58 protein-coding genes, 5 tRNA genes and 1 pseudogene are annotated in these 55278 nt (G+C 56.7%); 45 read left to right on the top strand and 19 right to left on the bottom strand.

Features of this window, described 5'->3' with window-relative positions; all coding sequences use genetic code 11:
• Positions 1–56: 56 nt before the first annotated feature.
• From truA to J7E41_RS14095, 16 genes are all read left to right on the top strand, one after another.
• Positions 57–881, top strand: a complete 825-nt coding sequence (truA, locus tag J7E41_RS14170; RefSeq protein ID WP_214994189.1) for a tRNA pseudouridine(38-40) synthase TruA — start codon at positions 57–59, stop codon at positions 879–881.
• 63 nt (positions 882–944) lie between these two features.
• A complete protein-coding gene (locus J7E41_RS14165) occupies positions 945–1577 on the top strand; it encodes a phosphoribosylanthranilate isomerase (protein ID WP_214993742.1) in 633 nt (210 codons plus the stop codon).
• A 243-nt stretch (positions 1578–1820) separates the two neighbouring features.
• On the top strand, positions 1821–2741 hold the full coding sequence (gene accD / locus J7E41_RS14160; protein WP_214993740.1) for an acetyl-CoA carboxylase, carboxyltransferase subunit beta: 921 nt from the start codon (positions 1821–1823) through the stop codon (positions 2739–2741).
• Complete coding sequence (gene folC, locus J7E41_RS14155; RefSeq protein ID WP_214993738.1) at positions 2738–4045, top strand: bifunctional tetrahydrofolate synthase/dihydrofolate synthase; 1308 nt, start codon at positions 2738–2740, stop codon at positions 4043–4045. The genes accD and folC overlap by 4 nt, the downstream gene beginning before the upstream one ends.
• Positions 4029–4688 carry an SPOR domain-containing protein gene (locus tag J7E41_RS14150; RefSeq protein WP_214993736.1) on the top strand — a complete coding sequence of 220 codons (660 nt, stop codon included), beginning with the start codon at positions 4029–4031 and terminating at the stop codon, positions 4686–4688. The genes folC and J7E41_RS14150 overlap by 17 nt, the downstream gene beginning before the upstream one ends.
• A gap of 139 nt (positions 4689–4827) precedes the next feature.
• A complete protein-coding gene (locus J7E41_RS14145) occupies positions 4828–5385 on the top strand; it encodes a CvpA family protein (protein WP_169355444.1) in 558 nt (185 codons plus the stop codon).
• 41 nt (positions 5386–5426) lie between these two features.
• On the top strand, positions 5427–6932 hold the full coding sequence (gene purF, locus J7E41_RS14140; RefSeq protein WP_169355443.1) for an amidophosphoribosyltransferase: 1506 nt from the start codon (positions 5427–5429) through the stop codon (positions 6930–6932).
• A gap of 66 nt (positions 6933–6998) precedes the next feature.
• Positions 6999–8210 carry an O-succinylhomoserine sulfhydrylase gene (locus tag J7E41_RS14135; RefSeq protein WP_214993733.1) on the top strand — a complete coding sequence of 404 codons (1212 nt, stop codon included), beginning with the start codon at positions 6999–7001 and terminating at the stop codon, positions 8208–8210.
• Between the two features lie 11 nt (positions 8211–8221).
• Positions 8222–8986, top strand: coding sequence for an SDR family oxidoreductase (locus tag J7E41_RS14130; RefSeq protein WP_214994186.1), 765 nt, complete (start codon positions 8222–8224; stop codon positions 8984–8986).
• Positions 8987–9093: 107 nt separating this feature from the next.
• Positions 9094–9169: transfer RNA gene (locus tag J7E41_RS14125), tRNA-Val, on the top strand.
• Positions 9170–9224: 55 nt separating this feature from the next.
• Positions 9225–9301: transfer RNA gene (locus tag J7E41_RS14120), tRNA-Asp, on the top strand.
• 131 nt (positions 9302–9432) lie between these two features.
• Positions 9433–9509 (top strand) — tRNA-Asp (locus J7E41_RS14115).
• Between the two features lie 413 nt (positions 9510–9922).
• Complete coding sequence (locus tag J7E41_RS14110; RefSeq protein WP_214993731.1) at positions 9923–12754, top strand: xanthine dehydrogenase family protein molybdopterin-binding subunit; 2832 nt, start codon at positions 9923–9925, stop codon at positions 12752–12754.
• Positions 12747–13286, top strand: coding sequence for a (2Fe-2S)-binding protein (locus tag J7E41_RS14105; RefSeq protein WP_123403637.1), 540 nt, complete (start codon positions 12747–12749; stop codon positions 13284–13286). The genes J7E41_RS14110 and J7E41_RS14105 overlap by 8 nt, the downstream gene beginning before the upstream one ends.
• Before the next feature lie 2 nt (positions 13287–13288).
• Positions 13289–14524, top strand: a complete 1236-nt coding sequence (locus J7E41_RS14100) for a cytochrome c (protein WP_214993728.1) — start codon at positions 13289–13291, stop codon at positions 14522–14524.
• Position 14525: 1 nt separating this feature from the next.
• A complete protein-coding gene (locus J7E41_RS14095; protein ID WP_214993727.1) occupies positions 14526–15497 on the top strand; it encodes an XdhC family protein in 972 nt (323 codons plus the stop codon).
• Between the two features lie 29 nt (positions 15498–15526).
• Here J7E41_RS14095 and J7E41_RS14090 read toward each other — a convergent pair whose 3' ends face one another.
• Entirely contained in the window at positions 15527–16810 is a 1284-nt protein-coding gene (locus J7E41_RS14090; protein WP_214993726.1) for an NAD(P)/FAD-dependent oxidoreductase, read from the bottom strand.
• A gap of 184 nt (positions 16811–16994) precedes the next feature.
• On the opposite strand from J7E41_RS14090, the gene J7E41_RS14085 reads away from it, so the two are divergent.
• Positions 16995–17071, top strand: a tRNA-Val gene (locus J7E41_RS14085).
• A gap of 427 nt (positions 17072–17498) precedes the next feature.
• Here the strand turns inward: J7E41_RS14085 and J7E41_RS14080 are convergent.
• Positions 17499–18134 (bottom strand): hypothetical protein, encoded by a 636-nt coding sequence (locus J7E41_RS14080; RefSeq protein ID WP_214993725.1) that lies wholly within the window; start codon positions 18132–18134, stop codon positions 17499–17501.
• Between the two features lie 197 nt (positions 18135–18331).
• On the opposite strand from J7E41_RS14080, the gene J7E41_RS14075 reads away from it, so the two are divergent.
• Positions 18332–18562 carry a hypothetical protein gene (locus J7E41_RS14075; protein WP_214993724.1) on the top strand — a complete coding sequence of 77 codons (231 nt, stop codon included), beginning with the start codon at positions 18332–18334 and terminating at the stop codon, positions 18560–18562.
• A gap of 68 nt (positions 18563–18630) precedes the next feature.
• On the opposite strand, the gene J7E41_RS14070 is transcribed toward J7E41_RS14075, so the two are convergent.
• The 5 genes from J7E41_RS14070 to J7E41_RS14050 form a co-directional block, all read right to left on the bottom strand.
• Positions 18631–18972 (bottom strand): hypothetical protein, encoded by a 342-nt coding sequence (locus J7E41_RS14070; RefSeq protein ID WP_214993723.1) that lies wholly within the window; start codon positions 18970–18972, stop codon positions 18631–18633.
• Between the two features lie 650 nt (positions 18973–19622).
• Positions 19623–21086 carry a helix-turn-helix domain-containing protein gene (locus J7E41_RS14065; protein WP_214993722.1) on the bottom strand — a complete coding sequence of 488 codons (1464 nt, stop codon included), beginning with the start codon at positions 21084–21086 and terminating at the stop codon, positions 19623–19625.
• The gene (locus tag J7E41_RS14060; protein ID WP_214993720.1) at positions 21073–21363 is read right to left on the bottom strand and encodes a hypothetical protein; all 291 of its coding nucleotides are present in this window, start codon (positions 21361–21363) and stop codon (positions 21073–21075) included. The genes J7E41_RS14065 and J7E41_RS14060 overlap by 14 nt, the downstream gene beginning before the upstream one ends.
• A gap of 2 nt (positions 21364–21365) precedes the next feature.
• Positions 21366–21773 carry a hypothetical protein gene (locus tag J7E41_RS14055; RefSeq protein WP_214993717.1) on the bottom strand — a complete coding sequence of 136 codons (408 nt, stop codon included), beginning with the start codon at positions 21771–21773 and terminating at the stop codon, positions 21366–21368.
• Between the two features lie 599 nt (positions 21774–22372).
• Positions 22373–23329 carry a tyrosine-type recombinase/integrase gene (locus J7E41_RS14050; protein WP_214993715.1) on the bottom strand — a complete coding sequence of 319 codons (957 nt, stop codon included), beginning with the start codon at positions 23327–23329 and terminating at the stop codon, positions 22373–22375.
• 450 nt (positions 23330–23779) lie between these two features.
• Here J7E41_RS14050 and J7E41_RS14045 point away from each other — a divergent pair, with 450 nt between their 5' ends.
• Genes J7E41_RS14045 through pcp form a run of 3 tightly spaced genes read left to right on the top strand, consistent with a single transcriptional unit; the run spans position 23780 to position 26107 of the window.
• Positions 23780–24505: a DUF969 domain-containing protein gene (locus J7E41_RS14045; RefSeq protein WP_214993713.1), complete on the top strand. Its 726-nt coding sequence runs from the start codon at positions 23780–23782 to the stop codon at positions 24503–24505.
• A complete protein-coding gene (locus J7E41_RS14040) occupies positions 24502–25452 on the top strand; it encodes a DUF979 domain-containing protein (RefSeq protein WP_214993711.1) in 951 nt (316 codons plus the stop codon). The genes J7E41_RS14045 and J7E41_RS14040 overlap by 4 nt, the downstream gene beginning before the upstream one ends.
• A gap of 7 nt (positions 25453–25459) precedes the next feature.
• Positions 25460–26107: a pyroglutamyl-peptidase I gene (pcp, locus tag J7E41_RS14035; protein WP_214994184.1), complete on the top strand. Its 648-nt coding sequence runs from the start codon at positions 25460–25462 to the stop codon at positions 26105–26107.
• A gap of 12 nt (positions 26108–26119) precedes the next feature.
• On the opposite strand, the gene J7E41_RS14030 is transcribed toward pcp, so the two are convergent.
• From J7E41_RS14030 to J7E41_RS14020, 3 genes are read right to left on the bottom strand one after another with little or no spacing between them, the layout of a single operon-like run.
• Complete coding sequence (locus J7E41_RS14030; protein WP_214993709.1) at positions 26120–27520, bottom strand: heavy metal sensor histidine kinase; 1401 nt, start codon at positions 27518–27520, stop codon at positions 26120–26122.
• Positions 27517–28188 (bottom strand): heavy metal response regulator transcription factor, encoded by a 672-nt coding sequence (locus J7E41_RS14025; protein ID WP_214993707.1) that lies wholly within the window; start codon positions 28186–28188, stop codon positions 27517–27519. The genes J7E41_RS14030 and J7E41_RS14025 overlap by 4 nt, the downstream gene beginning before the upstream one ends.
• 54 nt (positions 28189–28242) lie before the next feature.
• A complete protein-coding gene (locus J7E41_RS14020; RefSeq protein WP_214993705.1) occupies positions 28243–28518 on the bottom strand; it encodes a DUF2790 domain-containing protein in 276 nt (91 codons plus the stop codon).
• Between the two features lie 252 nt (positions 28519–28770).
• Between J7E41_RS14020 and J7E41_RS14015 the strand changes: the two genes are divergently transcribed.
• Positions 28771–29448 (top strand): HAD-IA family hydrolase, encoded by a 678-nt coding sequence (locus tag J7E41_RS14015; protein WP_214993703.1) that lies wholly within the window; start codon positions 28771–28773, stop codon positions 29446–29448.
• A gap of 25 nt (positions 29449–29473) precedes the next feature.
• On the opposite strand, the gene J7E41_RS14010 is transcribed toward J7E41_RS14015, so the two are convergent.
• Positions 29474–29737 carry a hypothetical protein gene (locus tag J7E41_RS14010; protein ID WP_214993702.1) on the bottom strand — a complete coding sequence of 88 codons (264 nt, stop codon included), beginning with the start codon at positions 29735–29737 and terminating at the stop codon, positions 29474–29476.
• Between the two features lie 167 nt (positions 29738–29904).
• Here J7E41_RS14010 and J7E41_RS14005 point away from each other — a divergent pair, with 167 nt between their 5' ends.
• Positions 29905–30363: a DUF2214 family protein gene (locus tag J7E41_RS14005; protein WP_214993701.1), complete on the top strand. Its 459-nt coding sequence runs from the start codon at positions 29905–29907 to the stop codon at positions 30361–30363.
• 122 nt (positions 30364–30485) lie between these two features.
• On the opposite strand, the gene csrA is transcribed toward J7E41_RS14005, so the two are convergent.
• Complete coding sequence (gene csrA / locus J7E41_RS14000; RefSeq protein ID WP_155585835.1) at positions 30486–30671, bottom strand: carbon storage regulator CsrA; 186 nt, start codon at positions 30669–30671, stop codon at positions 30486–30488.
• Positions 30672–30916: 245 nt separating this feature from the next.
• Between csrA and J7E41_RS13995 the strand changes: the two genes are divergently transcribed.
• Entirely contained in the window at positions 30917–31297 is a 381-nt protein-coding gene (locus tag J7E41_RS13995) for an SPOR domain-containing protein (protein ID WP_353049405.1), read from the top strand.
• A 46-nt stretch (positions 31298–31343) separates the two neighbouring features.
• Here J7E41_RS13995 and J7E41_RS13990 read toward each other — a convergent pair whose 3' ends face one another.
• The 3 genes from J7E41_RS13990 to J7E41_RS13980 form a co-directional block, all read right to left on the bottom strand.
• Positions 31344–32033 (bottom strand): endonuclease, encoded by a 690-nt coding sequence (locus tag J7E41_RS13990; RefSeq protein WP_214993700.1) that lies wholly within the window; start codon positions 32031–32033, stop codon positions 31344–31346.
• Between the two features lie 4 nt (positions 32034–32037).
• Positions 32038–32289 (bottom strand): DUF1654 domain-containing protein, encoded by a 252-nt coding sequence (locus tag J7E41_RS13985; protein ID WP_214994180.1) that lies wholly within the window; start codon positions 32287–32289, stop codon positions 32038–32040.
• A 231-nt stretch (positions 32290–32520) separates the two neighbouring features.
• Complete coding sequence (locus J7E41_RS13980; protein ID WP_214993699.1) at positions 32521–33609, bottom strand: asparaginase; 1089 nt, start codon at positions 33607–33609, stop codon at positions 32521–32523.
• A 565-nt stretch (positions 33610–34174) separates the two neighbouring features.
• On the opposite strand from J7E41_RS13980, the gene J7E41_RS13975 reads away from it, so the two are divergent.
• From J7E41_RS13975 to J7E41_RS13945, 7 genes are read left to right on the top strand one after another with little or no spacing between them, the layout of a single operon-like run.
• Positions 34175–35134, top strand: coding sequence for a sugar ABC transporter substrate-binding protein (locus tag J7E41_RS13975; protein ID WP_214993697.1), 960 nt, complete (start codon positions 34175–34177; stop codon positions 35132–35134).
• A 58-nt stretch (positions 35135–35192) separates the two neighbouring features.
• Complete coding sequence (locus J7E41_RS13970) at positions 35193–36746, top strand: sugar ABC transporter ATP-binding protein (RefSeq protein WP_214993695.1); 1554 nt, start codon at positions 35193–35195, stop codon at positions 36744–36746.
• A complete protein-coding gene (locus tag J7E41_RS13965; RefSeq protein ID WP_214993693.1) occupies positions 36743–37720 on the top strand; it encodes an ABC transporter permease in 978 nt (325 codons plus the stop codon). Before J7E41_RS13970 ends, J7E41_RS13965 begins: the two co-directional genes overlap by 4 nt.
• Before the next feature lie 3 nt (positions 37721–37723).
• Positions 37724–38746: a LacI family DNA-binding transcriptional regulator gene (locus J7E41_RS13960; protein ID WP_214993691.1), complete on the top strand. Its 1023-nt coding sequence runs from the start codon at positions 37724–37726 to the stop codon at positions 38744–38746.
• A gap of 23 nt (positions 38747–38769) precedes the next feature.
• Positions 38770–39687 carry a ribokinase gene (gene rbsK, locus J7E41_RS13955; RefSeq protein WP_214993690.1) on the top strand — a complete coding sequence of 306 codons (918 nt, stop codon included), beginning with the start codon at positions 38770–38772 and terminating at the stop codon, positions 39685–39687.
• Positions 39684–40088 carry a D-ribose pyranase gene (rbsD, locus tag J7E41_RS13950; protein WP_214993689.1) on the top strand — a complete coding sequence of 135 codons (405 nt, stop codon included), beginning with the start codon at positions 39684–39686 and terminating at the stop codon, positions 40086–40088. The genes rbsK and rbsD overlap by 4 nt, the downstream gene beginning before the upstream one ends.
• Positions 40089–40114: 26 nt before the next feature.
• Positions 40115–41143 (top strand): nucleoside hydrolase, encoded by a 1029-nt coding sequence (locus tag J7E41_RS13945; protein WP_169355417.1) that lies wholly within the window; start codon positions 40115–40117, stop codon positions 41141–41143.
• A 33-nt stretch (positions 41144–41176) separates the two neighbouring features.
• Here the strand turns inward: J7E41_RS13945 and J7E41_RS13940 are convergent, their stop codons facing one another.
• Entirely contained in the window at positions 41177–41389 is a 213-nt protein-coding gene (locus tag J7E41_RS13940; RefSeq protein ID WP_214993688.1) for a hypothetical protein, read from the bottom strand.
• 138 nt (positions 41390–41527) lie between these two features.
• On the opposite strand from J7E41_RS13940, the gene J7E41_RS13935 reads away from it, so the two are divergent.
• Complete coding sequence (locus J7E41_RS13935) at positions 41528–41833, top strand: hypothetical protein (protein WP_214993687.1); 306 nt, start codon at positions 41528–41530, stop codon at positions 41831–41833.
• Between the two features lie 145 nt (positions 41834–41978).
• Positions 41979–42299 (top strand): I78 family peptidase inhibitor, encoded by a 321-nt coding sequence (locus J7E41_RS13930; RefSeq protein ID WP_169355415.1) that lies wholly within the window; start codon positions 41979–41981, stop codon positions 42297–42299.
• 73 nt (positions 42300–42372) lie between these two features.
• Here the strand turns inward: J7E41_RS13930 and J7E41_RS13925 are convergent, their stop codons facing one another.
• Both J7E41_RS13925 and J7E41_RS13920 read right to left on the bottom strand, forming a co-directional pair.
• On the bottom strand, positions 42373–42585 hold the full coding sequence (locus J7E41_RS13925) for a cold-shock protein (protein WP_007905882.1): 213 nt from the start codon (positions 42583–42585) through the stop codon (positions 42373–42375).
• Positions 42586–42874: 289 nt separating this feature from the next.
• Complete coding sequence (locus tag J7E41_RS13920) at positions 42875–43186, bottom strand: hypothetical protein (RefSeq protein WP_214993686.1); 312 nt, start codon at positions 43184–43186, stop codon at positions 42875–42877.
• 369 nt (positions 43187–43555) lie between these two features.
• On the opposite strand from J7E41_RS13920, the gene thrS reads away from it, so the two are divergent.
• The 10 genes and pseudogenes from thrS to J7E41_RS13870 all read left to right on the top strand — a co-directional run.
• On the top strand, positions 43556–45478 hold the full coding sequence (thrS, locus tag J7E41_RS13915) for a threonine--tRNA ligase (protein WP_169355413.1): 1923 nt from the start codon (positions 43556–43558) through the stop codon (positions 45476–45478).
• Positions 45478–46029 (top strand): translation initiation factor IF-3, encoded by a 552-nt coding sequence (infC, locus tag J7E41_RS13910; RefSeq protein ID WP_015884933.1) that lies wholly within the window; start codon positions 45478–45480, stop codon positions 46027–46029. The genes thrS and infC overlap by 1 nt, the downstream gene beginning before the upstream one ends.
• Before the next feature lie 59 nt (positions 46030–46088).
• Positions 46089–46283 carry a 50S ribosomal protein L35 gene (rpmI, locus tag J7E41_RS13905; protein WP_002553160.1) on the top strand — a complete coding sequence of 65 codons (195 nt, stop codon included), beginning with the start codon at positions 46089–46091 and terminating at the stop codon, positions 46281–46283.
• A gap of 28 nt (positions 46284–46311) precedes the next feature.
• Positions 46312–46668 carry a 50S ribosomal protein L20 gene (gene rplT / locus J7E41_RS13900; RefSeq protein WP_003219940.1) on the top strand — a complete coding sequence of 119 codons (357 nt, stop codon included), beginning with the start codon at positions 46312–46314 and terminating at the stop codon, positions 46666–46668.
• Positions 46669–46777: 109 nt separating this feature from the next.
• Positions 46778–47794, top strand: coding sequence for a phenylalanine--tRNA ligase subunit alpha (pheS, locus tag J7E41_RS13895; protein ID WP_214993684.1), 1017 nt, complete (start codon positions 46778–46780; stop codon positions 47792–47794).
• Positions 47795–47820: 26 nt separating this feature from the next.
• The gene (gene pheT, locus J7E41_RS13890) at positions 47821–50199 is read left to right on the top strand and encodes a phenylalanine--tRNA ligase subunit beta (RefSeq protein ID WP_214993683.1); all 2379 of its coding nucleotides are present in this window, start codon (positions 47821–47823) and stop codon (positions 50197–50199) included.
• Between the two features lie 3 nt (positions 50200–50202).
• On the top strand, positions 50203–50505 hold the full coding sequence (gene ihfA / locus J7E41_RS13885; RefSeq protein ID WP_002553164.1) for an integration host factor subunit alpha: 303 nt from the start codon (positions 50203–50205) through the stop codon (positions 50503–50505).
• Positions 50486–50842: a MerR family transcriptional regulator gene (locus tag J7E41_RS13880; protein ID WP_093414414.1), complete on the top strand. Its 357-nt coding sequence runs from the start codon at positions 50486–50488 to the stop codon at positions 50840–50842. The genes ihfA and J7E41_RS13880 overlap by 20 nt, the downstream gene beginning before the upstream one ends.
• A 90-nt stretch (positions 50843–50932) precedes the next feature.
• Positions 50933–51009, top strand: a tRNA-Pro gene (locus J7E41_RS13875).
• Between the two features lie 384 nt (positions 51010–51393).
• Positions 51394–51953: pseudogene (locus J7E41_RS13870) on the top strand (transposase); the annotation flags it as partial.
• A 755-nt stretch (positions 51954–52708) separates the two neighbouring features.
• On the opposite strand, the gene J7E41_RS13865 reads toward J7E41_RS13870, so the two are convergent.
• A complete protein-coding gene (locus J7E41_RS13865) occupies positions 52709–53248 on the bottom strand; it encodes a polysaccharide deacetylase family protein (protein ID WP_214993682.1) in 540 nt (179 codons plus the stop codon).
• A 798-nt stretch (positions 53249–54046) separates the two neighbouring features.
• Between J7E41_RS13865 and J7E41_RS13860 the strand changes: the two genes are divergently transcribed.
• Both J7E41_RS13860 and J7E41_RS13855 read left to right on the top strand, forming a co-directional pair.
• Positions 54047–54601: an RNA polymerase sigma factor gene (locus J7E41_RS13860; RefSeq protein WP_214993681.1), complete on the top strand. Its 555-nt coding sequence runs from the start codon at positions 54047–54049 to the stop codon at positions 54599–54601.
• Positions 54598–55131 (top strand): GNAT family N-acetyltransferase, encoded by a 534-nt coding sequence (locus J7E41_RS13855; protein ID WP_214993680.1) that lies wholly within the window; start codon positions 54598–54600, stop codon positions 55129–55131. The genes J7E41_RS13860 and J7E41_RS13855 overlap by 4 nt, the downstream gene beginning before the upstream one ends.
• Positions 55132–55278: the final 147 nt, after the last annotated feature.

The following is a 55278-nucleotide window of genomic DNA, read 5'->3' as shown; positions in this document are numbered from 1 at the left end:
TGCGCAACTCATCAGGCTCTCAGCTCTTGGCAAATATAGATAACGCGGCCGCCGAAATGGCGGCCGCAGGTTTTTTCAGAATCGCGCTGGGCGTGGAATACAAAGGTTCGCGCTATCGCGGCTGGCAGCGCCAGGCGTCTGGTGTACCGACGGTGCAGGAAACCCTCGAGAAGGCCCTGTCGAAAGTCGCCGACTCGCCGGTTTCACTGATGTGTGCCGGGCGTACCGACGCCGGTGTGCATGCCTGTGGGCAAGTGGTGCACTTTGATACCCAGGCCGAGCGTTCGATGAAGGCCTGGGTCATGGGCGCCAACATCAATTTGCCCCACGATGTCAGCGTCAGTTGGGCCAAGGTCATGCCGGCAGACTTTCACGCGCGGTTCAAGGCCATTGCCCGGCGCTACCGCTATGTGATCTACAACGATCAGATTCGTCCGGCCCACTTGAACGAAGAAATCACCTGGAACCACCGTCCGCTGGACGCCGAGCGCATGGCTGAAGCGGCCCAGCATCTGGTGGGGATCCATGATTTCAGCGCGTTTCGAGCCGGGCAGTGCCAAGCCAAGTCGCCGATCAAGGAGGTCCATCACCTGCGCGTGACCCGTCACGGCAAGATGATCGTGCTGGATATTCGCGCCGGGGCGTTCCTGCACCATATGGTGCGCAATATTGCCGGCGTGCTGATGACCATTGGTACCGGTGAGCGCCCGGTGGAATGGGCCAAGGAAGTGTTGGAGAGCCGGGTGCGTCGCACCGGCGGGGTGACCGCGCACCCGTTCGGCTTGTATCTGGTGGATGTAGAGTACCGGGACGAGTTCGAACTGCCGCAACGGTTCATCGGGCCGCACTTCCTCACAGGGTTCAGCGAACTTGGCGGCTGACGCCCGGAAAAGCATTTGTTACCATCCGGGACTTTCTCGGATAACCCCTGAGGTTCCAACGATATGCCAGCCGTTCGCAGCAAGATTTGTGGGATTACCCGCATAGAAGACGCGTTGGCGGCGGTCGAGGCGGGGGCGGATGCCATCGGTTTTGTGTTTTACGCCAAAAGCCCGCGGGCGGTGAATGTGCAGCAGGCGCGGGCGATCATTGCCGCCTTGCCGCCGTTTGTGACTACCGTGGGGCTATTCGTCAACGCCAGTCGCTGCGAACTCAATGAAACCCTCGATGCCGTGCAGTTGGATATGCTGCAGTTCCATGGTGACGAGACGCCGGACGAGTGTGAGGGGTATCACCGGCCTTATATCAAGGCGCTGCGGGTCAAGGCAGGTGATGATATTGCGGCCGGTTGCGCGGCATTCGCCGGGGCCAGCGGGATTCTGCTGGATACCTATGTGGAAGGGGTTCCCGGTGGTACGGGCGAGGCATTCGACTGGTCCTTGATTCCCGAAGGGTTGAGCAAGCCGATCATCCTTGCCGGCGGTCTGTCTCCCGATAACGTCGCGCAGGCGATTGCCCGCGTCAGGCCTTATGCCGTGGACGTCAGTGGTGGGGTAGAGCAGAGCAAGGGCATCAAGGATCACACGAAGATTCGTGCATTCCTGCAGGCGGTTCGTAACAGCAGTGGCTCGATGTGACGGCGGGCAATTTGCCGCCGTCCATAACTACCACTGTGTAAAACAGCCCGGCGCCGCCTGCGGGAGGTCCGGAAATGAAGTGGCAACGCTGCGCTGGCAGGTTGTCTGGAAAGCTGAGGACAGATGCAGGAAATGGCCGGTCGAACGTCTGACCCCGCCTGGATTTGTCATCGCCACATATGAATTTAGCTCAAGGGCATACGCGGGGCTGTGTTCAAGCCACCGGTACTGGAGAAAGAAAGCATGAGCAACTGGTTAGTAGACAAACTGATCCCCTCGATCATGCGTTCCGAGGTGAAAAAAAGCTCGGTCCCTGAAGGTCTTTGGCACAAGTGCCCGTCTTGCGACGCGGTGCTGTACCGTCCGGAACTGGAAAAGACCCTGGACGTTTGCCCCAAGTGCAACCACCACATGCGTATTGGCGCGCGCGCCCGCATTGATATCTTCCTCGATGCCGATGGCCGTGCCGAATTGGGTGCCGACCTGGAACCGGTCGACCGCCTGAAGTTCCGCGACGGCAAGAAGTACAAGGACCGCCTGACCGCTGCGCAGAAGCAGACCGGTGAAAAGGACGCGTTGATTTCCGTCAGCGGCAAGCTGTTGGGCATGCCTGTCGTGGTGTCTGCGTTCGAGTTCTCCTTCATGGGTGGTTCCATGGGTGCCATCGTGGGTGAGCGCTTCGTGCGTGCCGCCAACTATGCCCTGGAAAACCGTTGCCCGATGATCTGCTTCGCCGCTTCCGGCGGTGCGCGGATGCAGGAAGCCCTGATTTCCCTGATGCAAATGGCCAAGACCTCGGCGGTATTGGCGCGTCTGCGTGAAGAAGGTATCCCGTTCATCTCCGTATTGACTGACCCGGTCTACGGTGGTGTTTCCGCCAGCCTGGCGATGCTGGGTGACGTGATCGTCGGTGAGCCCAAGGCCCTGATCGGCTTCGCCGGCCCGCGCGTGATCGAGCAAACCGTCCGCGAAAAACTGCCGGAAGGTTTCCAGCGCAGCGAATTCCTCCTGGAACATGGCGCGATCGACATGATCATCGCCCGTTCCGAGCTGCGTCCACGCCTGGGCAACCTGCTGGCGCAAATGATGGGCCTGCCGACGCCTGAATACGTGCCTGCCCCTGTCGAGCTGATCGTCGTGCCTCCGGTGCCTGCAAACCTATGACCCAACGTACCCTGGGTGAGTGGCTCGCCTACCTTGAGCAGTTGCATCCGTCCGCTATCGACATGGGCCTGGAGCGCTCGCAACAGGTAGCGGCCCGCCTTGGGTTGGGTCGGCCGGCGCCGCGGGTGATCACGGTCACTGGCACTAACGGCAAGGGCTCTACCTGCGCCTTTGTTGCGGCATTGCTGCAAGCTCAGGGGTTGAAAGTCGGCGTCTATAATTCGCCGCATTTGCTGCGCTACAACGAGCGTGTGCAACTCAATGGTGTCGAAGCCACTGATGAGCAGCTCTGCGAAGCCTTCGCCGCGCTCGATGCCGGGCGTGGCGAGATCTCCCTGACCTACTTTGAAATGGGCACGCTGGCGGCGCTCTGGCTGTTCGAGCGTGCACAGTTGGACGTGGTGGTGCTCGAAGTCGGTCTCGGCGGGCGTCTGGATACGGTCAACGTGGTGGATGCCGACCTGGCGCTGGTCACCAGTATTGGTGTCGATCACGCGGACTATCTTGGCGATACACGTGAGTCTGTGGCCTATGAAAAGGCCGGGATCTTCCGTCAGGGCAAGCCTGCGCTGTGCGGCGACCTCGACCCGCCGCATACCTTGCTGGACAAAGTGTTGGAATTGGGCTGCCCATTCTTCCTGCGCGGTCGTGATTTCAATCTCGAGATTGGCGACCGGCATTGGCAATGGCGCGGGCTTGACGCTCGTGGTCAGACGGTTGAACTGCGCGACTTGCCGCTGCTCAACCTGCCGATGGAAAACGCCGCGCTCGCGCTGCAAGCCTACCTGTTGCTGGATTTACCCTGGAATGCCGAGCAGATTGCCGCTACCTTGCAGGGTACCCGTGTGGTCGGGCGTCTGGATCGGCGTGCGTTCCAGTGGAATGGCAAGCGCCTTAACCTGATGCTGGATGTGGGGCATAACCCTCATGCTGCCGAGTATCTGGCCCAGCGCCTGCTGCGTACGCCGACTGCCGGTCGTCGCTTGGCGGTGTTCGGGCTGTTGTCGGACAAGGACCTGGACGGTGTTGTTGCGCCGTTGCTGGACAACGTTCAAGCCTGGGCCGTTGCACCGCTGGATACACCTCGCAGTCGTCCGGCCGCCGAGTTGCAGGCTGCATTGCAGAACCTTGGTGCCCAGGTGGCGTCCTATGCAAGCGTGACCGAAGCGCTTGAGGCTCAGTGCGCGGTTGCGACGCCCGAGGATGAGATTCTGTTGTTCGGATCATTTTATTGTGTTGCCGAGGCGCTTGAATGGTTGGCCCGGCGCTCCACGGAGGAAGCTGCACATGGCATTACTGGATAGCGCGTACAAGCAGCGAATGGTCGGAGCCCTGGTTCTGGTGGCATTGGCCGTGATTTTCCTGCCTATGCTGTTTTCTCGTCAGGACGAGCAGCGCCAGGTAGCTGTCGAGGCGCCGGCTGCGCCTCAGGCGCCTGTGGTGCCTCAGGTTCAGGTTGAGCCGGTGGTAGTTCCCGAGCCGCAAGCACTGCCTCAGGAGCCTGTACCTACTGACGAAGAGCTGGCCGAGCAGCAAGTGCCGTCAATGCCGGTGCAGCCGAGCGTTCCGGTGGTGAAGCCAGCTCCTGCGGCCCCTGCGGTCGCGGCCAAACCTGCGGCGCCGGCGCCTGCGCCCAAGCCGGTGGCTCCGCAGCCGGCGGCACCTGGCAAGCCGGATGTCGGGCAGAGTCGTATTGATCCCAATGGCTTGCCGATCAGTTGGTCGGTCCAGCTTGCCAGCCTGGCCAATCGTGAAAGCGCCGAAAGCCTGCAGAAGACCCTGCGCAGCCAGGGTTACAACGCCTATATCCGTAGTGCCGATGGCAAGAACCGGGTATTTGTCGGGCCGCTGATCGAGCGGGCCGAGGCTGACCGCTTGCGGGACCTGCTGGGCCGCCAGCAGAACCTCAAGGGGTTTGTCGTGCGGTTTCAGCCGGAGAAGGGTTGAAAACGAGGCGGGAAGGGTCACCTTCCCGCCTTATTCTTTTCTGCTATCCCATTGATTTCAAATGCACTGCTAATCGCAGCTTACCGATAGCCCAGCGCTCTGCTAAAATGCGCCGCCTTATCCGTCTGTAGGCTGCACTGTGCCATTTACCTGGGTTGACTGGGCGATCGTTGCAATCGTCGCCATCTCCGCTTTGATCAGTCTAAGCCGCGGCTTCGTTAAAGAAGCTCTATCGTTGCTGACTTGGATCGTCGCAGGAGTCGTAGCCTGGATGTTCGGTGGCTCATTGGCTGTTTACCTCGCCGGGTACATCGAAACACCTTCGGCTCGCGTCATCGCGGGCTGCGCCATCATGTTCATCGCCACGCTGCTGGTGGGAGCAATGGTCAATTATCTTATCGGCGAATTGATACGCGTCACCGGCCTCTCCGGGACCGATCGATTTCTCGGCATGGCCTTCGGCGCCGCACGTGGTGCGTTGCTGGTGGTCGTGGCGGTCGGGCTATTGAGCCTGGGGCCGGTACAGCAGGATTCGTGGTGGCAAGAGTCGAGTCTCGTGCCAAAATTTCTATTGGTTGCAGATTGGTCCAAGAACCTCATATTGGGGTGGAGCAGTCAGTGGCTGGCCAGCGGAATCAGCGTACCCGCTGATCTTCCGTTCAAGGAGCACCTCTTGCCGGCCAAAACGCCGCAGTAAGTTGTGTTCAGTCAAGATTCATTAAGTAGGGGTTGCGTCGCATGTGTGGCATCGTCGGTATCGTCGGTAAGTCGAACGTCAATCAGGCGCTGTATGACGCGCTAACCGTGCTCCAGCACCGCGGCCAGGATGCTGCCGGTATTGTGACCAGCCACGACGGCCGGTTATTCCTGCGCAAGGACAATGGCCTGGTGCGTGACGTGTTCCATCAGCGTCACATGCAACGCCTGGTCGGTCATATGGGTATTGGCCATGTGCGCTACCCGACGGCAGGCAGCTCGACCTCGGCCGAAGCTCAGCCGTTTTATGTCAACTCGCCATACGGCATCACCTTGGCGCATAACGGCAACCTGACCAATGTTGAGCAACTGGCCAAGGAGATTTACGAATCTGACCTGCGCCACGTCAACACCAACTCGGACTCCGAAGTCCTGCTGAACGTGTTCGCTCACGAACTGGCCCAGCGCGGCAAGTTGCAGCCTACCGAAGAAGACGTGTTCGCCGCGGTCACTGATGTTCATAACCGTTGCGTCGGTGGTTATGCCGTCGTGGCGATGATCACCGGCTACGGTATCGTCGGCTTCCGCGACCCGCATGGTATTCGTCCGATCGTTTTCGGCCAGCGTCACACCGACGAAGGCGTTGAATACATGATCGCCTCCGAAAGCGTTTCCCTGGACGTACTGGGCTTCACCCTGATCCGTGACCTGGCGCCGGGCGAAGCGGTGTACATCACTGAAGACGGCAAGCTGCACACCCGTCAGTGTGCCCTTAACCCGACACTCACTCCGTGCATCTTCGAACACGTCTACCTGGCGCGTCCGGATTCGATCATCGACGGCGTTTCGGTGTACAAGGCGCGCCTGCGCATGGGCGAGAAGCTGGCCGAGAAGATCCTGCGCGAGCGTCCTGAGCACGATATCGACGTGGTCATCCCGATTCCGGATACCAGCCGCACCGCAGCCCTGGAGCTGGCCAACCATTTGGGCGTCAAGTTCCGCGAAGGCTTCGTCAAGAACCGTTATATCGGCCGCACCTTCATCATGCCGGGCCAGGCGGCCCGCAAGAAGTCGGTACGCCAGAAGCTCAATGCCATCGAGCTGGAGTTCCGCGGCAAGAACGTGATGCTGGTGGATGACTCCATCGTGCGTGGCACCACGTGCAAGCAGATCATCCAGATGGCCCGTGAAGCCGGGGCGAAGAACGTGTACTTCTGCTCTGCTGCGCCGGCGGTGCGTTACCCGAACGTCTACGGCATCGACATGCCGAGCGCTCACGAACTGATCGCCCACAATCGTTCTACCCAGGACGTTGCGGACCTGATCGGCGCCGATTGGCTGATCTATCAGGACCTGCCGGACTTGATCGAAGCGGTCGGTGGCGGCAAGATCAAGATCGAGCAGTTTGACTGCGCCGTGTTCGATGGCAAGTACGTGACCGGGGATGTCGACGAGGCCTACCTGAACAAGATCGAGCAGGCGCGTAACGACTCCTCGAAGATCAAGACCCAGGCGGTCAGCGCGATCATCGATCTGTATAACAACTGAGTAAACACCGGCCCTGAGGGGCCGGTTTTGTATCTTTGATAAAGCATTGAGTTGAGGAGTGGCAGCATGAGTCAGGAATGGGATGCCGGTCGGTTGGACAGCGACCTCGATGGCGTAGCTTTCGATACCCTGGCTGTGCGCGCCGGCCAGCACCGCACGCCGGAAGGCGAACACGGTGATCCGATGTTCTTCACTTCCAGCTATGTTTTCCGCACCGCAGCCGATGCTGCGGCGCGCTTTGCCGGTGAAGTGCCGGGCAACGTTTATTCGCGCTACACCAACCCCACTGTGCGGGCGTTCGAAGAACGTATCGCGGCGCTGGAAGGGGCTGAGCAAGCCGTTGCTACTGCAACGGGCATGGCGGCCATCCTGGCGGTGGTCATGAGCCTGTGCAGCGCTGGCGACCACGTGCTGGTGTCTCGCAGCGTGTTTGGTTCGACCATCAGCCTGTTCGAGAAGTACTTCAAGCGTTTTGGCATTGAGGTGGATTACGTGCCGCTGGCTGAGCTGTCCGGCTGGGATGCAGCAATCAAGGCCAATACCAAGCTGCTGTTTGTCGAGTCGCCGTCCAACCCGTTGGCTGAATTGGTGGACATCGCCGCGTTGGCTGAAGTAGCCCACGCCAAGGGTGCGATGCTGGTGGTGGACAACTGCTTCTGCACCCCGGCCCTGCAACAGCCGCTGAAGCTGGGCGCGGACATCGTCGTGCATTCGGCCACCAAGTTCATTGACGGCCAAGGCCGTTGCATGGGCGGTGTGGTCGCAGGCGCAAGCGAGCAGATGAAGGAAGTGGTGGGCTTCTTGCGCACGGCTGGCCCGACCCTGAGCCCGTTCAATGCCTGGATCTTCCTCAAAGGCTTGGAAACCCTCAGCCTGCGGATGAAGGCCCATTGTGCCAATGCCCAGGCGCTGGCCGAGTGGCTGGAGCAGCAGGACGGTATCGAGAAGGTCCATTACGCCGGTCTCAAGAGCCACCCGCAACACGAGTTGGCGCAGCGCCAGCAGCGCGGCTTTGGTGCGGTGGTAAGTTTTGAGGTCAAGGGCGGCAAAGAGGGCGCCTGGCGCTTTATCGACGCGACCCGGCTGATCTCCATTACCGCTAACCTGGGGGACAGCAAAACCACCATCACCCACCCAAGCACCACTTCCCACGGTCGCCTTGCGCCGCAGGAACGGGAAGCTGCGGGGATTCGTGACAGCCTGATTCGCATCGCGGTCGGTCTGGAAGATGTGGCTGACTTGCAGGCAGACCTGGCCCGCGGGCTGGCAGCCTTGTGATCGAGTGGTCCATGGAAGCGGCGGGGGCGAGTAACGGTCGGGTTGCGCTGGTGACCGGTGCAGCGCGGGGCATCGGCCTGGGCATCGCTGCCTGGCTGGTCAGCGAAGGCTGGCAGGTGGTGTTGACGGATCTGGATCGCGAGCGCGGTTCCAAGGTGTCCAAGGTGCTGGGGGAGAACGCCTGGTTTATCACCATGGACGTGGCCGACGAGCAGCAGGTGGCCCTGGGGGTTGCCGAAGTGCTCGGCCAGTTCGGGCGCCTGGATGCGCTGGTGTGCAACGCAGCGGTGGCTGATCCGCGCAACATTACCCTGGAAAGCCTGGACCTTGCGTACTGGAACCGGGTCATGGCGGTCAATCTCGGCGGGCCGATGTTGCTGGCCAAACATTGTGCGCCGTACCTGCGGGCTCATGGCGGTGCCATCGTCAATCTGGCGTCGACCCGTGCCCGCCAATCGGAGCCCGATACCGAGGCCTACGCGGCGAGCAAGGGCGGTTTATTGGCCCTGACTCACGCGTTGGCCATCAGCCTGGGGCCGGAGGTGCGGGTCAATGCCGTCAGCCCTGGCTGGATCGACGCCCGTGACCCTGCTGCACGCCGTGCCGAGCCGCTGACGGATGCTGATCACGCTCAGCACCCGGCTGGCAGGGTAGGGACCGTGGAGGACGTGGCGGCGATGGTGGCGTGGTTGTTGTCGCGCGGCGCCGGGTTTGTCACGGGGCAGGAGTTTGTGGTGGACGGCGGGATGAGCAAGAAGATGATTTACAGCGAGTAAGGGCGGCGACGTTCTTGACGCTATTTTGTCTTTTTCAGAAAAACTTCAAGCAGGCTATTGACTTAGGTCTGCCACCTGCGTAAATTTCGCGGCCTCAACGAAGCAAAGGGTGATTAGCTCAGCTGGGAGAGCATCTGCCTTACAAGCAGAGGGTCGGCGGTTCGATCCCGTCATCACCCACCACTTCTTGAGAGTTTTGCCTTAGGGCAAGACGCAACGTTAAAGGTTGCACCGACGCGCAGCGGTAGTTCAGTCGGTTAGAATACCGGCCTGTCACGCCGGGGGTCGCGGGTTCGAGTCCCGTCCGCTGCGCCATATTTTCCAGGGTCGATGATTTGATCCTGAGATTGAAAAGCCAAGGCTGATCAGTCAGATGTTTAAAGGCGGTTGAAGGTGACACTTCAGCCAGTCTTGAAGGTTCAAACAGACGCAAGTCTGAGCGATACGCAGCGGTAGTTCAGTCGGTTAGAATACCGGCCTGTCACGCCGGGGGTCGCGGGTTCGAGTCCCGTCCGCTGCGCCATATCTGTTCCAGGGCCCACTGAACGCCCTGAGACGCCAAGGAAAGCCACTGGCTTGATTGGATCGATAGCAAAGACCCTGGTCGAAAGACCGGGGTTTTTTGTGTCTGCGATTTGGTATTTCCCTCCTTTCCATGCGGCCTGCCTGGCGGCTGTCGACTACTCTCAATTTTTCATCAAGCTCTTTCCCATGCGGTGTATCTGCGGCTGTCGGGTTGTGCTCGTTGGTTTATGTGTTGCTGGGTGGCTTTTGTAACAAGTGGTTTCGTGCGCTGACAGAAACCTATAAAATTAACCTCTTGGTCAGCTTTTGGCTGTTGCCTCCTTGTCTCTCCCAAAAAAAGCCTCTGCAAGACCCGAAAATATTAAAAACATAACCACAAGGGCGGACTTATAACCGTCTGGAGGATGATCCATGTCCAACCGTGATATATCCCGACGTTCGTTCCTCCAGGGCGGCGTAGTGGCGGGAGTGAGCGTGACGCTCACTCCGCTCAGCAGCCAGGCGCTGGGGGCCTTGATGGAAAACAGCGTCACCGTGCCGTCCGAGCAATGGCTTGGTAACAACGGCAAGGCGCGTATGCGCAACGATGCCTTGTCCAAGGTCTGCGGCAGCAAAGTCTTTGCTCGCGACATCCGTTCCAAGGACATGCCGGGCTGGCCCGAGCAGCAGGGCCACGCCATGCTGCTGAAAATCACCAAGGCCGATCGCATCTACGCAGGCTACGACCTGTCGTGGCTCGGCGCTGATTTGCAACCTGACCGCATCGTCACCGCCGCCGACCTGGACAAGGACGGCATCGTCTTCCCGGAAGAGCACGCACCTGATCCGCTGCTGCCGGAAGGCAAGGTGGCGATGTTCATTGGTCACCCGGTGGCGATCCTGATCTGGAACGACTTCGAGCGCTTCCGCCAGGCCAAGGCCAAACTCAAGTTCAACGACAAAGCGATTCGTTACGGCGCCCAGGTGCCGTTCTACGAAGGCGATCCCTATGGCAGTTTCCGCTACGTGCGCGTCGGCGGTGCGACCTCGGCGGACGAGGATGAGTTTGCCAGCCTCAAGGATTCGATCCTGTTCCCGATGCTGCGCAACCGTCGCCCCGTGTGGAATTCCCAGCCGAACCTGCACGGCAACCTGACCGAGCGTGGTTTGTTCTACGCAGATCGCATGAAGCAGCAGATCGACTCGCCGCCAGACACTTGGCTGGTGTTCGACGAACGCTACAAAACCCCGTCGATTGAACCGGCCGCCATGGAGCCGGATAACGGCAACGGCTGGTACGATCCGGCAACCAAGACCCTGCACTTTGTCGTTGCTACCCAGTGCCCGCTGGAAGCCGCCACCGAAACCGCGAAGATGATCGCGCCGTCGCGTTTCGGCCTGGCCAACCTGAACATGCACCCTGGTTACACCGTCGGCTACGGCTCCAAGGACCACAACATCTTCGTCTACTACGCAGCCCTGGCCGCGTTGTACGGCGCCGGTGTGCCGGTGCGTTTGGCCAATGATCGCTATGAGCAATTCCAGAGTGGCATCAAGCGCCACTCGTTCGACATTCGCTACCAATTGGCAGTGGACAAGACCGATCACAGTTTCAAGATTTTCCGCGCCGAGATGAGTGTCGACGGCGGCGGGCGGATCAACTACAGCCCTTCGGTGGCGGCGGTTGGCGCTACGGCGGCGCAGTCGATCTATTACATGCCGCAGAACGATTTGCAGGTCACGGCCTACCATTCCCGCGCCGTTGAAGCGGGGTCGATGCGTGGCTATGGCACCCTGCAAAGCATGGCGTCGACCGAGATGATGGTCGACGAAATTGCCGCTCGACTGGGCATTGATGCGATCGACCTGCGCAAGAAAAATGCCATGGTCTCGGGGATGAAAAACACCCAGGGCGCGATCCCGGCAGGTGCGTTGCGCCTGCATGAGATGCTCGACAAGGCTGCCGTCCACGAAGTCTGGAAGAACCGCGATGCGATCAAGCAACAGCGCGAAGCGGCAGACCCGGACAACTGGTATGGCGTCGGCTTTGCCATTTGCCAGAAAGACTTCGGCACCGGTTCCGAGGCGCCGATGGCCAGCATCGAATTCACCGCTGAGGGGCACGTGACCCTGCGCCATATCGGCATCGAAATCGGCACTGGCATGTCCACCTCCCAAGCTTTGGTGGTGGCCGATTTCATCGGCATCCCGGCCACTGAAGTGAAGACCGGTGAAACCGAATGGAAAGAGTTGCAGCTCATCACCGGTGGCAACCCGTACATCATGAGCCAGGCTGAGCAGGACGGTTTTCTACGCAATCCTCGTTGGGTTGGCAAACTGGCGTCGGCCTCGTCGGCGACCAACTCCGCTTATTACTTCAGTCACGCCACCCGTGAAGCAGCGCGTGTGCTGTTCAATCACGGCTTGTGGCCGTCGGCACTGCAGATCTGGGGCCAAGGTCCTTACGGCGGCCAGGCCAATCCTTATGTGGTGCGCCGCGAAGATGCGCATTGGGTCGACGGCAAGCTCACTGCCAACGGCATGCAGCCGTTGAGCTTCGAGCAGTTGGCGAAACACGCCCACGAAAAAGGCTTGGTGACCGGCGCGACCGTGCACGGCTTCAACCGCTGGAGCTGGGCCGAGGCCGAGTTCAGTATCGACGGTGTGCGCGAACGTCTGCCGCTGGATGGGCTGGCGGTTAAGTACGGCGATGGTGCGCCGAAGGCGAAAAAGGCGCAGATGACCAGCGCCGGTTTCCATCTGCTGGATCGCCAGAACGTCCACTACCCGGACACCCAGTTGAACAACGCGGCGGTGACTTACTACAGCCCGGTTGCGACGCTGGTGGAATTGAAAGTGAACAAGGGCTCGGCCGAAGTGCAAGTGCTTAACCATCATTCGTGGGTCGAGTGCGGTCGGGTGCTGGTGGAAGAGCTGGTCAAGGGTCAGCTCGAAGGCGGGATTGCCATGGGCATCGGCCATGCGTTGATGGAAGAGATGCCGCTGTACGAAGGCGGGCCGGGGGAGGGTGACTGGAACTTCAACCGTTACCGTTTGCCAATGGCCCGGCACGTTGCGGTCTGGAATCAGACGGCTGAGATCCTGCCGCCGCTGTCGCCGAGCGACCCGTCCAAGGGCATTGCCGAAGTGGTGATGATCCCGATCGTCGGCGCCATCGGTAACGCCGTGGCCCACGCCATCGGCAAACGTGTCCGCGACCTGCCTATCACTTCTGCACGCATCAAGGAGGCCCTCAATGGCTAACCGTCCGTTTCAACTGACCCTCAACGGTCAATCCGTCGGCCCGGTGGACATCCCTGATGACCTGCCGATGATCGACTACCTGCACGAATACAAAAACCTGACCGGCTCGCGTCTGGGCTGTGGCCAAGGCATTTGCCACGCCTGTGTGGTGATCGTCGATAACCCGGACGGCACCAGCGAAGAAGTGCGCACCTGCATCACTGGCGCGCATTACTTCGAAGGCAAGAAAGTGCGGACCATCGAAGGCCACGCGACCCGCGACGAGCAGGGCAAGGTCACCGAACTGAATCCGATCCAGCAGCGTTTTGTCGATGAATTCGCGTTCCAGTGCAGCTACTGCGCGCCAGGTTTCGTCAACGCAGCGACGGTGCTGGTGGAAAAACTTCAGCGCCAGCCCATCGTTAAAAGTCAGCTGGAAAAAGTCATCGAGGACAGCCTCGGTCATCACATCTGCCGTTGCACCGGCTACGTGCGTTACTACAGCGCGACCCGCAACGTGCTGACCGATCTCGGCCTGGTCAAGGAGGGTTAAGCATGAAGCATCTACTTTCCCGCCTGGCGTTGGCGGTTGGCCTGGCTGCGCCGGTGTTGCTGGTTCACGCGGATGATCAGGTCAAGCGTGGCGAATACCTCGCCCGCGCGGCTGATTGCATGGCTTGCCACACCGCGCCCGGTGGCGCGCCGTATGCGGGCGGTCTGCCGATTGTCTCGCCGTTCGGCACGATCTACGGCACCAATATCACGCCGAGCAAAGAGCATGGCATCGGTCTGTACAGCGATGACGAATTCTTCGCGGCACTTACCGAAGGCAAGCGCCGGGACGGCGCGAACCTGTACCCGGCGATGCCCTACACCTCGTATCACCTGATGCCTCGTGAGGATTCGGACGCGATTCACGCGTACCTGAAAACCGTCGCGCCCATCGAACGTGCGGCGCCCGTCACCCGCCTGAGCTTTCCATTCAACGTGCGCCTGGGTTTGATGGGCTGGAATATGCTCTACGGCAAGGACGTGAAACTGGCGCCTACCGAGGGCAAAAGTGAAGCCTTCAAGCGCGGCCAGTACATGGTCGAAGTGCTTGGCCACTGCGGCGAGTGCCATACCCCACGCGGCCTGCCTGGCGCGATGCAGCAAGACAAACGCCTGACGGGCGGCTTGCTCAACGGCTATCTGGCGCCGAGTTTGCTGGCCAATGACCTGGCGGCTCGCGGCTGGAATCATCAGGACTTGAGCTCGTTCCTCAAACACGGCATGAGCGCCCAGGGCACGATGTTCAACGAGATGTTCCCGGTGTTCCATAACAGCACTCAAGGCCTCAGTGACCCGGACCTGGCCGCCATGGCGACGTTCCTGCTCGGTGATCAACCACCGGCTGCGAACAGGGTGGCCGAAGTGCCGCTGGATAAAATGGGTGCCAGCGCTCAGCGCGGTCGTCAGGATTACCTGAACGTCTGTGCCGGTTGCCATGCGCCGGGCGGCGAGGGTAAGCCGCATATCGCGGTGGCCATGCGCGGTAACACCACGTTGCGCCTGGAAGACCCGCGCAATCTATTGCGGGTGATTGAGGATGGGATCGGCGAACAGGCTTTTGTCGGGTTCGAGCGTATGCAGCCGATGCCGGGGTTTGCGGACAAACTCAGCCCCGAACAACTGACGGACCTGCTCAACTATCTGCGGCAAGGTTGGGGTGGACAGTCGGCAGAGCTGGCGCTCAGCGATGTGCAAAAGCTGCAAGCTGACGCGCCGCCGCCCGAGCACAAGGCACACTGATATGCAGCATCTCGATCTGCAAGTGATGCGGCGGGCGCTGGAGTGGTCGATGGCGGGCCAGTGTGTTTGGCTGTGTACCGTGCTTGCCACCTATGGCTCGGCGCCTCGCGCGCCGGGTTCATTGTTGGCCGTGAACGCCGAAGGGCAATGGATTGGCTCGCTGTCCGGTGGCTGTGTCGAGGACGACTTTCTGGCGCGGGTCGCTGAGGGCGCCTTTCCGGAGGCGGTCAACGTGGTTCGCTATGGCGAGGGCGATGACCCACGTTCCCGGGTAAGTTTGCCCTGTGGCGGCATACTTGACGTACTCGTGGAGAGACTGGAAGCCGATTGCACCGTTCAGGCCCACCTGCGGGAGCTCGAGTCCGCGTTGCTGGGGCAGCGCCGGTTGGTTCGCGAGATTGATTTGGCCAGCGGTGCGCGCAGCCTGTTCGCTGATACGGAGCAGGGCGGGCGTGTCGAACGTGAGATCGATCGAGTGCGCGTGCGGGTCGGGGCGGCGCAACGTCTGTTGTTGGCCGGGTACTCCAGCGTCGCCCAGGCCTGTGCGGAGTTTGCCGTAGGCTTGGGTTTCGAGGTGATACTTTGCGATCCCCGCGATGAGGTGCTGGAAGGTGTAGTGCTGAACAACGTGGAAATTAGTCGTCAGTTACCGTCGGTGTTCATCGAAGGCGGTGGCTGTCACCGTGATACGGCGGTGGTGGCCCTCACCCACGATCCGCGCATCGACGACCTGGCGATGATGGAAGCGGTGCGTACTGAAGCGTTTTACATCGGTGTGATGGGGTCAATGCAGACGTCGCAAAAGCGCTTTGAGCGGTTGCGCAGGATCGGTGGCTTGAGTGATGCGCAATTGGCGCGGATCCACGCGCCAATTGGTCTGAACCTGGGCAGCAAGACGCCGGCGGAAATTGCCCTTGCCGTACTGGCCGACATCTTGCGCATTCGCAGCGGCATTGCACGCGACCAACTCTAACGCCGCTCTTATCCGGGTTTAGACGCTGATCAAAACCCAAGTTTGTCGCGCAATCCGTAGTACCAGGCGCCCAGTGCCGCGAATGGCGTGCGCAGCATTTGCCCACCCGGGAACGGGTAGTGTGGCAGACCGGCAAACGCATCAAAACGCTCGGCCTGGCCACGCAAGGCTTCTGCCAGGACCTTGCCCGCCAAGTGGGTGTAGGTCACGCCGTGGCCACTGCAGCCCTGGGAGTAATAGATGTTGTCGCCCAGTCGGCCCACTTGTGGCAGGCGTGACAGGGTCAGCAGGAAATTGCCGGTCCAGGCGTAATCAATTTTCACGTCTTTGAGTTGCGGGAAGGCCTTGAGCATTTTCGGGCGGATGATCGCCTCAATGTTGGCCGGGTCCCGCGCGCCATACACCACGCCGCCGCCGAAGATCAGGCGCTTGTCGCTGGTGAGGCGGTAGTAGTCCAGCAGGTAGTTGCAGTCTTCAACGCAGTAATCCTGGGGTAACAGGGTCTTGGCCAATTCATCACCCAACGGCGCGGTGGTGATGACTTGCGTGCCACAGGGCATGGACTTGGCTGCCAGCTCCGGCACAAGATTCCCCAGGTAGGCATTGCCGGCCACAATAATGAACTTGGCCCTGACCTTGCCTTGCGCGGTGTGCACCACCGGATTGGCGCCGCGTTCAATCCGTATGGCGGCTGACTGCTCATGGATCGTGCCGCCGAGGGATTCCACCGCAGCGGCTTCACCCAGTGCCAGGTTGAGTGGATGAATGTGCCCGCCGCTCATGTCCAGCAGACCACCCACATAATTGTCGCAGGCGACCACTTCGCGAATACGGCGCTCGTCCAGCAGTTCCAGTTGAGTGTGGCCGTAGCGCTCCCACAGGCGCTTTTGAGACTCCAGGTGGCCCATGTGTTTGCTATTCAATGCGGCGAATACACCGCCGTCTTTCAGGTCGCACTGAATCTGGTACTTGGCCACCCGCTCACGAATGATCCTGCCGCCTTCAAAGGCCATCTGTCCCAGTAGCTGCGCTTGCTGGGGACCGACGGTGCGCTCGATCACATCGATATCACGGCTGTAGCTGTTGACGATCTGGCCGCCATTGCGGCCAGAGGCGCCAAAACCCACCTTGGCGGCTTCCAGCACCGTCACGCGAAACCCGTTTTCCAGCAGGAACAGAGCGCTGGAGAGGCCGGTATAGCCGGCACCAATCACGCACACATCGGTTTCGACTTCACCTTGCAGCGCAGGGCGGGGCGGAACCGCATTCGCCGATGCGGCGTAATACGACTGGGGATAGGGGGTGTTCGCCATTCTGGAACCTCTGTTTTATATTTTTTACGAGTGCGCCGATCCTACCTCAGTTGAAAATCCGCTGCCAGCCACCTGGAAAATACGGTTGCCTGGGTCAAAAATAAAAAATTCGCATATTCATAGGGTTAGCTGCAAAAAAGGTGTTGACAGCCCTCGGGAATTCCGTAGAATGCCGCCTCACAGCAGGCACGTAGCTCAGTTGGTTAGAGCACCACCTTGACATGGTGGGGGTCGTTGGTTCGAGTCCAATCGCGCCTACCAAACAAAATCCGCTCTGCTGGGCGGTGTGAGGGGGAATCCGAAAGGGTTCCCCTTTTTCTTTGCCTAAGAAAACGTTCACAAATTATAGGGTTCATTCACACAAGGCAATGTGAACGTACACCTATACCTTCCCCTGTTCACACTCAGTTTTGTGAACGACTCAAGCTAACCCATTGATATACATGGCTCGTTCACTATCTTGTCTAGGTGGTGGTACGTTCGCAGGCTCACTCCCTTGCCCGTTGTTCGTACCTCACAAGGGCAGGCTGTCTAACCAACTGAGCTACGTGCCTGCTGTGAGGCGGGTACGCCTATCGGCCACGCTCAACACCCTACGCTCTGTGGTGAATCCTGAGCGCTCTGTGTGCTGCTGTAGCGCGGGAGGGCGTCTCTCTAGGGGTGGGGCAGGGGGTGTGGGGTGGGGTGCTTATGTATGCAATGGTGCTTCTGAATTTCTAGGAGAAACTCCGTTTGTCTGAGTGCTAAGTTCATCTGCTAACTTTAGAGCGTCTTCAAGAAAAATGATCACTTCGGTGTAGTCTTCGACGGAGCCTCCTTTGCCAAGATTTCCTTCTGGTTTTACGTCCAGCATTACTGACTCAAGATGACTATAAAAGCTCACTATTTTAAGTAATTTTTTATCGTTGATAACTCCTAGCTTGTCTAGGTTCGCTTTGTATATTTTATAGTAGTCAGCTGATATTGTAACCGTAATTGCTCGAGAGCAGAAGTTGGGAGAGGTTTCATCGTTGTCGTGAACGCTTGCAATTTGATTGTTAATTTCAATAAGTTCACTGCGTATTTCTTTTAGTAGATTTAAGTAGTTTCGCTTTCTAATCATTGACGCTATATTTGCAATCTCAGCAGATATGGAGGCTTCTACTGACTTTCGTGTTGAGCGTGCTCTGTACAATGCTCCTATAGTTGTTGGGATTGACGCAATTAAACCACCTACTACAGCCGACCACACAGGTATCCATGGATTACTGACCGTGGTGAGCTCTTTGAGCTGCTTTAAAGCTTGGACATAGTGAGTGAAATCTTGAGGTGTAGGACTATCCACTGTAGCGCTCCAATTTAAAGCATCGAATGCGAGGGGCTTGCCTCGTCTTGATATTGTAGTGGCTTTACGCTATAAGTCCATTGCGCAAACGGACGTAGCAGGCGCTGTCCTGTAGGCTTATGAAGGCTTCTACGCAAGCCTAGGGTGACGCTACTGGTGTCCAATGATCATGCTTGAAATATCAAGAGGTGTTCGCAATGGGTGTTGATGATTCCCGCTTGGCTTCAGTGATCAGGGCAGCGGCAGGCTATCATCCTGTGGGATTTATATGTAATTGGCTGATGGTTTCAGCGCTAATTGCAGCTGTGGGCATAGCCGTATTTAAACAGAAGATTTTAGGTGCTGTAATATTGGTTGTTGTAGCACTGGTTGTTCGGTTCATTGTTATGTATTTATTAAAGATTTACTTAGTTATGAAGTATCGTTGATTTGAATGTGTTGGCTCAAAGCCAATGCACCCCTCCCTTGTTAATAAATAATTATCCTTCTTTGTATGTCATTTTCCGTTCATTCTTCGAATGTCTGCCGCAAATTCTTCGTCAATGCGTTTGCCAATGGCCACTTCACGCTCAACCTCTAATTTACGTGGTCGTCCTACTGGTCTTACGCTACCTGTGACCTTAAGCATTTCTTTCACGGCACTGATGTTTCCGTTCACTAGCTCTTGTTTCAATATCTCAATTGATTTGTCATGCCAATAGATACGGTGTTCCTCTTTCCATCCTTGTTCATCGGCATAGGTGTCCAAGGTGAGCATACTAATTCCCAAGCGCTTAGCTAGCACGCAATGGGAGTTTGTCTCAATATATTCTGTCTTGTCTTCTTGTGTGAATTTCATTGTCTGACTCTGTTTCGGATGATTAAAATTAAGGAGAGTGAATAGCTTATGGTATTGAGTGCTATAGCGGTCATGCTGTAGTCCTGCTTAATCTGGAGGATTACTAGCTGAGTGTATTGAAGGCAAAGCAATAAGGTGAGGAGCATCGTCACTGTCTAGTTAGCTCTTGCTATCTCAATCTCTCGAAGGTCTAACCTAGAGATATAACCTACTGTCTGCAAGGTTAACTGTTGAGTGAGGGATATGTTGTATAGAGCCTTGTAATTCCCACGATTACTAATTATCTTCCTTGCTAAACCTCTACGTATTGTGATGCTGTGAATCGCTGTTGATCTTAGGTCTGGAATTCTGATGATGTCATCATCTGACATTTGGTGGTCCCTGATTGGTTATGTCTTAACGTCACTACGTGACAGAAGCAAGAGCAAGAGCACGCCACGGAGTGGCATACGCATAAAGAAAGATCAAGAGCTATACACTGGTAGGTGCTCTGCTTTTGACTCTCTCTTTAATGCGTGCTCTTTGTCAGCTTGCTGACGTTGCTCTTGATCTTAAGCATAAGATTAGTGGTCTTAAATGCTATTAAAGATCAAAAACCCTTAAAGGTCTTTAAGAGAAAATGATCTCAGTATTGACGCCGTTGATCTTTGTTAGGCTGCTTGCTCTAGACCTTTGGTCCAGCGCTTAACAGTTGGGTAGGGGATGCCAAGTTCTTTAGCGATATGTTGACGACTCTTGCCAGCTTCAATCAGGAGAGAGATTACCTCTGCCTGTTGCTGGGCTTTCGCTTTCTTCTTTTCAGACTCTTGCTTCTCCCAAGGACTCATAACAAGTTCTGTGTTGATAGATGCAAGCCGTCCAAGTTTACCCTTTAGGTACTCTGCCATATCCATGCTTTGAACAAAGAGAGTTACAGGTTCAGTGCTATTCCTGTCTCTAAGCGATGTCCTAGCTACAGCCTGTAGGGTGCTCTCATAGAAGCGTTCAAACTCTATAGCCTTACGCACTTCTGAAACAGGAACGCCCAGCATCTCGCACAGTGTGTGAAAGCTTAGCGCGTCGTCGCAACTCACGTTCCCGTGCTGTAGGCATATAGCAATATGACGATCTTGATAGCCATTGATGCCCCTGCTATCAATTGGGAGCTTGGTAATGCTGTCACTGAAATTGTATTGCATCCACTGATGCGCAAAGGCTAATCCCTTCTCGTCTCCTACCATGGCGGTGATGCAGCGTAGCCAGTCGGCCAGCTGTACCCCCTCATCCCACGCATCAGCGGGCTTACCGTTTCGCTGCATCATGCTCTGAGTCTTGGAATATTTTGTCGTCAGGAACGGATGAAGCTCAACACGCTTTCCGTAGCCGTCAAAGTCTGGTGTGAATATTGATGGCTCAAACTGCCAGCCTTGGTAGGTGGCATGAACACCTAGAAGCGTATCCTTCACGTTGTTAGCCAGGATATGAACGCTATTCGCATTTGAGAAAGCTGGTAGGAAATCTCTATATCGTACGATGCGTACAAGTCGCTTGCCCTTTGTGCTCTGCGCCTCGACCTCAACACTACACTTTGGTGTGAGCATTGCTTTGAGAACATCTAAAGCTGAATCACTTAGGGCGCTGCTATCCTTGGACCTAATCATGTTCTCAACGAGAGCGGTGTTCTCTGTCTTGAGCGTGGCTTTCTTTTCGGGGCTTACGTCAAGATAATTCCCCAAGCTCCCAAGATAACTGATGCTGTCAAATTGGTAGCCTTTACAATCTGAGACGCTTGGTATCTCATCTACTACAAGCTCCCACCCTTCAAGTAGTCGCGGGTCTACACGTCTCAAGGCTTCATGCGTGATCATAACTAGAGGTTGTGTACTTGCAGCCAGCACCTTTTCAAGGTGAGCGATGACATGATCTACGGTGTCAGAGGTAACTACTAATGGGGAGAGGCCAGCCCTCACCTTAATAGTTAGAGCAAGCTCTTGGATGAGAGCGTTGGTTGGCATTGCATATACAATTCTGCTGGTGTGCAGGAGGAGGGGGAGTTTTTCAATGAACTTAGTGGATTTGCCACTACCTGGGAGTGCTTCTGCTACGTATATTGTCTTGTTTTTACTTAGGCTCAATCAGTTTCCCTTCTGTGATTAGAGCGTCAATTGTTCTTGTGATCTGTCTAGGGTCTGTAAAGATGCCCTCAAGTTCCGTGGGAAGCGAGCTACAACCATGAGCAGAAAGCACTTGGTAGGAGCCATATTGGCTCATACCATACTCACTCCCTTTATAGTCCTTGACGCCGGTGATGAGTTTGTTCTTTTGCTCAATGCTACAGTCAACTGCACCTAGTGCGGAGCGACGCTGCTCCAATACTTTAACTTCTGCTGGGGTAAGATCAACGGCTTTCATATTTATTCTCCTTGATTATACATTGCGCGGATGGCTGTCATAAGTTCGGCTTGCTCTTTCTGGGTGGCCCCAGTGAGCATTGATTTAGTAGTGCCAATCACATTGCCGAAGGCGTCACGCTTAACGACGCTCTCTTTAGGTTGTTGTCCGAATCCACGATAGGCATTATCAACGTCAGTCAGCTGGCGAATCAGAGGATCAGACTTGTACAGGTCGTCTGCCACTTGCTGCTTCGTCGCTTTCCATAGAGCTAAAGCATCCTTGGATGATGCAAGAGGGTTGCCTCTAGGTACAGGTGCTTCTTCAACTAGCTCATAGCCATTCTCTAGCAGGTCTGTAAGGACGCCCATCGTAGAGTTGCCGGTCTGGCGAGCCAGTTCTTTTACTTCGGACATTGTTACTGTGCTCATTGGTCATTCTCCAAGCTGATAGTTTTATATTGGTTGTGAGTCGTAGACCCAAGACGAACCTTGCGCAACGCAATTAGTTCATGTTCGAGTAAGTGTTGAATAACTCTGCTGCATGAGCTAGAAGATTTGCCTGTCGCTGAACAGAATTCCTCAATGGGAATTTCACGCCAGCGTAAGCCATCATTACTCTTGTTTCTGATCATCACCCATACTAGCTTTCGCTCTGTGGTATTCAACTGCATGATCTTGCTCTCTATAATTTTATCTACTTCCATTGCTCTCTCTCTATAGTTCCTCATCGACGCCCATATTTTGGGAGGTCACTGTTCAGGCAATAAAAAAGACCGCAACCTACTCACTCTGTGAAAGCAGTGCTGGGAAGCAATCTTTTATCTTCATATACCTATACTGATTTTTTGGGGTAAAGGTCTACAAGCATCCTTCAAATTAGTTTCTATCCGTAACTCTGAGTCATCCACATTCCATTACTCCTCCTTACGTTATCTCTGCTGCAAGCCCTTGTGAGAGCTTGCAGGCGGGCACGGCTAGATAGATGGCAGTTAGTTACTTGTCGTCGCTCCTATCGCCTCACAGGGGCTTCAATCAATAAGATGGAGTACATCCTTGGCGTTCAGGTGGGAGTATCTGGCCACTGACCTAGTATCCCTATGCCCCGACACAATCATTATCTGAGCGTTGTTAAATCCCTTCTTGGCTACATTGGTAATGCGGGTATGCCTCAGCTGGTGAAGCCTGACGCTATCATCCAAACCCGCCTTGTTCCTTGCTAGCCTGACTGCCTGTGACACTGCATGAGGCGTCACAATAAACAGTCGTCCTCTGTGTGCCCTGTTAGCCTGTGCCAACCGTTGGGCCTCTCTCAGTAGCTCTATGGCTCGCATTGTGAGGGGCACAGACCTAGTGCCGTTCTTACCATCCACCACATCCGCTATACGTTCATCCAGGTGCAGGCATTGGGTTGTCAGCTTGAGTATCTCTGAGCGTCTCATGGCTGTCTCATAGGCCAGTTCAACTATCAGGGCCATGGTGGGGGAGAGCTTGTCGAGCAACTTACCTAGCTCGCCAGCACTGATTACCTTGTCGCTCGACTTGTCTGGCTTGGGTAGGGCTATGTCACTTACGGGGTTGTGAATATCAATGAGCAGGCCACGTTTAGCGAACCTGAAGAAACGAGACATGAACGCTAGCTGTATGCGACAGGTAGCAGGCTTGACCGTCTTTAAACGCTTCAGCTTGAAGTCATTGACTAGCTGAGGGGTGATGTCATGGATTGACTGGGGGAAGGCTGCAAAGAGTTGATCAACAATCTTGAGAGCGTGTTCATAACTCCCCTTGCCCTTGAGCATGGTTTCGCAGTAGGTCACGCCAAGGGTGAACAGGGTGTGTGTCTGATGCGTCCTGGTGACAGCTTCTAGCTGATCTGCCCATGCTTGGGCCAATGCCTGAGTGGGGAATGTTTTAGACTGTGGTGGGGTTCCTCTCAATCGAACCTGAGCGTTCCAATTGCCAGAGGGAAGGGAGCGAATGTTAGCCATGGTTGACGCCTCATAATGTGAATGGGCGTTCTCTTAGGGCCTTGATTCACAAGGCTTTACGCTTAGCAGGGTGGCCCTTGACATGGTGGGGGTCGTTGGTTCGAGTCCAATCGCGCCTACCAAACAAAATCCGCTCTGCTGGGCGGTCTAGAAGGGCTCACCGAAAGGTGGGCCCTTTTTTGTTGTCTGCAGTTTTGCCACGCTAGTGCGCAAACCCTCCAAACGCCTCTCGGGCAGCCTTCAATCACCCACAAACTTTATTGGTTTGCAGCAACAATTTTTCTTGTTGGACACCTCCCGCCCCGAGCAGCAAAGATGCGGCCACTGACGCTCGACCTTCCAGGTCAATAATAAAAAACCGAGCCGAGCTGCACGCCATTTCGAGAAGTGAGCCTTTTTTCACTACCTGCTTTATTGGCACCGCAGCCCGCACTTAAGGACCTCACCACCATGCAAACTGTTGTGAACCTATGGCCGCTGATAGGCGTACTCGTCATCGTGGTTGGCTTTGTATTGCGCTTCAATCCGCTGCTGGTCGTAACGGCGGCGGCGATTGCCACCGGGTTTGCCGCTCACTTCCCCTTGGAAAAGATCCTCGCCACGATGGGCGATGGCTTCCTCCAGACCCGCGCCTTGCAATTGATCCTGTTGTTACCGCTGGCCGTCATTGGCTTGCTGGAGCGGCATGGCTTGCGACTGCACGCGCAAAACTGGATTGCGCGATTCGAGCGGGCCACTGTCGGGCGTCTGTTGATCATCTATCTGTTTGTGCGTGAATCTACGGCGGCCATGGGGCTGACCAGCCTTGGCGGGCATCCACAGATGGTGCGTCCGCTGCTGGCACCCATGGCCGAAGGCGCCGCTGAAAAGCGCTACGGCAAACTACCGGACAAGGTTCGCCACAAGGTCCTGGCCATGTGTGCGGCGACCGACAATGTAGGACTGTTTTTTGGCGAAGATATCTTTGTCGCCTTTGGCGCGATTGCGTTGATGCACACCTTCCTGCTGGGCTCGGGCATTGATGTCGAGCCGTTGCACATCGCCGTCTGGGGCATACCCACCGCAATCTGCGCCTTCATCATTCATGCAATCCGTCTGCACCGCTTTGACCGAAGGCTTACCCGTGAACTTTCGCGTGCCGTACCGGTTGCTCCTCAGGCGGAGTCAGCGCAATGATCATTTCTATTCAATACCTGTACTGGTTGGCCGGGGTTTTACTGCTTATCACCGCCGGCATGATCCTGGTCGACCGAACGCATCCCAAGCGCTGGTCCAGCTCGTTGTTTTGGCTGCTGTTCGCCATTCCGTTCCTGGTGGGCGAGCGGCTGCCTTCGGTTGTCATCGGTGTGGGTGTCGTATTGATGGCGCTTATTGCCGGTTTTGGTGGTGTAGGCCGTGGTGTGCATGCGCAGTTGCATGACAAGGCTTCCCGCGCCAGTGCCGGGCGGTTGGGCCATAAGCTGTTTATTCCGGCCCTGGCGATTCCCCTGACGACGGTGATCGGCTCGGTGCTGCTCAAGCACACCGAAATAGGCGGCGTGCCGCTTCTGGACCCAAAAAATACGACCTTTGTCTCCCTGGGATTGGGCTGTCTGATCGCTTTGGGGTTGGCCTGCTGGCTGACCCGCGACACACCGGTGCAGGCCTTGCGCGAATCCCGCCGCCTGACGGAGGCGCTCGGTTGGGCGATGGTGCTGCCGCAGATGCTGGCGATGCTCGGGTTGTTGTTCAACGAGGCGGGCGTCGGCACCGCCGTGGCCCATGTCACCACCACCTATATCAACCTGGACTACAAGTTGGTGGCCGTGATGGTCTATGTCTTGGGCATGGCGCTCTTCACGGTGATCATGGGCAATGGTTTCGCCGCCTTTCCGGTGATGACCGGTGGCGTCGGCGTGCCGGTGCTGGTGGGCATTTACGGCGGTAACCCGGCGGTGATGGCGGCTATTGGCATGTTTTCCGGCTATTGCGGTACGTTGATGACACCGATGGCGGCGAACTTCAATATCGTCCCGGCGGCGTTGCTGGAACTGCCGGACAAAAACGCCGTGATCAAGGCACAAATGCCCACCGCGTTGATGATGTTGGTGGTCAATATCGTCCTTCTCTACCTGCTGATGTGAGGCAATGATGCGTACTGTGTTGCTGACAGGTTTCGAACCCTTTGATCAGGATCTGATCAACCCTTCCTGGGAAGCGGTGCGGCGACTGGATGGCGTGTTATTGGCGCAGGATGTACGAATCGTCGCTCGGCAATTGCCCTGTGCCTTCGCCACGGCGGTGACCGGCTTAAAAGCGCTGCTGGAGGCGTATCGTCCGCACTTGGTGATCGCGACCGGCCTGGGCCCGGGCCGCAGTGATATCTCGATTGAGCGGGTGGCGATCAACCTCAACGATGCACGGATCCCGGACAACCTCGGCGAGCAGCCCATCGACACACCGGTGGTGCCGGACGGTCCGGCGGCCTACTTCAGCACATTGCCCATCAAGGCGATGGTGCGGGCGCTGCGTGAGGCCGGAATACCCGCCTCGGTTTCGCAAACGGCCGGTACCTTTGTGTGCAATCAGGTGTTCTACAGCCTGCAACATGCACTCGCCGGGTCGGGAGTACGCGGTGGGTTTATCCATGTGCCGTTCCTGCCTGAACAAGTGGCACAGGCTGGACCTGGGCAGTCGTCGATGGCGCTGGCCGTGCAGGTTGATGCCTTGCGGATTGCGGCGCTGACGGCGTGGAATACCCAGCTGGATCTGGCGGAGACGGGAGGGCAGGTCAGTTGAGGCTTGGCCTCTTCATAGCTCCCGCCCAGGGAAAAACAACTCAAAACAGGTCACACCGTCCTCACTGCTGACGCTGTAGCGGCCGTTATGCAACTGCATGATGGTCGCGACGATGGACAGCCCCAGGCCATTGGAATGGGCCGAACGCTCCCGGGATTCATCGGCGCGATAAAAGCGTTCGAATAGCCGAGGCAGGTGTTCGGCCGGGATGGTTGGGCCCTGGTTGATGACCCGCAGGTTGATGCCATCGGCACCCGGCGTAGCCTGAATCAGCAGTTCGGAATTCGGCGCGCCATAGTTGATGGCATTGGCGCACAGATTGGCCAGGGCGCGCCGCAGTAGCATGGGCTCGGCCCAGATCAATCCATCGCCGCGGGTGAGGATGTTGATGCCGGCATCTGCAGCCAGACCTTCGAAATACTCGGCTATGCGCTCTACTTCTTCGGCAGCATTCAGTTCCTGGCGTTGACGCAAGGCGCTGGCTGGGTCGGTGCGGGCGAGAAACAGCATGTTGTCGAGCATCCGTGCCAGGCGCTCAAGCTCTTCAACGTTGGAGGCCAACAGTTGCTGGTAGTCTTCTAGGGTGCGGTTCTGCTGCAGCGCCACCTGGGTCTCACCCAGCAGGTTGTTGATCGGGGTGCGCAGCTCGTGGGCCATGTCGGTGGAAACCTGGCCCAATTGCACAAAACCCTTGGCCAGGCGCTCAAGCATGGTGTTGAAGGAGTCGATCATCGGCAACAGCTCTTTGGGCGCGCCCTGGCTGTCGAGGCGCTCCGCCAAGTTGCCGACGCCAATGCCCTGGGCATGTCGCGCAAGGCGCCGCAACGGCAGCAACCCGCGATGCACCAGCAGATAGCCCGCCAGCGCCAGCACGATCGCCGCCAGGCTGGCGAGGATGTACACGCTCAGGCGGTAATTGGCGAGCATGGTGGTGCGTTCGTTCATCAGGCGTCCGCTGGTGACTTGCAGGCTGCCCAGGTCGCCTGAATCAATGGTCGCAGCCAACGCGGCGAAAGGGACGCCGTTCGTGCCGGGGAAATGTTGCACATCGGAAAACGCGAGAGTGTGGCCAATACTCACTGGGACCACGTCGGGCACGAGGATATTTTCCGGGTTGACCACCAGCAGCGGCTTTTGCCCTGGGGCGCCGATGCTCAACACCGATTCATGGTTGCCCAGCATATTCTGGAACAATTCCGGCTTGGTCTTGATCAGCTCGAGGATGTTGCTGTCGTTGAGCAAATGGCGCAATTGGTCGACGCGGTAGATCAGGGCCGCGTCATCACGCCGAATCAGCTCGCGTTCAAGGCCGCGGTAGAGGGCAACGCCCAAGGTCGCCAGCAGGGCGAACGCGAGCAAGGCAAAGATCAGCGCCAGGCGCAACGTCAGGGAATAATGGCGACGACTGCTCATGGCTGCGTATCGAAGCGGTAGCCAATGCCCCGCACGCTGTGGATCAGCTTGAGCTGGAAGGGGTCGTCGATTTTCAGGCGCAGGCGCCGCACGGCGACGTCCACTACGTTGGTGTCACTGTCGAAATTCATGTCCCAGACCCGCGAGGCGATCAACGAGCGGGATAACGCCTGGTCCTGATGGGTGGCAAACAGATGCAACAAGGCAAACTCCTTGTTGGTCAGGGTGATCCGCGCGCCGGCGCGAGTGACGCGTCGTTTGAGTACGTCGATCTGCAGGTCGGCGATTTGCAGATGTTCTTCTTCCCGTGTCGGCCCGCGACGGGTCAAGGTACGCAGGCGTGCCACCAGTTCGGCAAAGGAGAACGGCTTGATCAGGTAGTCGTCGGCGCCCAGTTCCAGGCCCTTGATACGGTCGGCAATGTCATCCCGCGCGGTAAGGAACAGTACCGGGGTGTCGGCTTCCTTGCGCAGGCGACGCAGCACTTCCCAACCGTCCATTTTCGGCATCATCACGTCCAGCACGATGACGTCGAAAGCGTTTTCCAGTGCCAGGTGCAAGCCGTCCGCGCCGTCACGGGCGAGGCTGACGAAGTAACCCAGCTCCTGCAGTCCATTGAGCAGGTAATTGCCCGCCTTGGGCTCGTCTTCCACTATCAGGATATTCATGGGTTTCAGCCTCTGGAGTCTGTCCAGCAACGGTGGCAAGCCAGTGTAGCCCGATCAATGATCATTGGTGCAGCCCATGCCCAGGACCTGATAGTCCAGCACATGTTCCTGGCCTTTATGGTCCAGATAGCGCAACTGCGCGGGAACGATTCCGCATTGGCCGTAGGTATCGGTGCTGGCCAGTACCTTGTCGACATCCAGGTTCATGAAAAAGCTGGCTTTATCATGGATCACCGATGTGTCTGTGGAGGTGTCGGCAAAGGCCCAACTGGCACTGCCCAACATCAGCAGGCTGGCGGCGATCAGGCGGAGTGTGTGAACGGGTTTCATGGTTTGGGCCCTTCTTTTCATAGTGGGAAGTTGTGCCACCCGCTGTGGGTGACTGACGACTTCACTGTATGAAGTGAGGGTGCTGGCAACGCTGACAACTCGATGACAAAGTTGTAATGCAATACTTGGGTCAGTGAGTGCGACTGCGGCTCGTGGTGCGTTTACAAGCTGGCGATCGATCCGTAGATTGCTTCAGGCTAGTGGTTCGTCAGCGCCCAAGACCGGGTGACGAAAGCAAGAGGAAACCGCGCAGTGTCCGCCAAAGGTTCAACCGTATTTGATAACCGGTACCGTGCATTCCTGTTCGATATGGACGGGACCCTTCTTAACTCCATTGCCGCCGCCGAGCGCGTCTGGACAATCTGGGCCAAGCGCCACGGCCTGGATGTGCCTGCTTTCCTGGCCACGATCCATGGGGCGCGGGCCATTGATACCATCACCCGGCAGGCCTTGCCTGGTGTCGATGCCCAAGCTGAGGCCCAATGGATTGCCGAGGCGGAAATCGAGGATGTTGACGGGGTGGTAGCCATTGCCGGTGCGGTGGCGTTTCTGAAAACCCTGCCTGGCGACCAATGGGCACTGGTCACGTCCGCGCCCAGGGCCCTGGCCCTGCGTCGGCTGCAAGCGGCGGGTATTGCCCCGCCGGCAACGCTGGTGACGGCCGAGGATGTTGCCATCGGCAAGCCTGATCCGGCCTGTTATGTGTTGGGCGCCCAGCGATTGGGAGTGGCGGTGCAGGATTGCCTGGTGTTCGAGGATGCGACGGTAGGGATTCGTGCGGGTGAGGCCTCGGGTGCTGATGTCATGGTGGTGACGGCTACGCACTTGACGCCTCTGATGACGGAACACCCGTTGATTGCCGGGTACGAACATTTACAGGCTTATCGTGATCAAGACGGTTTGTTGCAGTTGCGAAGCATCATGTCGTAATGGTTTTTGGTCGGCGGGAGGGCGGTCACGAGGAAGTTTTCTGGTGATCGTTACGAAAGGCACGACGGCGCAGTTTTCGATGAATGGCCGTCTGCATCGGTTTGATGCAGAAAAAAAACAAATAACCGCACAGGAACAATGCCAAGTTCAGCCACGAGCGAGCATCGGGGTTATCGACGCTTTCAATCTCGAACTTCAGGCCATACCCCGCAGCCACGAAGAGTAGCCCTATCAGCAGCGCGATGGCCCAGGATTTAGTGAAATAAGGCTGTTGGCGGGTTCGCCTCATCAACGTGCTCCTGAGTGCACAGCAGATTTCAGTTAATTTGTAACGGGATTTGGCCGCTGAATCGTCCGCAAGTTCCCTTGTCCCTCTTGACGGATTCTGTGCGTGATCGCCGGTCTGGGCTAATACTGGTAGGAGTTTGCCTTCAAACAAGGGTTGGAATAACCATTATGTTGACTCACTGGTTTCTTGCGGCGGTTCATCTTCTGGCATTCGCGATGGCTCTGGCATCAGTGTTGGCGCGCGGTAACGCGTTGCGTGGCCTGACAAATACTGAGCCATCCGCCGTACGGCGCGTATTGATCGCGGACAATATATGGGGCATCAGCGCCCTGGTCTTACTGATAACGGGCGCTCTGCGGGCCTTCGGTGGCTATGAAAAGGGCACGGACTACTACCTGCATCAGCCGCTGTTTCATCTGAAGATGACGCTGTTGCTTTTTATCCTGCTGCTGGAAATCATGCCGATGATCCGCTTGATCAAATGGCGTATCGCGTTGGCACGCGGCGCCAGTCTTGATTTGCACAAGGCAGGGCTCTTTGCGCGGATCAGCCATGTTCAGGCGTTGCTGATCGTGCTGATGGTCATCGCCGCAACAGGCATGGCACGAGGTGTCGGGCTCGGCTAGGCGGGCAAGGTATTCTGGGGGAGGGGGGATTGGTCTTGCGCAGGGAGCGATAAGGCCTGAAAAGCTTTCGCCAGCCATTACAGTGAACGAAAAGGCTGGCTACTGGAGGCGCTTGAAGATGTTTAGTTTTTCTCCGGAGCAGTCAGGCCTGCCTGGATGCGTTGGTAAATTTCCTCACGGTGCACGGCAACATTCTTGGGTGCATTGATCCCGATTCGTACTTGCTGGCCGCTAACGCCCAGAATGGTGATGGTAATGTCATCACCGATGTTTATGCTTTCACCGACTTTGCGGGTGAGTATCAGCATGATCTTCTCCTTGATTACTTTAAGGACACACGTTCAGACAGTGCAGATGTCGGCTGTGTGTAGATTACTGTGGAGTTGCTTCCCTGTGGCTGCTTTTTTCAGACGCATAAAGGCAGTATTAATTCCCATGACGCCATCATACAGGTCTGCGAAACATCATTCGCATTGTTTAAGACAACGTTTATGACGGCCAGGATAGGCCGTGGATGGTAAAGTTGCCGCTTTGATCGTTAAGGAGCAGGGCAGTGCGTAAAGTAGCGATGGCAATTGCGGTGTTGGCGTTGGCCGGTTGCGGTGAGGGCCCAAGTGTTGATGCACCCAAGGCCAAACCCGCCGTTACCGAGGCTCAGCCCCAGGCCTCGACGATTGCAGTCCAAGAGTGGGACGTATGGGTGGGCCCGCCGGACCATAAGCTGCAGGCACTGACAGACCTGACCGCGTGGTTGCTCGAGCATGGGTTCAGTTTTTACCTGACCAAGGAAGACGGCAAGGATCAGGTTCTGCTGGGGCCGTTCAGCACCAAGGCCGAGGCCGAGGCTAAGCAGGTACAGTTGACGGAAAAACTGGCACGGGCCAAGAAAAACGACACCGTCTCCGAGGTCATCGAACACAAGGTTGCTCAATAACGTGATGGAAAGCGGGACGTTGCAGGTCCCGCTCGCCTGCCTCTCTTCAGCCGCAGGCCTTCAGGTTCACCGGGCCGACAAACTCATTGCCGCGCCCCATCACACACCCCACGGTTTGATTGCGCTGGCGTTCCCAGGGTTGTACCGGGTAGGTCTTGTTCCACGCTTCGTACAGCTGACGGTCCTGTTTCGACAGGCGCAAGCCGTATTGTTTGCTCATGTAAAAGTACGTACGGGCGATCATTCCGCGAATGGACGGTCGGGGCATGATCTTCTTTGCTTTGAAATTCACCTGGGTCAAGCAGGAGCCGTATTGCCCGCTTTGCACCGGCAACCAACCAAAACTGAAGTTGTTACGGTCACCATTGACCTCACCAATACTCGGCACGAGGTTGTGCAGATCGGCCTCGGCGCGTTTGTAGATGTCATCATTGCGGGTGCAGTTCTTGCGCCCACCATTCTGCCAGCACTGACGCTGATGGCCGATCTGCCAGGCGGGAACGATGTGTTCCCACTCGATTCGGGCCGCCCGATTGGCGTTTTTTCGTGGGACATAGCCACACGCCTTCAGGTCCACCCGGTTCCCCGTATATTTGCAACCACAATAAAACTCCGTGGATTGCGGAGCATAGAGTTTCCAGGCAATTTTCTTGGCTTCACTGAAGGTGCGGGGAGCCTGGGCGTGAGCAGTGACAGCAAAAAACAGGCAAAACAACGTAATAAAACGGACACTCATTGACTCAATCTTCCTTCGGCACAACCCAGAAAACTTGAACGCCACCGTCATCGCGATAGGCGAGCGTTACGTTGTCGTTTTCCGCAATCTCTTCCAGCAGGCGCTCCCATTCATCCACCGGCTCATCCGGCAAACGGAAGATCAAGGCTGCCTTGGCTTTTTGGGCGTTGGTCGAATTGATGATTTTTTGCACGCGAATCGCGAGGCGTTCATAGGCATCAGGCGGGGTCGGTGCTGCTGAGGAAGGCTTTGCCACGGAGTGATCCTTATTAAGCTGTACGAACATACAGTATTTTACTGTAGGTAAATTCGCAACTGCTTAAAATCCAAGAAGATCCCTTTGACCGTGATTTATTTGTTTTTATGCAGAAGGGCTTTGTTTTTTAAAGATTTTTTGTAGGGGAGGGTGGAGCGGGGAGGGAGACCCACTCGCGGTGTACCGCGAGTGGGTGATGGCCCGGTCATCAAGATCAGGCCGAGAGCGGGATCAATACTCCCAGAACATCCGTTGCAGCTCTTTGCTGTCCTGGGTCTTGGTCAGGGCGACCATCGCCAGGATACGAGCTTTCTGTGGGTTCAGGTCGTGAGCCACAACCCAGTCATATTTGTCGTCAGGCTGTTCAGCGTTACGCAGAACGAAACCGCCGGCATTGACGTGGGAAGAACGAATGATCTGTACGCCCTCCTTGCGCAGTTCCTGCAGGGCTGGCACGACTTTGGAAGATACCGAACCGTTACCGGTACCGGCGTGGATGATGGCTTTGGCGCCGGCTTGGGCCAGGGCCTTGTAGGCGGTGTCGCTTACGTTGCCATAGGAGTAGGCGATTTCGACGTCTGGCAGACTTTTGATGGTCTTGATGTCGAATTCCGAACTCATGGTGTGGCGCTTGGCTGGGAGACGGAACCAGTAGGATTTGCCTTCAACTACCATGCCCAGTGGGCCCCATGGGCTTTTGAACGCTTCGGTCTTGATGTTGATCATTTTGCTGACATCGCGACCCGACTGGATCTCGTCGTTCATGGTCACCAGTACGCCTTTGCCGCGAGCGTCTTTGCTGCCGGCGACTGCCACCGCGTTGTACAGGTTGAGCATGCCGTCAGCCGACATGGCGGTGCCAGGGCGCATGGAGCCGACCACGACGATTGGTTTGTCGGTTTTTTCCACCAGGTTGAGGAAGTACGCGGTTTCTTCCAGGGTGTCGGTGCCGTGAGTGATCACGATGCCGTCCACGTCGTTGCTGTCGGCCAGTTCGGCGACGCGACGACCCAGTTGCAGGAGGTTTTCGTTGGTGATGCTTTCGGAGGCGATTTGCAGCACTTGCTCGCCACGAACGTTGGCGATCTGGCTCAGCTCGGGAACGCCGGCGATCAGTTGTTCGATGCCGACCTTGGCGGCCTGGTAGGTCGCACTGTTAGCCGCACTGGCGCCTGCGCCGGCGATGGTGCCGCCGGTGGCCAGGATGACGACGTTGGACAGTTTGGTCTTGGTTTCAACTTCTTTTGCCTGAACGGCAACAGGGAACAGCAGCAGGAGGGCCAACGCGCCCGGAACAAAGGTCTTGAGTGCAGATTTCATTATTTTTCTCTCTAGTTTTGGATGAGTGCTGATGCAGGTTCATCTAGAAACACCCGGGCAGCTCTGAACGCCACAAGGTGCTGTGTAAGAGCAGGATTTGTACCAGTGGTATTCTGTTTGTTAATTAGATTTAACTTATTGATTTACATCTACTTTTATCTGTATTTATCGAAGGTCGTGGCGTTTTTTGTCCGGCTTTCCGAACAAAGTGCAGCCTTCGCGTTCGGTTGTCCGAAAAAGAGCAGGGGAAAGGGTCGAAGCTGCAGGTTGTAAATGAACGGCCGTCTGTCATTTCAAGGAACGGTCGAATGCCGGAAATGTTTAACGTCATTCGCGGCAGGCTGTAGGGCTCGACGCAGAGCGGGCTCAGATAAAGGCTTTTTCTTACGTTGACAAATCTCGACAAGCTTCGCATAGTTTGATCAACGCAAACGTTTGCGAGATGTTTCACGGATTGCTCCATGAGTATCGTGAAAGCTCGTATCAGCCTCCCGGGTGGGACGGCCGCCGAGGCGTTTCTCGGTGCAAGCGTTGCTCACAATAATCATAAGATCGGAGTGAACCCATGAAGCTGCCATTCGCTGGACGTCTTCTTGCTGTCGCTGTGCTTGCTGCCGCATCCGCTGCCCTGCCTATCTCCTCTGCATTTGCTGCTGACACCGCCGCCAAACCCAAGGTCGGCCTGGTCATGAAATCCCTTGCCAACGAATTCTTCGTCACCATGCAAGACGGTGCCAAGGCCTACCAGAAAGCCCATTCCGCTGATTTCGACATGATCACCAACGGTATCAAGAACGAGACCGATACCTCGGCCCAGATTGATATCGTCAACCAGATGATCCTGTCCAAGGTTGACGCGATCGTCATTGCTCCAGCCGATTCGAAAGCGTTGGTCACGGTCCTGAAGAAAGCCTCCGATAAAGGCATCAAGATCGTTAACATCGACAACCGTCTCGACGTCGATGTGCTGAAAAGCAAATCCCTGGATATTCCGTTCGTAGGCCCTGACAACCGCAAGGGCGCTCGCCTGGTGGGTGAATACCTGGCCAAGCAACTCAAGGCCGGTGACGAGGTTGGCATCATTGAAGGTGTGTCGACCACTACCAACGCCCAGCAACGTACTGCCGGTTTCAAAGATGCGATGGATGCTGCGGGCATGAAGATCGTTTCCACGCAATCCGGTGAGTGGGAAATCGACAAGGGCAATGCGATTTCCGCCGCAATGCTCCAGGCAAACCCGAACATCAAGGCGCTGTTGGCCGGTAACGACAACATGGCGCTGGGCGCTGTCTCCGCCGTGCGTGGCGCTGGTAAGGCGGGCAAAGTGCTCGTGGTTGGCTATGACAACATCGAGGCCATCAAGCCCATGCTGCAGGACGGTCGTGTCCTGGCAACAGCCGACCAGGCCGCGGCTCAGCAAGCGGTTTTTGGTATCCAGAATGCTCTGAAGCTGGTCAAGGGTGAAAAAGTCGATGCTGTGGATGGCATGATCGAAACCCCGGTCGAACTCATCCTCAAGAAGTAATCCCTGGCTACACAAAACAGCGTCCGCTCATCCGGAGCGGACGCCTGGAGACTTTCGTATGTCATCTTGCGCACCGAACGCTGTCCTCTCGGTCAGCGGTATCGGCAAGACCTATGCCCAACCGGTTCTTTCCGACATCACCCTGACGCTTAATCGCGGGGAAGTGTTGGCGCTCACCGGCGAGAACGGCGCGGGGAAAAGCACGCTGTCGAAGATCATCGGTGGCCTAGTCACACCGACCACCGGGCAGATGCAGTTCAATGGCCAGGCTTACACGCCGGGCAGTCGGACCCACGCTGAGCAGCAGGGCATCCGTATGGTTATGCAGGAGCTCAACCTGCTGCCGACCTTGACCGTCGCAGAGAACCTGTTCCTGCACAACCTGCCCAGCCGCGGTGGCTGGATCAGCCGCAAGCAACTGCGTAAGGCCGCTATTGAAGCCATGGCCCAAGTCGGCCTGGACGCCATCGACCCAGACACCCTGGTGGGCAGTCTGGGCATCGGCCATCAACAAATGGTCGAGATTGCCCGCAATCTGATTGGCGACTGCCATGTACTGATCCTCGACGAACCCACGGCGATGCTGACTGCCCGTGAAGTCGAGATGCTGTTTGAGCAAATCACTCGCCTGCAGGCTCGGGGCGTGGCGATTATCTATATTTCCCACCGGCTGGAAGAGCTGGCCCGTGTCGCGCAACGCATTGCTGTATTGCGTGACGGCAACCTGGTCTGTGTCGAGCCGATGGCCAATTACAACAGTGAGCAGTTGGTCACGCTGATGGTTGGCCGCGAACTGGGCGAAAAAATTGACCTGGGGCCGCGCACCATCGGCGCACCGCTGTTGACGGTAAAGGGCCTGACCCGCTCGGACAAGGTCCGCGATGTGTCCTTTGAAGTGCGTGCCGGCGAAATTTACGGAATCTCCGGCCTGATCGGTGCCGGCCGTACCGAGTTGCTGCGGCTGATCTTTGGTGCTGACCTGGCCGACAGCGGCAGCGTGGCCCTCGGCTCGCCGGCCCAGGTCGTGAGCATTCGCTCGCCGGTGGATGCGGTCGGTCACGGCATCGCCCTGATCACCGAAGACCGCAAGGGCGAAGGCCTGCTGTTGACCCAATCGATCAGCGCCAATATCGCCTTGGGCAATATGCCGAAGGTTTCCAGCGCGGGCCTGGTGAATGGTCGCGACGAAACCGCCTTGGCCAAGCGCCAGGTCGACGCCATGCGTATCCGCAGTTCCAGCCCGTCACAGTTGGTGTCCGAGTTGTCAGGCGGCAATCAGCAGAAAGTGGTAATTGGCCGTTGGCTGGAGCGCGATTGCGCGGTGATGTTGTTCGATGAGCCAACCCGCGGCATCGACGTCGGCGCCAAATTCGATATTTATGCCTTGCTGGGTGACTTGACTCGCCAGGGTAAAGCGCTGGTGGTGGTGTCCAGCGACCTGCGTGAATTGATGTTGATCTGTGACCGGATCGGCGTGCTGTCCGCCGGGCGCCTGATCGAGACCTTCGAGCGCGATAGCTGGACCCAGGACGAATTGCTCGCCGCCGCGTTTGCCGGCTATCAGAAACGTGATGCGTTGCTCAACGAAGCAGCGCCTAGGAATACCCCATGAAAACTGTATCTTCTGCCGCGAAACGTAGTGGCAACTTCTATGGCCTGGGTACTTACCTGGGCTTGGCCGGTGCGTTGCTGGCGATGATTGCGCTGTTCTCGTTCCTGAGTGACCACTTCCTGTCCTATGACACCTTCAGCACCCTGGCCAACCAGATTCCAGACCTGATGGTGCTGGCGGTGGGCATGACGTTCGTCCTGATCATCGGCGGCATCGACTTGTCGGTGGGTTCAGTCCTGGCCCTGGCGGCATCTGCTGTCAGTGTGGCGATCCTCGGTTGGGGCTGGAGCGTATTGCCGGCTGCGCTGTTGGGCATGGGCTGTGCGGCGTTGGCCGGCACCATCACCGGTTCCATCACTGTGGCCTGGCGTATCCCGTCGTTTATCGTCTCCCTGGGCGTGCTGGAAATGGCTCGCGGTGTGGCGTACCAGATGACCGGCTCGCGTACCGCGTATATCGGTGACTCCTTTGCCTGGCTGTCCAACCCGGTGGCCTTCGGTATTTCGCCCTCGTTCATCATCGCCTTGCTGGTGATCATCGTTGCCCAGCTGGTGTTGACCCGCACCGTGTTCGGTCGCTACCTGATCGGTATCGGTACCAACGAGGAGGCGGTGCGTCTGGCGGGGATCAATCCCAAGCCCTACAAGGTTTTGGTGTTCAGCCTGATGGGGCTGCTGGCCGGTGTCGCGGCACTGTTCCAGATATCCCGTCTTGAAGCGGCGGATCCAAATGCCGGTTCCGGCCTGGAACTGCAAGTGATCGCGGCGGTGGTGATTGGCGGTACCAGCCTGATGGGCGGCCGTGGCTCGGTCATCAGCACCTTCTTCGGCGTGCTGATTATCTCGGTATTGGCGGCAGGGCTTGCGCAGATTGGCGCGACCGAGCCGACCAAACGCATCATCACCGGCGCAGTGATCGTGATCGCGGTGGTGCTGGATACCTACCGCAGCCAGCGCGCCAGTCGGCGGGCCTGAATCATGGCAACCATCAAGGATGTGGCGGCGCTCGCGGGAATTTCCTACACCACCGTGTCCCATGTGGTGAACAAGACCCGTCCGGTCAGCGAGCCTGTGCGGATCAAGGTCGAAGCGGCCATCAAGCAGCTTGACTATGTCCCCAGCGCGGTCGCCCGCTCGCTGAAGGCCAAGACCACCGCCACCATCGGCTTGCTGGTACCCAACAGCCTCAACCCGTATTTCGCGGAGTTAGCCCGGGGTATCGAGGATTATTGCGAGCGTAACGGCTATTGCGTGATCCTCTGCAACTCCGACGACAATGCTGAAAAGCAGCGTAGCTATTTAAGGGTGCTGCTGGAGAAACGTATCGATGGTTTGATCGTGACGTCGGTAGGCGGTGATGACAGCGGCCTGGCCTCCGGCCTGAAAGCCGTGCGCACGCCCATGGTCATCGTCGACCGGGCGCTGGATGGCATTGATGTCGACCTGGTGCGTATCGATCACGAGTACGGCGCCTATCTGGCGACCCGGCATTTGCTGGAGCTGGGCCATCGCGATATCGCCTGCATTGGCGGGCCAGGCCATACCCGTGTGGCGCAAATGCGTCTGGCGGGGTACCACCGTGCTTTGAGCGAGGCAGGGGTTGAAGTGGATGGCAGTCGCGTACTGGAAAGTGACTTCACCAGTACCGGCGGCTACGCAGCGGCTGCACAACTGTTGTCGAACAACCCTCCCAGTGCGATTTTCGCCGGTAACGACATGATCGGCTTCGGTGTGTTGCGGGCCGCTGCCGAGCGCAACATCCGCGTACCCGGCGAGCTGTCGGTGATCGGCTTTGACGACATTCAAATGAGCCGTTATGTCTACCCGGCCCTGACCACGGTAGGCCAGTCGATCCTGCAACTGGGGGAGACGGCGGCGGAGCTTTTACTGCGACGGATTGCGACACCCCAATTGCCGATCGATCAACGCATCGTGACGCCGAGCATTATTTTGCGTGAGTCGACAGCGCCATTGGCCGGTGTCTTCGCCCAATACCGCTGAACCGAATTGATGAGTACTGATGTATGCCAGCAAAAGTAGTGGTAGTAGGCAGTCTGAACATGGACCTGGTCACCCGGGCCAGTCGTCTGCCCCGCGCCGGTGAAACCCTGATGGGCCAATCCTTTTCCACGGTTCCGGGCGGCAAGGGCGCCAACCAGGCGGTTGCGTCGGCACGCCTGGGTGCAAGCGTTTCCATGGTCGGTTGCGTGGGCACCGATGCCTACGGCGTCCAACTGCGGGAGGCCCTGCTGGTTGAGGGCATTGATTGCCAGGCTGTCAGTGAAGTGGAGGGTTCCAGCGGCGTGGCGCTGATTGTGGTGGATGACAGCAGCCAGAATGCGATTGTTATCGTCGCCGGCAGCAATGGCCAACTGACGCCAGCCTCATTGCAGGCATTCGATAACGTGTTGCAGGCGGGCGACGTGATTGTCTGCCAGCTCGAAGTGCCGATGGACACCGTAGGCCACACCCTCAAGCGCGGTCGTGAACTGGGCAAGACTGTGATCCTCAATCCCGCGCCTGCCAGCGGCCCGCTGCCCGCCGAGTGGTATGCGTCGATCGACTACCTGATTCCCAATGAAAGCGAGGCGTCGGCCTTGAGTGGCGTGGTGGTCGACTCCCTGGACACAGCCAAGATTGCCGCCACTCGTCTGATCAAGGCCGGTGCGGGCAAAGTGATTATTACCCTCGGTGCTGAAGGTGCGTTGTTCGCGGACGGGCAGGGCTTCGAGCATCTCGTGGCGCCCAAGGTCAAGGCCGTGGATACGACGGCTGCCGGTGACACCTTCGTCGGTGGCTTTGCAGCGGCGTTGGCCAACGGTAAAAGCGAAGCAGAGGCCATCCGTTTTGGTCAGGTTGCCGCGGCGTTGTCGGTGACACGCGCCGGCGCGCAACCCTCCATTCCCACGTTGCACGACGTTCAAGGTTTTGTTCTCTCATGAAAAAGACTCCCTTGCTCAATATCGCCTTGTCGCGGCTGATCGCGTCCCTTGGCCACGGTGACATTCTGGTAATCGGTGATGCCGGTCTTCCAGTGCCGCCGGGTGTCGAATTGATCGACCTGGCGCTGACAAAGGGTATTCCCGACTTCATCAGCACCCTGCGCATCGTGCTCAGTGAGATGCAGGTGGAAAGCCACGTACTGGCCGAAGAAATCCTGCTCAAGCAACCGCCTGCACTGCTCGATCTTGATGCGCTGAATGAGCAGGCGGCCCTCGGCGAGCGTCGCTTGCTCAGCCATGAAGCATTCAAGCAGCTCAGTCACAAGGCCCGGGCGGTGGTGCGTACGGGCGAGTGTCAGCCCTACTGCAATATCGCGCTGGTCTCCGGCGTAACGTTCTAGAATTCCCCCAAGACAAGGAGTGCGTCATGCAACGTGGTACCCCAACCCTGCGACAACTGTTTCGGAGTGTGCTGCTTTTGTCCGTGCTAACTGCTGCAAGCGCCCAGGCGGCGGAAAAAATCGACCTGATCATCGATACCGATCCGGGTGCCGACGATGTGGTTGCCCTGCTGTTCGCCATGGCTTCCCCTGAAGAGTTGAACATTCGTGCGCTGACCACGGTTGCCGGCAACGTGCGCCTGGACAAGACTTCCCGCAATGCGCGTCTGGCGCGCGAGTGGGCAGGGCGCCCGGAAATTCCTGTGTATGCCGGTGCGCCGAAGCCGATGTTGCGCACACCGATCTACGCCGAGAATATTCACGGCAAGGAAGGTATTTCCGGTGTCACCGTACATGAGCCCAAAGAGGGGCTGGCCGAGGGCAATGCGGTTGATTACCTGATCAAAACCCTGAGCACTGCCAAACCCCATAGCATCACCATCGCCATGCTCGGTCCGCAGACCAACCTGGCCCTGGCACTCACCCAGGCACCTGAAATCACCCAAGGCATCAAGGAAGTGGTGGTGATGGGCGGTGCGCATTTCAACGGCGGTAATATTACGCCGGTGGCCGAGTTCAACCTGTTCGCCGACCCGATTGCGGCCGAGGTCGTGCTCAAGAGTGGCGTCAAGCTGACCTATCTGCCCCTCGACGTGACCCATAAGGTGCTGACCAGTGACGCGCGCCTGAAGAAGATCGCGGCGTTGAACAACAACGCGAGCAAGGTGGTTGGCGACATTCTTAACGAATACGTCAAAGGCGACATGGAGCATTACGGCATCCCAGGCGGCCCGGTACACGACGCTACCGTGATTGCCTACCTGCTCAAGCCTGCGTTGTTCAGCGGGCGTGAAGTCAACGTGGTAGTGGACAGCCGTGAAGGCCCGACCTTTGGCCAGACTATCGTCGATTGGTACGACGGCCTGAAACAGCCGAAGAACGCGTTCTGGGTTGAAAACGGCGATGCCCAAGGTTTCTTCGATCTGTTGACCGAGCGTCTTGCACGCCTGAAGTAAATCACTTGCCGGTCGGCGTTCGCTGGCCGGGTCTTATTCGCGCTCGGGGTCTTGTGCCCCCATGTGATCGGCCGGGTATTTTTCGAATACCTGGCCGATAAAGGCTTGCGCCGCCTGGGTCCCCAGCTCCTTGACCAGCAGGTCTATGCCAATGATCGCCAACTCTTCAGGAGTGCCAGGGCTGTAGGAACCTTGCCCTTGGGGCCACTTGGCTTTGATGTCGGCATGGATGGTTACGGTGGTCATAGGTGTCTCGCCAGTCTGGGTTGGGCAATGTCTAGCCTGTCGAGTTAACCATTTTGCAAGGTGTTTGGCACTGCTACTTAGGCATGTCGGGAGGGCTGTGCGACACTGTTGGCCTGTTTAATTACCAGGACAAGCCGCGTGCAGATCGATTTGAACAACCCCGAGAACCTGACACTGGACGCTGTTCGTCAGATGCTTGCGTCTGCCAGCGACAACGCTCACACGCAATTGCGGGTCACCAAAGATGGCATTGCCTACATCTCATCGGGTGTCGTGGGGGGCGTTGATATCGACGGGCTGCTGTTTCGCCTGGAGACCTGGGCGGCCGGTTCCGGTTACGTCGGCAACGTGGCGGCCAGCGATGAAGTGTGGGTGATGCAGATTTTCAATGCGCTGAAGCAGAACTGGCCAAAGCCGCCGTTTGACTACATCGACGTCTACTAGCGCACATTCATATCTGGTGACGATTGATTCGCAAAGACCTGGCGTTCAGTCAGGCAGACTTGTCGCGAGTTGGTTACATTTCTGAAACCTATCCTCGAAATTGCTGTCGCACGAACTCTGTCCATTTTTCTCAAAAGGAGGCTCCATGCCTTGGAAGCTCGCATCATTCGGTACCTTGTTCGCTGCACTCGTTTTGGCGGGCTGTAGCACCCCGGGTACCTCTGAGCCGGCCAAAGATGCTGCGGTGGCCGATTCAGGTCATAGCCGTTGCGAGGCGAAGGCTGCCGAGTTCACGATCGGTCAGAAAGCGTCGCCCCAGTTGCTGGAGCAGGCCCGTACTCGCGCCGGCGCGCAGAATGCACGGATTCTCAAGCCCAACGATATGATCACCCTGGAATACCGCTCCGATCGCTTGAACCTCAACGCTGACGACAACCTGGTGATCACCCGCGTCAACTGTGGCTGATTGCTCACAACTTTTGCAGCGCCCATAAAAAACCCCGTCACATGGACGGGGTTTTTTTAGTTCAGCTCAGAAATTACTCTGCGCGAACCTGTGCAGCTTGCATACCCTTTTGGCCTTTCTCAGCCACGAAGGAAACGGTTTGGCCTTCTTTCAGGCTTTTGAAACCGTCGCTTTCGATAGCTTTGAAGTGTACGAACAGGTCGTCACCGCCACCTTGAGGAGTGATGAAGCCGAAGCCTTTTTCATCGTTGAACCATTTAACGGTGCCGGTTTGGCGATTAGACATGGTGTATCTCCAAGAAACATATATTTTCAGTAGTACTGTGCTGCTCAGGCCAACTGGGCACACCGGGGTATCATAGTCGAAATGTTCGGCTTGGGAGCCCCCCCAAGGCATTGTTTGCTAATCAATGGCGTTGTGCTTCGTGCCTTGTGTGGCTGAAAGCCCCGATTTACGGGGCTTTTGAGCGAAATATCAGTTGGTAAAAAAAGCCGTAAAAGCTGTGTAATTTGTGAGAATTGGCAGTTTTTAGGGCGTTTTTCGGGCAAATCACCCAGTTGATTTGTGGCGAATCTTACTTTTTCTTCACGACTTTGCAGGACGAAATAGCCGCGACTGCTTTGTTTTTAAGCTCCGGGCTGGCGTTCTGGTTGGTCATGAGTTCCTTTATCTCGGCAGTGCTCAATTCGGCATTGATCTTGTCAGCGCCGCATTCACAATGGGCTTTGGCCGTTTTGGCATCAACGTTCTGGCTGGCTGCCGAGCTGCAGTCTTGAACAAAACTGTCCCGGGCGCCAGCAGGCCAGTTGGATGGCGCTGCTGCTTGTGCGCCCAGCGGAAGGAGAAGTGCCAGGGAAGCGGCGGCGAGTAGGGAGTTAAGACGCATAGTTGAATGCTCCTTGGGTCGTTAGGACGGAATGCAATTCTCGTTGTCTTTGAGGCCCTGCGTACAGTTCAAGTTCACTCCGCCTCATAAAAGCCTGAAATTTGCCTTTATCAGCGGACGAGGCCAGCGCGATGACCGTTCATCTGTGCTAGCATCTGCCGCTTGGCTATTTTCAGGCGTGCCATTTGCCGCCAGCCACGATCTTTTTGTTCAACTCCAGTCACTCTGGTTCGATTATCGGTTGGCCGAAAGGCTCCTGCCGCTGTAAGGCAGGCGTTCATCAGTGAACGGCCTGGTATTGGATCTTGTACTGGCTCATCCCAACCCACGTGACCTTTGGTAGGGGTCACCACTAGGAGAGGAGGCGCCATGCCAACTATTACTCTTCCCGACGGCAGTCAACGTTCATTCGATCATTCGGTTTCCGTAGCCGAGGTCGCCGCATCCATTGGTGCAGGCCTGGCCAAGGCCACCGTGGCCGGCAAGGTCGACGGCAAGCTGGTTGACGCCAGCGACCTGATCACCTCTGACGCCAGCCTGCAAATCATCACGCCCAAGGATCAAGAGGGGCTGGAGATCATTCGCCACTCTTGTGCGCACCTGATTGGCCACGCGGTCAAGCAGCTGTACCCAACGGCGAAGATGGTCATCGGTCCGGTCATCGACGACGGTTTCTATTACGACATCGCCTACGAGCGTCCCTTCACTCCGGACGACCTGGCGGCCATCGAACAGCGCATGCACGCGTTGATCGAGAAAGATTACGACGTCATCAAGAAGGTCACTCCGCGTGCCGAAGTGATCGACGTGTTCACCGCGCGCGGCGAAGACTACAAGCTGCGCCTGGTGGAAGACATGCCGGACGAGCAGGCCATGGGCCTGTACTACCACGAAGAATACGTCGACATGTGCCGTGGCCCGCACGTGCCGAATACACGCTTCCTGAAATCCTTCAAGCTGACCAAGCTGTCCGGTGCTTATTGGCGCGGCGACGCGAAAAACGAGCAACTGCAGCGGATCTACGGCACTGCCTGGGCTGACAAGAAGCAGCTGGCAGCCTACATCCAGCGTATCGAAGAAGCCGAAAAACGCGACCACCGCAAGATCGGCAAGCGCCTGAACCTGTTCCACCTCCAGGAAGAAGCGCCGGGTATGGTGTTCTGGCACCCGAACGGCTGGACCCTGTATCAGGTGCTTGAGCAGTACATGCGCAAAGTTCAGCGCGACAACGGTTACCTGGAGATCAAGACTCCCCAGGTCGTTGACCGCAGCCTGTGGGAGAAATCCGGGCACTGGGCCAACTACGCCGACAACATGTTCACCACTCAGTCGGAAAACCGCGACTACGCCATCAAGCCGATGAACTGCCCGTGCCACGTCCAGGTGTTCAACCAGGGCCTGAAGAGCTACCGCGAGCTGCCGATGCGTCTGGCCGAGTTCGGTGCCTGCCACCGTAACGAGCCGTCGGGTGCACTGCACGGCATCATGCGCGTGCGTGGCTTTACCCAGGACGACGCCCACATCTTCTGCACCGAAGAGCAGATGCAGGCTGAATCCGCAGCGTTCATCAAGCTGACCATGGACGTCTATCGTGATTTCGGCTTTACCGAAGTCGAAATGAAGTTGTCCACTCGTCCGGAAAAACGCGTTGGTTCCGACGAGCTGTGGGATCGCGCTGAATCTGCACTGGCCGCCGCCCTAGATAGCGCGGGCCTTGCGTACGATCTGCAGCCGGGTGAGGGGGCCTTCTACGGTCCGAAGATCGAGTTCTCGCTGAAAGATTGTCTTGGCCGTGTCTGGCAATGTGGTACTTTGCAGCTCGATTTTAACCTGCCGATCCGTTTGGGAGCCGAATACGTCTCCGAAGACAACAGTCGCAAGCACCCGGTTATGCTGCACCGGGCGATCCTTGGATCCTTCGAACGATTTGTCGGAATCCTGATCGAGCACTACGAGGGTGCGTTCCCTGCGTGGCTGGCTCCGACCCAGGCAGTGATCATGAATATCACTGATAAACAGGCAGATTTTGCCGCTGAAGTTGAAAAAACTCTCAATGAAAGCGGATTTCGTGCCAAGTCTGACTTGAGAAATGAAAAGATCGGCTTTAAAATCCGCGAGCATACTTTGCTCAAGGTTCCCTATCTTTTGGTTATCGGAGATCGGGAAGTCGAGATGCAGACTGTCGCTGTGCGTACTCGTGAAGGTGCTGACCTGGGCTCGATGCCCGTCGCCCAGTTCGCTGAGTTCCTCGCGCAAGCGGTTTCCCGGCGTGGTCGCCCAGATTCGGAGTAATTATTATTAAGCGTGAAATGAGACAAGATAAACGAGCTGCACCGAAAGCCCCGATCAACGAGAATATCTCGGCACGCGAGGTTCGGTTAATTGGCGCTGACGGCGAGCAGATTGGCATCGTCTCGATTGATGAAGCGCTTCGTATTGCTGAAGAGTCCAAATTGGACCTGGTGGAAATCTCCGCCGACGCAATCCCACCCGTTTGCCGGGTGATGGACTACGGCAAGTCGATCTTCGAGAAGAAGAAGCAGGTTGCCGCAGCGAAGAAGAACCAGAAGCAGATTCAAGTAAAAGAAATCAAGTTTCGTCCAGGGACGGAGGAAGGGGATTACCAGGTAAAACTGCGCAACCTGGTACGTTTCCTGAGTGATGGGGACAGGGCCAAGGTATCCTTGCGATTCCGCGGCCGTGAGATGGCCCACCAGGAGCTGGGGATGGAACTCCTCAAGCGGGTTGAAGCTGACCTGCTCGAGTACGGTTCGGTCGAACAGCATCCTAAGATGGAAGGACGCCAGCTTATTATGGTCATCGCCCCGAAAAAGAAGAAGTAATCAATAGGGCACGGCAGGCCTTCTGATTATGTTTATCAACTGAATGCGGAGTACCGAACATGCCAAAGATGAAAACTAAAAGTGGTGCTGCTAAGCGGTTTCTGAAAACTGCTAACGGCATCAAGCACAAGCACGCTTTCAAGAGCCACATCCTGACTAAAATGTCGACCAAGCGTAAGCGTCAACTGCGCGGTAGCAGCTTGCTGCATCCGTCTGACGTGGCAAAAGTCGAGCGCATGCTGCGCCTTCGTTAATTTTAGTCAAGAATAGAGGAAGTAACTCATGGCTCGTGTAAAGCGTGGCGTCATGGCGCGTAAGCGCCACAAAAAAATTCTGAAACTTGCTAAAGGTTACTACGGCGCGCGTTCACGCGTATTCCGTGTTGCCAAGCAAGCGGTTATCAAGGCTGGCCAATACGCCTACCGTGACCGTCGTCAGAAAAAACGTCAGTTCCGCGCTCTGTGGATCGCTCGTATCAATGCTGGTGCACGTGTTAACGGTCTGTCCTACAGCCGTTTCATTGCTGGCCTGAAAAAAGCGTCCATCGAGATCGACCGTAAGGTTCTGGCTGATCTGGCAGTGAACGAAAAAGCGGCGTTTGCTGCGATTGTCGAGAAAGCTAAAGCCACCTTGGCTTAAGTACCCCCGACAGTCACCTCGGGCCGCTTCCGTGGCCCAAGGTGTTAAACGTCTTAAATAGGGGAAGAGCCTTCAAGCTCTTCCCCTATTTTGTATCTGGAGTCTGTACATGGAAAACCTGGATGCGCTGGTCTCTCAAGCACTAGAGGCTGTGCAAAGCGCAGAAGATATCAATGCCCTGGAGCAAATCCGGGTTCACTACCTTGGCAAAAAGGGTGAATTGACTCAGGTGATGAAGACCCTGGGGAATTTGCCGGCAGAAGAGCGCCCGCAAGTCGGTGCGCTGATCAACGTTGCCAAGGAGCGTGTCACAGAGGTTCTCAATGCGCGCAAGGCGTTGTTCGAGGAGGGCGATCTTGCGGCCAAGCTCGCCGCCGAGTCCATTGACGTGACCCTGCCTGGCCGCGGCCAGACCTCAGGCGGTCTGCATCCGGTTACCCGGACTCTGGAACGTATCGAGCAGTTCTTCACCCACATCGGCTACGGCATCGCCGAAGGCCCTGAGGTCGAAGACGACTATCACAACTTCGAGGCGCTCAACATCCCAGGCCATCACCCGGCCCGTTCGATGCATGACACCTTCTATTTCAATGCGAACATGCTGTTGCGCACCCATACCTCGCCGGTACAGGTCCGCACCATGGAATCGCAGCAGCCGCCGATCCGCATCGTCTGCCCAGGCCGTGTGTACCGTAGCGACTCCGATATCACCCACTCGCCGATGTTCCACCAGGTCGAAGGCCTGCTGGTTGATCGCGACATCAATTTCGCCGACCTCAAAGGGACCATCGAAGAGTTCCTGCGGGTGTTCTTCGAAAAAGAACTGGCGGTGCGTTTCCGCCCTTCGTACTTCCCGTTCACCGAGCCGTCCGCTGAAGTCGACATGGAATGCGTGATGTGCAGCGGTAAAGGTTGCCGGGTCTGCAAGCAGACCGGTTGGTTGGAAGTCATGGGTTGCGGCATGGTTCACCCCAACGTGCTGCGTATGTCCGGGATCGACCCGGAAGAGTTCTCGGGCTTTGCCTTCGGCATGGGCGTTGAGCGTCTGGCCATGCTGCGTTACGGCGTGAACGACTTGCGTCTGTTCTTCGACAACGACTTGCGGTTCCTCGCGCAATTTCGCTAGTCGTAACGAACCTTTAGGAGAGCAGGATGAAATTCAGTGAACAATGGCTGCGTGGCTGGGTAAGCCCGCAGGTAAATCGCGACGAGCTGGTTGCTCGTTTGTCGATGGCCGGTCTTGAGGTCGATAGCGTTACGCCGGCCGCCGGTGTTTTCAGTGGCGTGGTAGTCGGCGAGGTGCTAAGCGCTGAGCAGCACCCGGATGCTGACAAATTGCGTGTGTGCCAGGTCAGTAATGGTGCGCAGACTTTCCAGGTCGTGTGCGGAGCGCCGAACGTGCGCCCGGGCCTGAAAATTCCGTTCGCCATGATCGGTGCCGAACTGCCGGGCGACTTCAAGATCAAGAAAGCCAAGCTGCGGGGCGTCGAGTCCAACGGCATGCTGTGCTCCCAGGCCGAACTGCAGATCGGTGAAGGCAACGACGGCCTCATGGAACTGCCGGCCGACGCGCCAGTGGGTCAGGACATCCGTGTCTATCTGGACCTGGAAGACGCCAGCATCGAGGTCGACCTGACCCCGAACCGCGGCGACTGCCTGTCCCTGGCCGGCCTGGCCCGTGAAGTGGGCGCGCTGTACGCAGCGACCGTCACGCGTCCGGTGGTAGCGGCAGTGCCTGCGGTCCACGACGAAGTTCGTTCGATCGAAGTGCTCGCTCCGGCTGCCTGCCCACGATACCTGGGCCGGGTCATCCGTAACGTCGACCTGTCCAAGCCAACACCGCTGTGGATGGTTGAGCGCCTGCGCCGTGCCGAAGTACGCAGCATCGACGCCGCTGTCGACATCACCAACTACGTGATGCTGGAGCTGGGCCAACCGCTGCACGCATTTGATCTCGCCGAAATCAACGGTGGCATCCGCGTACGCATGGCCGAGGAGGGCGAGAAGCTGGTCCTGCTGGATGGCCAGGAAGTTACCCTGCGCAGCGACACCCTGGTGATCGCCGACCACTCCCGCGCGCTGGCGATTGCCGGTGTAATGGGTGGCGAGCACAGCGGCGTATCCGCGACCACACGTGACATATTCCTCGAAAGCGCTTTCTTCGACCAGATCGCCGTTGCTGGCAAGGCCCGCTCCTACGGCCTGCACACCGACGCCTCGCACCGCTACGAGCGTGGCGTGGACTGGCAACTGGCCCGTGAAGCCATGGAGCGCGCCACTGGCTTGCTGCTGGAAATCACCGGTGGCGAAGCCGGCCCGATCATCGAGACCGTCAGCGAGCAATACCTGCCGTCGATTGCCCCGATCACCCTGCGTGCCCAGCGTGTTGAGCAAATGCTCGGTCTGGTCATTGAACCCGCTGAAATCGAGCGTCTGCTGTCGGCTCTCGGCCTGGGCATCAGCGCTGATGGGGCAGGGCAGTGGCGCGTAGAAGTGCCAAGCCATCGTTTCGACATCAGCCTCGAAGTCGACCTGATCGAAGAGCTGGCCCGCCTGTACGGCTACAACCGCCTGCCGGTTCGCTACCCGCAAGCCCGCCTGGCACCGCAGCCCAAGGCCGAAGCTCGGGCGCATCTGCCTGAACTGCGTCGCCTGCTGGTAGCCCGTGGTTATCAGGAGGCAGTGACCTACAGCTTCATCGATCCGAAGCAGTTCGAACTGTTCAACCCGGGTGTTGAGCCGCTGTTGCTGGCCAATCCGATCTCCAACGACATGGCGGCCATGCGTTCGTCCCTGTGGCCAGGTCTGGTGAAAGCGCTTTCCCATAACCTGAACCGTCAGCAAGACCGCGTGCGCATGTTCGAAAGTGGCCTGCGGTTTGTCGGTCAGTTGGAAGGCCTGAAGCAAGAGCCGATGCTGGCTGGCGTGGTTTGCGGTAGTCGCCTGCCGGAAGGCTGGGCGCAAGGTCGCGATGTCGTGGACTTCTTCGACGTCAAGGCTGATGTGGAAGCGGTGCTGGGCTTTGCCGGTGCACTGGATGCATTCACTTTTGCTCCGGGCAGCCACCCAGCGTTGCACCCGGGCCAGACCGCACGTATCGAGCGGGACGGTCGTCTGGTGGGCTTCGTCGGCGCCATCCACCCTGAATTGTCGAAAACCCTCGGCCTCGACCGTCCGGTCTTTGTTTTTGAGCTAGTCTTGGCTGAAGTCGCCTCGGGCAAAATGCCTAAATTCAGCGAGTTGTCGCGTTTCCCTGAAGTGCGACGTGACTTGGCCTTGATTGCAGATCGTGAGGTGGCGGCCAGTGCTGTTCTGGACGTAATCCGTGAAAATGCAGGGGAATGGCTGACGGACCTCAGGCTATTTGACGTCTATCAGGGTAAAGGCATTGATCCGCATAGAAAAAGCCTTGCAGTTGGCTTGACCTGGCAGCATCCATCGCGCACTCTTAATGACGATGAGGTGAATACTACGACGCAAAATATCCTCACCTCGCTCGAACAAAGGTTGAACGCCACGTTAAGGAAGTGACGTATGGGGGCTTTGACGAAAGCTGAGATGGCGGAACGTCTGTATGAAGAGCTGGGCCTGAACAAGCGCGAGGCCAAGGAATTGGTTGAGCTGTTCTTTGAAGAAATCAGGCACGCTCTTGAAGACAACGAACAGGTCAAGTTATCCGGTTTCGGTAACTTTGACCTGCGGGACAAACGCCAGCGGCCTGGCCGCAATCCAAAAACGGGAGAAGAAATCCCGATCACGGCTCGCCGTGTGGTCACCTTTCGTCCAGGGCAGAAGTTGAAGGCCCGAGTTGAGGCTTATGCTGGAACCAAGTCATAACGACGAACTACCCGTCATCCCGGGCAAACGCTACTTCACCATTGGTGAAGTCAGCGAGCTGTGTGCGGTAAAACCGCACGTGCTGCGCTATTGGGAGCAGGAGTTTCCTCAACTCAACCCCGTCAAACGCACCGGGAACCGTCGGTATTATCAGCGCCAGGATGTGCTGATGATCCGACAGATCCGTGCGTTGCTGTACGACCAGGGGTTCACCATCAGCGGCGCGCGCCTGCGTTTGTCCGGTGATGAAGCCAAAGACGACACCACCCAATACAAGCAACTGATCCGCCAGATGATCTCCGAATTGGAAGATGTGCTGGTGGTTTTGAAGAAGTAATTCCGGCTTTTAAAATACTTCCACATTTCAAAAGCTTGCGGTATATTCCTGATCGCTTCGTTACGAAGCGAACCCAGTTTCACGCCTAGTCGGGGCGTAGCGCAGTCCGGTAGCGCACTAGCATGGGGTGCTAGGGGTCGAGTGTTCGAATCACTCCGTCCCGACCATATAATTTTAGGAAATCCAGTCACTTAGTGGTGACTGGATTTTTTATGGTTTACCGTTTTTCCGGAGTACTGATTTTTGCCCCACTTTTTGCCCCACCGAGAATTTTTTCCAAATTTTGGCGTGTGCCGTTAGGCACAACCGGATGAGCGGTGGAGAGTCGCTCGGAACCTTAACCTAGTCGCTTGAGAGGTTAGGTAATTCACCTGCTGAAAGAAAAGACTTGGATCTGAACCGCGTTCCTGTCGTAGAAACCATGGCCGACTGTTTAAACAGAATCGGCCGACTCTCGTCCGTTGAATCGGCAGAGATCGACCCAGAGTGTGTAAAAACGCCTCCGCAACCCCTTGCTATGATTTCTGAGGATTACATCGCAGGGATTGCCCATGAAGCGCTTTATTCAAGGCGAACACCGAGGTCAAAGCACGTTACTTCCCGAAAGCCTCGACGACTATGTCAGAGATACCAATCCGGTTCGTGTAATCGATGTCTTTGTCGACGAACTTGACCTGGGCAAGCCGGGATTTGAAAGCATCATTCCCGCCGATACTGGCCGACCTGCTTACCACCCCGCGATCCTGCTGAAAATCTACATTTACGGCTACCTCAACCGCATTCAATCAAGCCGGCGCTTGGAGCGAGAAGCCCAGCGCAACATCGAGTTGATGTGGCTGACTGGTCGCTTGAGGCCGGACTTCAAAACCATCGCCAATTTCCGCAAAGACAACGGCAAGGCCATCCGCGGTGTGTGTCGTCAATTTGTGGTGCTGTGCCAACAATTGGGGTTGTTTTCCGAGGCGCCCGTTGCTATCGACGGCAGCAAGTTCAAAGGGTCAACAATCGGGATCGGAACTTCACCAGCTCCAAGCTTCGACGGCTAATGGAGGAAATTGAGTCCAATATCAATCACTATCTGACAGCACTTGTGTTGTCGCCAGCGCAGGATTGATCCAGATGCCGAAATTTCACTGACCCAGGCTCTGACCTTGTAAGCCATTGCCAGTGCTTGATTTTTGCCATTGGTGTTGGGTCATTGTGGCATCGGCCACTGGGTCAATTCGGCGTCAGCGCCAACAGTCTAAACAACTATCAGCGGGCTTGGACATCCGGTGGCCGGCGTCGTCGGTGTCGTGGCGTGCTCGAAACGATCCCGGTCAGACAACGTGTGCAGACAACGTAGTGAATTATGCGGGTTTGCGGGCTGCTGATGGCCTGCGCCAGTTCAGGAGCGCTTCGTTCATCCTTACCCGCACCCGCGGCGTCAGAAGCGCCAAAACGGATAACAAAGCGGCTGGCGAATGAGCGCGAGCGGATGACGGCCTGGCCGCGAACGAACCGTCTGGGTTTCGGCTTTTTCCACGATCTTGGTGGATGCCTGCGCCACACAGCGAAGCAGCAGGTCGCCCCCTGACTTGTAAAACCACGAGACACCCTCTGCGGTCGACGCTGAATGGTTCCTCGCTGGCAGGGCCAACCCGACTCAGTTTTCGATCGCAGGTATGATTAACGCCAACCCTGGGTAGATCCTGTCGGGATGATCGATGATCGATCGGTTGGCATCGAAGATCAGTTGCCACTGACGGGCGTCGTTTGTAAAACTCTCTGGCGATCCTGGATAACGTATCGGCCTTGATAACGGTGTACAGGGTTTCTTGATAGATGGGTGGCAAGGTCAATGTCGACGGGGAGGCAAGCGTGAAGTCACCTAACGTGTTGATTTTTTGAACTAATAGATTCATGTTTTCCGCCGTGGTCAGATGGATGTCGTGTATCAGTACGATCGCATCTTTTTTGCGCGTTGATCTGATCCATACCGTGTTGGATCCAACCATTGGGCTTGTATTCGGGACTCCAATCCTGGGTATCGACACTCCACAATACTTGGCGATAGCCTATTTCAGCGATCACCTTATCGACAAAGACATCGTGGGCGCCATAAGGCGGGCGCATAATTGCATCGTGTGGTAGGAACACGTCCAACACGGCTTGCGTTTTTTCAATTTGCTCAATAATGGTTTCTCTGGTTGGACCCACCAGCCTGAGATGATCGTAAGTATGACTGCCGCTACAGTGTCCCTCGGCAAGCATGCGTTGGATTCGAACACGGTTGGCGGCGATTCGATTGCCAACGACAAAAGATGTCGCGTGTATATTAAATTTTGCCAGGGTGTCGAGCACAACTTTCGTGCTGCCCACACGAGGGGCATCATCAAACGTCAACCAAACTTTGCGTGCATACATGTTGCTAAGTCCTTTTTGGGGTATGGAAAAATTATCGACATCTTAGCCTTCGATGATCAGTGTGTTTCTTCTTGCGTCTTAGTTGATGGCGATCTTAGTAGGTAATGAATGCACTCTGTGTTCAAACCGTTTAACTCGGTAACATGTTGCAAGTTTTTTCACGGACGAGAGTTGCCATGTCCGCCAGACAGACAGGTCTGTCAGGGCTTGATTGCTCCTGGCCGTACACGGTTATCGCCCGTCATCCCGCGCTTGACGATACGTTGAATGGGGGTAGTAAGGGCAATGTGCTAACCGCCTTGGCCGTTTTGCTGGACTGCCTATTTATTTGATGTACAGGTTGATGACGGCCGCCCCGTCAGGGACGAAAGTTAATCATGATGTGCATTGGTCTGAATGGATTATGCTTCACTTGCATTTGGGGGAGCGGTCACAGTTTAAGCCCAGTGATTTTATGAAATCAGCTGCGTGGTCTCGAACATTTCGGCTGGCCATCTATTGGCGAATGATGGCCATGTTGTTGCGCCATGTCGCCGTGCACAAGTCACGTCGTCGGGGTTTGATGATGTTCGCTGCAACGTGATTGGGTTCTGTGCGGCGTTCAAGTGATGTCGGTATTTCGATATTGTGCAAAAAATGGCATGGCTGCAGGTGGTGAATTGCAAGAAAGGTTGTTTAATGTCTGGGGCATTATTAAATTAATGCACGATTTCAAACGGTTATGTTTGCTTTGCTTCTGGCACGGTTGGTGCTGAATCTCAGGGCCGAGATTACAACCACTGTTCGAGGTGTTTAAACATGAGTACTGTGCGTTTGGAAGGCAATCCGTTGGCAGGTAACGATGTGAAGTTTGACCTGGGAGAGGTGTCCCTCTGTTTCGACAAACGACTGCGTTATTTTATTTGCAAGAGAGTGTCCAAGCCCGAGGACATCGAGGACCTGATGCAGTCGACCTATCTCGAAGCTTTGCGTAATCTGGATAAGTTTCGTTGGGATTCAAGGCCTGAGACTTGGTTGTTTGGGATTGCCAATAATTTGGTGAATAATCATATTAGAAGCCAATATCGTAAGCCGCTGGAACTGGATATAAATGATTGGGGCGAGCAGCTCAGCTGCGATAATGATCCATCCGATTTGAGTGAGCACCAAAGACTGTTAACGCTGACGTTACAGGCCATTACTGGGTTGTCGGTGGACATGCAGGCCGTGGTGTACCTGATCGTTGATTCCGATATGGGGTATAAGGAAGCGGCTTCCTGTTTGGGGGTGCCTGTCGGCACTGTTCGGTCACGACTGGCCCGGGCGCGAACGCAATTGAAAAAACAGCTCTTTAAAGAGGAGTTAAATGTATGAGCGGAGAAGACCTCGTGTGTTCTGAGCCTTGGCCGTCTGGATTGCGCCCAGCGACGGATTTCGACTTACCAGTGATGTTGGCTATTTTTAACGAAACGGCTGAAACGGGTGCCAACTCTCCGGTCATAACGCCTGCAACGCTGGAGCAGATGAGATTTTACATTAATTTTTATAAAAAGGATGGAATGCCTGTTTACGTTCTTGAACTTGGAGGAGAGGTCGTAGGGTGGCTGTCCGTTAATCGATTTAGCTGGGGGACCCAGGCCACGGGCTTGACGGGAGAAATTTCAGTTTACGTACGCGCTGAAAATGTGGGTCGAGGGATTGGCGCAAGCCTGTGTCAAGCTGCCGTGGATCTTGCCCGTGATCACGGTATGGAAACGGTAGTGGCCTGGATTATGAGGGAGAACGTGGTGAGTCAAAAAATGGTTCAATCCCGGGGGTTCACACTGTGGGCCCGATTACCCAACATTGCGCGGTTCGCGGAGCGGCGCACTGATGTAATGTTATTTGGTCGGTCGCTGGACTGACTATGACCCTGGCACGGTCGGCAATTAGCCAGGTACTGTCCATCTGGTCAGTGCCTGGCACATACGGTAGTTTGAGTGCGTTTGCCAGATTTTTACCCGCGAGGTGCTTTATATGAAACGAATCACTAGTGTCCTGAGTTAAAAGTT

The sequence above is a fragment of the Pseudomonas fluorescens genome (genome assembly GCF_018614655.1).
Taxonomy (GTDB): domain Bacteria; phylum Pseudomonadota; class Gammaproteobacteria; order Pseudomonadales; family Pseudomonadaceae; genus Aquipseudomonas; species Aquipseudomonas fluorescens_BX.
Note: the sequence above shows the minus strand (reverse complement) of the source record. Positions and strands in the feature narration are given on the sequence as shown.

Excerpts from the sequence above, each read along its gene's own strand:
- J7E41_RS14050 (WP_214993715.1), bottom strand. The coding sequence starts at position 23,329 with ATGGCTAACATTCGCTCCCTTCCCTCTGGCAATTGGAACGCTCAGGTT.
- thrS (WP_169355413.1), top strand. The coding sequence starts at position 43,556 with ATGCCAACTATTACTCTTCCCGACGGCAGTCAACGTTCATTCGATCAT.
- J7E41_RS13855 (WP_214993680.1), top strand. The coding sequence starts at position 54,598 with ATGAGCGGAGAAGACCTCGTGTGTTCTGAGCCTTGGCCGTCTGGATTG.
- J7E41_RS14005 (WP_214993701.1), top strand. The coding sequence starts at position 29,905 with ATGTTGACTCACTGGTTTCTTGCGGCGGTTCATCTTCTGGCATTCGCG.
- accD (WP_214993740.1), top strand. The coding sequence starts at position 1,821 with ATGAGCAACTGGTTAGTAGACAAACTGATCCCCTCGATCATGCGTTCC.
- pheT (WP_214993683.1), top strand. The coding sequence starts at position 47,821 with ATGAAATTCAGTGAACAATGGCTGCGTGGCTGGGTAAGCCCGCAGGTA.
- J7E41_RS14130 (WP_214994186.1), top strand. The coding sequence starts at position 8,222 with ATGGAAGCGGCGGGGGCGAGTAACGGTCGGGTTGCGCTGGTGACCGGT.
- J7E41_RS14095 (WP_214993727.1), top strand. The coding sequence starts at position 14,526 with ATGCAGCATCTCGATCTGCAAGTGATGCGGCGGGCGCTGGAGTGGTCG.
- J7E41_RS14060 (WP_214993720.1), bottom strand. The coding sequence starts at position 21,363 with ATGAAAGCCGTTGATCTTACCCCAGCAGAAGTTAAAGTATTGGAGCAG.
- J7E41_RS13970 (WP_214993695.1), top strand. The coding sequence starts at position 35,193 with ATGTCATCTTGCGCACCGAACGCTGTCCTCTCGGTCAGCGGTATCGGC.
- J7E41_RS13960 (WP_214993691.1), top strand. The coding sequence starts at position 37,724 with ATGGCAACCATCAAGGATGTGGCGGCGCTCGCGGGAATTTCCTACACC.
- pheS (WP_214993684.1), top strand. The coding sequence starts at position 46,778 with ATGGAAAACCTGGATGCGCTGGTCTCTCAAGCACTAGAGGCTGTGCAA.
- J7E41_RS13940 (WP_214993688.1), bottom strand. The coding sequence starts at position 41,389 with ATGACCACCGTAACCATCCATGCCGACATCAAAGCCAAGTGGCCCCAA.
- J7E41_RS14075 (WP_214993724.1), top strand. The coding sequence starts at position 18,332 with ATGGGTGTTGATGATTCCCGCTTGGCTTCAGTGATCAGGGCAGCGGCA.
- J7E41_RS14110 (WP_214993731.1), top strand. The coding sequence starts at position 9,923 with ATGTCCAACCGTGATATATCCCGACGTTCGTTCCTCCAGGGCGGCGTA.
- J7E41_RS13925 (WP_007905882.1), bottom strand. The coding sequence starts at position 42,585 with ATGTCTAATCGCCAAACCGGCACCGTTAAATGGTTCAACGATGAAAAA.
- J7E41_RS14135 (WP_214993733.1), top strand. The coding sequence starts at position 6,999 with ATGAGTCAGGAATGGGATGCCGGTCGGTTGGACAGCGACCTCGATGGC.
- rbsK (WP_214993690.1), top strand. The coding sequence starts at position 38,770 with ATGCCAGCAAAAGTAGTGGTAGTAGGCAGTCTGAACATGGACCTGGTC.
- J7E41_RS14165 (WP_214993742.1), top strand. The coding sequence starts at position 945 with ATGCCAGCCGTTCGCAGCAAGATTTGTGGGATTACCCGCATAGAAGAC.
- J7E41_RS14010 (WP_214993702.1), bottom strand. The coding sequence starts at position 29,737 with ATGAGGCGAACCCGCCAACAGCCTTATTTCACTAAATCCTGGGCCATC.
- J7E41_RS14100 (WP_214993728.1), top strand. The coding sequence starts at position 13,289 with ATGAAGCATCTACTTTCCCGCCTGGCGTTGGCGGTTGGCCTGGCTGCG.
- pcp (WP_214994184.1), top strand. The coding sequence starts at position 25,460 with ATGCGTACTGTGTTGCTGACAGGTTTCGAACCCTTTGATCAGGATCTG.
- ihfA (WP_002553164.1), top strand. The coding sequence starts at position 50,203 with ATGGGGGCTTTGACGAAAGCTGAGATGGCGGAACGTCTGTATGAAGAG.
- J7E41_RS13975 (WP_214993697.1), top strand. The coding sequence starts at position 34,175 with ATGAAGCTGCCATTCGCTGGACGTCTTCTTGCTGTCGCTGTGCTTGCT.
- J7E41_RS13920 (WP_214993686.1), bottom strand. The coding sequence starts at position 43,186 with ATGCGTCTTAACTCCCTACTCGCCGCCGCTTCCCTGGCACTTCTCCTT.
- J7E41_RS13945 (WP_169355417.1), top strand. The coding sequence starts at position 40,115 with ATGCAACGTGGTACCCCAACCCTGCGACAACTGTTTCGGAGTGTGCTG.
- J7E41_RS14150 (WP_214993736.1), top strand. The coding sequence starts at position 4,029 with ATGGCATTACTGGATAGCGCGTACAAGCAGCGAATGGTCGGAGCCCTG.
- J7E41_RS14030 (WP_214993709.1), bottom strand. The coding sequence starts at position 27,520 with ATGAGCAGTCGTCGCCATTATTCCCTGACGTTGCGCCTGGCGCTGATC.
- J7E41_RS13980 (WP_214993699.1), bottom strand. The coding sequence starts at position 33,609 with ATGAAATCTGCACTCAAGACCTTTGTTCCGGGCGCGTTGGCCCTCCTG.
- J7E41_RS14055 (WP_214993717.1), bottom strand. The coding sequence starts at position 21,773 with ATGAGCACAGTAACAATGTCCGAAGTAAAAGAACTGGCTCGCCAGACC.
- J7E41_RS13965 (WP_214993693.1), top strand. The coding sequence starts at position 36,743 with ATGAAAACTGTATCTTCTGCCGCGAAACGTAGTGGCAACTTCTATGGC.
- J7E41_RS14105 (WP_123403637.1), top strand. The coding sequence starts at position 12,747 with ATGGCTAACCGTCCGTTTCAACTGACCCTCAACGGTCAATCCGTCGGC.
- J7E41_RS13990 (WP_214993700.1), bottom strand. The coding sequence starts at position 32,033 with ATGAGTGTCCGTTTTATTACGTTGTTTTGCCTGTTTTTTGCTGTCACT.
- rplT (WP_003219940.1), top strand. The coding sequence starts at position 46,312 with ATGGCTCGTGTAAAGCGTGGCGTCATGGCGCGTAAGCGCCACAAAAAA.
- J7E41_RS14025 (WP_214993707.1), bottom strand. The coding sequence starts at position 28,188 with ATGAATATCCTGATAGTGGAAGACGAGCCCAAGGCGGGCAATTACCTG.
- J7E41_RS13930 (WP_169355415.1), top strand. The coding sequence starts at position 41,979 with ATGCCTTGGAAGCTCGCATCATTCGGTACCTTGTTCGCTGCACTCGTT.
- J7E41_RS14040 (WP_214993711.1), top strand. The coding sequence starts at position 24,502 with ATGATCATTTCTATTCAATACCTGTACTGGTTGGCCGGGGTTTTACTG.
- J7E41_RS14020 (WP_214993705.1), bottom strand. The coding sequence starts at position 28,518 with ATGAAACCCGTTCACACACTCCGCCTGATCGCCGCCAGCCTGCTGATG.
- purF (WP_169355443.1), top strand. The coding sequence starts at position 5,427 with ATGTGTGGCATCGTCGGTATCGTCGGTAAGTCGAACGTCAATCAGGCG.
- folC (WP_214993738.1), top strand. The coding sequence starts at position 2,738 with ATGACCCAACGTACCCTGGGTGAGTGGCTCGCCTACCTTGAGCAGTTG.
- J7E41_RS14090 (WP_214993726.1), bottom strand. The coding sequence starts at position 16,810 with ATGGCGAACACCCCCTATCCCCAGTCGTATTACGCCGCATCGGCGAAT.
- rbsD (WP_214993689.1), top strand. The coding sequence starts at position 39,684 with ATGAAAAAGACTCCCTTGCTCAATATCGCCTTGTCGCGGCTGATCGCG.
- J7E41_RS14045 (WP_214993713.1), top strand. The coding sequence starts at position 23,780 with ATGCAAACTGTTGTGAACCTATGGCCGCTGATAGGCGTACTCGTCATC.
- J7E41_RS13880 (WP_093414414.1), top strand. The coding sequence starts at position 50,486 with ATGCTGGAACCAAGTCATAACGACGAACTACCCGTCATCCCGGGCAAA.
- J7E41_RS13865 (WP_214993682.1), bottom strand. The coding sequence starts at position 53,248 with ATGTATGCACGCAAAGTTTGGTTGACGTTTGATGATGCCCCTCGTGTG.
- csrA (WP_155585835.1), bottom strand. The coding sequence starts at position 30,671 with ATGCTGATACTCACCCGCAAAGTCGGTGAAAGCATAAACATCGGTGAT.
- truA (WP_214994189.1), top strand. The coding sequence starts at position 57 with ATGGCGGCCGCAGGTTTTTTCAGAATCGCGCTGGGCGTGGAATACAAA.
- J7E41_RS13860 (WP_214993681.1), top strand. The coding sequence starts at position 54,047 with ATGAGTACTGTGCGTTTGGAAGGCAATCCGTTGGCAGGTAACGATGTG.
- J7E41_RS14070 (WP_214993723.1), bottom strand. The coding sequence starts at position 18,972 with ATGAAATTCACACAAGAAGACAAGACAGAATATATTGAGACAAACTCC.
- rpmI (WP_002553160.1), top strand. The coding sequence starts at position 46,089 with ATGCCAAAGATGAAAACTAAAAGTGGTGCTGCTAAGCGGTTTCTGAAA.